This window comes from Spirosoma oryzae (assembly GCF_003002825.1).
Taxonomy (GTDB): domain Bacteria; phylum Bacteroidota; class Bacteroidia; order Cytophagales; family Spirosomataceae; genus Spirosoma; species Spirosoma oryzae.
In genome coordinates, this window is the sequence record NZ_PVTE01000003.1 from 1 (window position 1) to 57,671 (window position 57,671).

Consider the following 57,671-nt stretch of genomic DNA (forward strand, 5'->3'; position numbering starts at 1 on the left):
ATCTTCTTCGGCCAGTTGGCTATATCTGGCCAACAGCCAGATCATGTTACAGCGTATCGAAGATCATTACCAAACTTAATTCCCCAACACGTTCTTAGTAGCAGCGGTTTCAATTGAAGAAGGAACCGGTGGTGATGGAATCATCATTAAAACACTTGAAAAATTGTATTATATTTTTCGTTTTCCAACCCATTACATATTTGACTACTACCAGTACAATCAACATGGTTGGACTCCATTTTTTATTGGACTTTTCATTAATTGTTTGTTTTATGGCTTTGTAATAGAGAGACTTGTATTATTATACAAAGCCAGACGATTGCAAGCTCGACAAAAAGAGGCTTAATAAAACGGATTTATGTGTTATGTACGCTCCGCATGGGGTAGCTTTCTGTCGACAGGATGCTCACCGGTCAGGACGGCGGGGCAGCCCAACCAAACAGGGGTGTAAAGGCAGATACTACGTTTTTGGTTTGAAGCAACCTCTGGGCCATCATCCCCTGTGGTCGTTGGGTGCATCGGCCACAAAATAGTGCTCGTTTGTGGGCTTGCGTGCGACAGAAAGGGCGTCCCCAAGTAGGACTGTTTGGTTCGTTGGGCGGCTTCGGTCGACATAGGAAACGAGTCGGTAAGGCTGATCTTGGCCTTGCATTTCGAGTCTCGGCTGACAAACCAACCGCTCCAGATGGAAGGTGAAAATGTATTTGTGTATGAAAAGCACACTTTCGTTGACTGTTCTTCTTTTACTTACAGGTTGCACCAGTAGAGCAATAACAAATATTGAAAGGACAGTTACCGAAAGTCGCCCTAACAACCGACCATTAAGGTTCAAAAAGCAAATTGTCAGGGAGAGTAAATTTAGGAAAGCTTTTTTTGAGACGTTAAAAGCCAAATATCAAATCGATGTTGAGTCCAGACAAGACACGCTGATATTGGTTGAATATTTTGACAACATTTGTGTAAACTGTAACTTTTCTGCGGTCTCAATTTTGGTAGGAGATACTGCTTATGAAATTGAAAGAGTTGATTACAACACACAGTTCGTTAGAGATTCTGTGAAAGTAAGTAAAGTTAATTACAAAACACGTGGTCATTTGATTGGGGATGGCCTTTGGAAGCTCCTATCTAACAAAACACAGCCAAACCCATTTAACCCAAAACTTTACAGTAGCCATTGCTTAGATGGGGCAAACGCTAACATAACTTGGATATTACCAAAGCTTGTTTGTTATTCCGTTCATGTGAATTGCATTTGGTAAGGTTTGGAAGATGTTTTGTTCTTGTACCATCGCTCATGCGACAGGCAGCACGCCAGTGGGTCAAGCATTCATCCCAAACAAGAAAGGGTGTAAGGGTCGGGGCTACGTGCGTTCAGGCAAGTAACGAGTGCACCATCAGCCCTTTCGGGCGTTGGGTGGAATGCCAAAGCAGTGTGTGAGCGCCAGCGTTCGGTCCACAAAGCGGTAGGCCGCAGCTAGGGTATTTTTATGCTTCCACTTCAAAGTTCCGGGCAACAAGAGGCAACAACAATTATCCCATTCAAATTTTTATGGCTTACGGAGTTACAGCATACACAGTAAAATGGGAGTTATTCGAGAAATACGTTTATGGCGTAAAGACCACCGCCATTCTCAAAAGCATGAATATCTATGCTAATTGGCACGTAGATCTAGCTGAACTCTTTAAAGGAACCAAAAGTATTACGCCTAAAAAAGCGGCAGAAGAAATAGTTGCGGGTAACATAACTCGAACCGACAGAATGAGCGGAGGTATGTACAGATACGTTTTGGAAAAGATGTTCTGGAAAGGAAACACCCTTCTCTTTTGTAAAAAAGTAAACCCTTGGTGGGATGCTTGTGAACCTGGAGAGTCGTTTTTGGCAATCGGTACACGTTTAGCCAGTTCGGCGTTTTACCCCATAAAATTTGACTGCGTAGAAAGGCTATTTTTTGACTTTGAAGAGATCCCATTGCCCTTGCCATCTCAAGACAATTTTCCAGTTACCAGCTTTATTAGATTTGAAAAGTTGCAAGAGTTAAAAAAAGACTTTTCTGCCGTCAATTTGCCGATTGAGTGTCATAAAGAGTTTAAAGGTTGGTTAGACACGGCTATTCAACTGGAACACGACTTGGTTTTGTATTATTATTGATTAGGCAGGTTGTCGTGCGACAGGCAACACGTCCCGTCAGCAGGTTGACAGCCCACCCAAACGGGTGTGTAAAGGTTGATGCACGTTGGTTCAGGCGAGTTTCTCGCCCTCCATCAACACCCGTTGGCGTTGGGCGAAGCCCAAAAGATAAAGTTAACTTAATCGAAGTTTGCGTACCAGTGAGTCATATCAAGTGGATAGCCCAACTGAACAAGAATTAAACTCCCAATTCAATGAAAGACTGCAAAGTTGAAGCACTGATTTATTACTCGAAGCTGACGCTTGACTCGGAGCATATCGTGAAGAAGTCGAAAGAAGAAATTCAGCAAAAGCTTGACGAATACATGGCTAATGGGTACAGATTGGTGTCGACGACGTCGACTAATTTCGGCACGGCTTTGTATGTCTACCTGTTTTTTGAAAAAGACGTTTAATTCAGCGTCTGCCTGTATAAAAAGGATTGCTCTACACGTGGTTCCTGACTGGTGCATTCCGGGTGGCAAGAGCGATAGCTCATGGACAAGCAGACGTCCCGTCAAAACAAATGATGGGGCTAGGTCGTTGTGTTTGGGTTTTTAATACACTTGAAACCAATTCACCATCATTCGACACGATTATGAAACTGAACATGCTCTTCGCCCTTGGTCTGTGTGCAGCCTTGACAACCGGTGCTATGGCACAGGACGATAAAGCCGTCAAAGAGGCCCGGAAACAGGAAACCCGCCGGGACGTCAAGAAGGTAGGCGACAAAGTAGAAAACGGCGTGGCCGATGGCGCACACGCAGTGGGTACGGCGGGTCGAGCCGTGGGTAAAGCGGGTAAGGCTACCGGAAAAGCTGTCGCCAATGCGACCAAAGCAACCGGCCGTGCCGTGACCAAAGCCACAAAAGCTACCGGTCGCGCGATCAGCGGGGAAGCCAAGAAAGTTGAGAACTAGGCTGTTTTCGGCGCTTACCAGCGCACCGACATAGCCGTTGGTTCGCCAACCATGACAGGGGTTTCAGTAAGTGCGTGACGTGCTAGCTGGAACCCCTGCCCTTTTCAGGGCTTTCACTCACGCGTTTTTCTATCATCATGTGCCCTTTTTGTCATCCCGAGCCTGCGAGGGATCTACGGTAGCAAGCAGCTTTGTTTGCCATTCCCGAAGATCCCTCCTTCGTCGGGATCACAAAAAAGTATAGTGTTTTCAGCGTTTATACTGTGCGGGCTGTGCGTTGGTGCATCGGCTGTGCAGCTTCGGTTCTGGAAAATTCCAAACCCCGATCATGACTCGGTGGTTAGGTGAGCATGAACGCCATAGATACGCTAGCCAACACGGTTGCTGAACTCATCAGGCAGGGGCAGTCCCCCGGCGACACGCTCGACGCGGTTGTCGCCTGCGTGGGGCAGTTGCTACAGGCGGACCGGTGTTTTTTGTATGTCCGTCGGCCCGCATTGGAGTTGGGGCGCACGGCGTTTTGCTGGCGCAGGAGTGCAGACATCCCCACCAAAAACACGATTCAGCCCGAGTGGCAAGCCGACACGACGGACCTGCCCAACGAAGATCCGCTGATCCGGGCCGGGTTGGCCATGAAGCCGTCGGTGTACGTCGATGATGTGGAAACTGCTGGTCCGCAGGTGCTGAACCGGCAGTTCGAGGAAGAAACCTTCGGTCATCGGGCGTTGATTCACGCCCATATTCAGAAAGACGGGCAACTATGGGGCATCTTACAGCCCTGTATGTTCGATGGCCCGCGCCACTGGACGGCGCAGGAAAAGGAACAGATCGAGACTATCCTCCCCCACTTGCAACCGCTGATCGAAGCTTATGTAGCGTCGCCTTAGAGAAGGGACCGCTTTATGCAGATAATCCCGTACGATTCGACTACAATTTCGCTTAGCAGCGTCCGCTTTCGGCTACGTTTTACTAGGCGTGTTTCCTGCCTGGTTAGCGCTTTCGCGACGTATTCCTGTCCCCGTTCGACATGGGCGAATGCTACCGGTAGCAGATATTGGCCTTCGTAGCGGGCATCCTGCTTCGGAATCGTACGGCTTACCTTAACCACTTCGTTCACAAACAGGGTATCGATTCGGTTGGGATTTTTGACGTCAGCGTTCGCGATGTTACCCTGCCTGTCGACGTCGAAATACAGGTAAAGCCTGCCTTCGCTTTTGCGCCGTTGAGCCGCAGTGGGAAAGCGGATGTTTTTCAGAAGATACGTCGTCAAGCCAGGGTTGCTGGCAATAGACGTCGATACGTCCTGCCCCAGCGCATGGCAGGTCATTACCAACGACAGCAATCCGGTCAATATCTGTTTCATGGGTGGTGTAACCGAGTTTATCTCCGAAACTACGACCTCAGACCCATAACTGATTCGCAGCGGTCAGGATAATGGGCTGTTTGTCGGTGACGACGATGGTGTGTTCGTGCTGCACGGCCAGGCTGTCTTTGGCGACCAGGGTCCAGCCGTCGCCGGTCTCCTCCGCGTACGACGCTTTGGTCGACAGAAACGTCTCGATCGCTACCACGGAATGCATCCGAAACCGCCCTTTGTTGGTCCGGTCATAGTAACACAGAATCTCGTGCGGCTCTTCGTGCAGGCTCCGCCCGACACCGTGCCCCGCCAGATTTTTGATGACCCGGTAGCCGCTTTTCTTTGCTTCCGTTTCAATCAGCCGACCAATCTCAGCGATTTGCACGCCCCCCCGGATGTGGCTGATGGCTTTGGCCAGGATGCGCTTCGACGCGTCGACCAGGGCACCGCGCTGATGAATATCCTGCCCCAGCACGAACGACCCGCCGTTATCCGACCAGTAACCGTTCAGCTCGGCCGACACGTCGATGTTGACCAGATCGCCCTCCTGCAAAAACCGTTTGGCCGACGGAATGCCGTGGCAGACTTCGTCGTTCACGCTGATACAGGTCCAGCCGGGAAAGCCGTAGGTGAGTTTGGGAGCCGACCGGGCACCGTGCTGTTCCAGCAGTTGCCGACCGTACTGATCCAGGGACAGCGTCGACATGCCGGGCCGGGCGTAGTCCTGCATGCCTTTGAGCGTCAGGGCAACAACCTGACTGATTGCCTGCATCCCCAGCAGGTCTTCTTCTGATTTTAGCGACATAACGTTGTGCGTTTGCTTGTGTAACCAGTTCCTGCGTAACCTACCACGGGAACCGGCATTCTCTACGCTACAACCCCAATAACAGCAAAATAATCGCCCGACCACCCGCGTGCGTGCTACACGACCGGGTTCAGGGAGCTGTCGACCAGTTCGCCCGGCCGGACACCCGGCATCCAGCGCGCCAGGTCAGCCCTGCGCCCGTCGTTGTCGGGCTCGGTGGCGCGGGTACCGTCGGCAAAATAAATCACGGTCATCACCTCGCGCATCGTTTGGGACTGATTCGCAGGGGCCATGTGCAGCGTCCAGCCGGAATGAAAGGTTGCATCGCCCGCCCGCATGGCCGGGGCACTGCTGATGGGAAAGCCATTATCCCGCACGTACGATTCCAGGTACGCCTGCGACGCATCGGAAATCCCCAGCTTGTCGACATACCCCTCTGCCTGCGAGCCCGACGCAAACTGCATGATGCCCATGTCGGCGGTAGTGTCGACCAGCGGCATCCACAGCGTGATGGTCTGACTGGTGTCCAGCGGCCAGTAGTACTGGTCCTGATGCCAGGGCGTACGGCCGCCCCCCGGCTCCTTGTAGAGCGCCTGATCGTGGTAAATCCGTACGCGTTCGCAGCCCATTAGCTGGGCGGCTACGTCGGCAAACCGTTTGGCCAGGGTGAACTGCCGCACGGCGGGGTCGCGCTCCCAGAGGTTGAAAATCTGGAGAAACGCCTTGCCGTAGGTATCGCGCTCTGCCAGTGGCCGCGTTTCGGTATTGTCCCGGTCGACGGCCACATTGATGGCGGTTCGGTAAGCGGCCACCTCCTCCGCAGACGCCAGTTGGTCGAGCAGCACATGCCCGTTTTGCTGATAATCGGCAATCGCCTGTGCCGACAGGGAGTAGGGTGACTGTAGCGACGGATACGTGGGTTTAGTAGCAATCATCGTGTTATAAGTCGTTTAGGGTCGTCAGAAAGACCAGTGGCAAAAGTAGCCGACGACCCGGCCCCGCAGTTCGCTTCTATTTCTGGATACTGATACACTATTAAAGGATAGTAGCGCCTTGGGGCCGATCGTCTTTATAATTGGTATCTGTTTAGCAAAACCACCATGCGCATTCTGGTCGAAAAAATCCCCACGGTCCCCGGTAGCCACAGCTTTACGGTGCGGGAATTCAAGCTACCCATCTTCGACGCTCCGCTCCATGTTCACCCGGAATGTGAGCTGACGTATATCGTGCAGGGACAGGGCCGCCGGGTGGTTGGCGACAGTGTCGAGCTGTACTCGGCGGGCGACCTGGTACTGATTGGCCCCAACGTGCCGCACTGCTGGTACAGCGACCAACTACCCGAGCCCGCCCCCCTGTCGCACTCGATTGTCGTGCAGTTCGTGCCGTCTTTTCTGGGTGCTTCCTTTTTCAACCTGCCCGAGATGGGCGCACTTAACCAACTGCTCGAATCGGCCAGCCGGGGATTATGCCTTGCCCCGCCGGTACAGGCAACCGTTGCCGAGCGCATGACCCAGCTGCTCACGGCCGGGGGAGCCGCGCGAATCGTTCTGCTGCTGGATATTCTCGACCAGATTGCCGGGCTCCGTTCGCACCGCTACCTGGCCAGCGCAGGCTTCACGGCGACCCGCCATCCGACCGACAGCGCGCGGATAAACCGGGTGTTTCAGTACGTCTTCGACCACTTTCAGCAGAACGTCAGCCTGTCGGAGGCCGCAGCCATCGCGAACATGAACCCGCCGGCCTTCTGCTATTATTTCAAGAAACGCACCCGGCGCAGCTTCTCCGAATTTGTCAACGAAATTCGCATCGGCCACGCCTGTAAGCTCCTGATGAACAGCGACAAGACCGTCGCTGAAATCTGCTACGAATCGGGCTTCAACAACATCGCTTATTTCAACCGGCGCTTCCAGCAGAGTCAGCAGGTTTCCCCGACCGCCTACCGCAAACGACTGACCAACCGCGAGCCCGTATAAGCTGATACGCCATTCGACGGGTACTACCGCCCGGCAACCGTCTGTTTTAACATAGTATCGGAGATCGGTAATCTGCTGCAACGCTGCGCCGATTGGGCTGCCTTACTTTGCTTCTTTCATGGCCCCGGTCTATGCTCCGTATTTCGTCTCTGCTTCTTGTCTGTCTCCTGACGGTGCCCGGTCTGTTACGGGCGCAGCGTACCGACGGGTACGTGGTAAATCCAGTCGCTGCCCCGCAGGCTACACCCTTTCCGCTTGCCGACGTTCGGCTGCTGCCGGGCAGTCCCTTCCAGCGGGCCATGGCGGTCAATGCCCGCTACCTGCTTCAGCTCGACCCCGACCGTTTTCTGCACCGCTGGCGTACAAACGCGGGCCTGCCTCCCAAAGGCCCGTTATACGGCGGCTGGGAAGGTCCGGCTTCGGGGTCGTCGCACATGCTGGGGCATTACCTATCGGCGTTGGCCATTCAGTATGCCGCATCGGGCGAGCGGCCGTTTCTCGATAAGCTGACGTATACCGTGGCTGAACTGGCCACCATTCAGCAGGCCCGCCGGTCGGGGTACATCGGGGGTATTCCAAAGGAAGATTCGGTATGGCACGACGTCATAGCCGGTCGGATTCAGTCGCAGGGCTTCGACCTGAACGGGGCGTGGGTACCCTGGTACATGCTGCACAAGGTATGGGCCGGCCTGATCGACGCTTACACCTACGCGGGAAATCAGCAGGCCAAAGCCGTTGTCGTGAAGCTGTCGGACTGGGCCTATACCCAGTTCATCGACATGCCCGACGCGTCGTTTCAGCGCATGCTTCAGTGTGAACATGGCGGCATGAACGAGTCGCTGGCGGAGGTCTACGCCATCACCGGCGACAAACGGTACCTGGCGCTGTCGCGTAAGTTCAACCATCACCGCATCCTCGATCCGCTGGCCAACCAGATCGACGCGCTGGCGGGTGAGCATGCCAACACCCAGATCCCCAAGGTGATTGGCGTAGCCCGTCAGTACGAACTGACCGGTGATGAAGCGGCTAAAACGACGGCCGATTTTTTCTGGGAAACGGTCGTCGGGCATCATTCGTACGCCAACGGCGGTAACAGCAACTACGAATATTTTCAGGACGCCGACCGGCTGAACCGGCAGCTCAGCCCCAACACCACGGAGACCTGCAACACGTACAACATGCTCAAACTGACCCGGCACCGGTTTGGCTGGCAACCGTCGGCAAGGCTAGTCGATTACTACGAACGGGCGCTGTACAACCATATCCTGGCGTCGCAGCATCCGCAGTCGGGCATGCTATGCTATTTCACTCCCATGCAGGCCGGGAAGCGAAAAGCCGTCAGCACGCCCTTCGATTCGTTCTGGTGCTGCGTGGGTACCGGCCTCGAAAACCACGCGAAATACGCCGAGAGTATCTACTTCCGGGGCGCTGACGGTAGCCTGTATGTCAACCTGTTTATGCCTTCGCTCCTCAGCTGGCGCGAGAAGGGGCTGACCCTCCGGCAGGAAACAACCTACCCGGCTGGCGAAACGACGACCCTGACGGTTCAGGCAACTCGACCGGCCCGGTTCCCGCTGCGCATCCGCTACCCCGGCTGGGCAGGAAACGGCCTGACAATCACGGTCAACGGTAAGCCCGTCCCCGTCAACACACGTCCCGGCAGCTACGTCACCGTTGACCGCGTCTGGAACGCAAACGACGTCGTTCGCGTGACCATACCCATGCGTCTGCATACCGAAGCCCTGCCCGACAACCGGCAGCGGGTGGCGGTCCTGTACGGTCCGCTCCTGCTTTCCGGTGTGCTGGGCAAGACAGCACCGACAGCTGCCGACCTGCCCGTTCTCGTCACCGACAATCACCCGGTCGGCGACTGGCTCCGACCGGTTGCGGGCCAGCCGCTAACCTTTCGCACTGCCGGTGTCGGTCGCCCCCATGACGTCGAACTGATGCCGTTATACAGCCTCTTCGATCAGCACTACACGGTATACTGGGACCTGTTTTCGACGCAGGGCTGGGCCACCCGCAAGGCTGCCTACGAAGCGGAACAGAAACGGCAGCAGGACCTGGACGCCCGCACCATCGACCAGGTTCGGCTGGGCGAAATGCAGCCCGAGAAAGACCACCACTTCAGCAGTGAGCAGTCGACGGTCAGCGAAGTCGACGGGCGTAAAGGGCGTACCCTTCGCAACGGGGGCTGGTTCTCGGTCGACCTGGCCTGCGACCCGACCAATCCCGTCGCCATCAGCAGCCTGTATTACGGCAGCGATCAGCGCGAGGGAGCCTTTTCCATCCTTGTCGATGGGGTGGCCCTCACGACCGCTGCACCGTTACCCGAGTCCGGTTCAGCCACGCTGGATGGTCTTTTCGCGGAACACGTTTACCCGATCCCGGCCGCGCTGACCGCCGGAAAAACGAAACTGACCGTTCGCTTTCAGGCCCTGCCCGGTCAGCCCGGTCGCCCGTCCTTCGGCCTGCGGCTGGTCCGTCAGCCACCCGCCAACTAACCACGACCCGATGCTACGACGACACCTCCTGCTACTCGCCTGCCTGACCAGCCTGCTAACGACCTGCCAACCAACGGTTACGCAGGCCCAGCCGGTGAGTCCGCGCTGGACGGCCGAACGCGCCAGAGACTGGTATGCGCGGCAACCCTGGTTTTGCGGCTTCAATTACATCCCGTCGAACGCCATCAATTACACCGCCATGTGGGATAAAACCAGTTTCTCGCCCAAACTGATTCAGCAGGAACTGGCCCTGGCGGCCCGGACGGGTTTCAACTGCGTCCGGGTCGTACTGCAACATGCCGTGTACGCCGACGACCCGGCTTATTTCAAGCGGACCTTCGCGCAGTTCCTGTCGATTTGCCAGCAGCACGGGATGCGCGTCATGCCGACGTTTTTCGACGACTGTGTGTTCGGCACGGTCTGCAATCCGCACCTGGGTCCGCAACCGGAGCCGCTGGCGGGCTGGTACGCCTGGGCCTGGTCGCCCAGTCCGGGGCACACGATGGTCGCCGACCCGGCCTACCATGCCGGACTGGAACGTTACGTAACCGACATCCTGACGACCTTCCGCGACGATCCCCGCATTTTCATCTGGGACCTGTACAACGAGCCGACCAACGGGGGGCTGGGCCGAACCAGCCTGCCACTCCTCCGGAAGGTCTTTGCCTGGGCGCGGGCCGTCGACCCGAGTCAGCCCATTACCGTAGGGCACTGGGAGCGTAGCAATACCGCCCTCCGGCAGGAAATCAGCGCCAATTCGGACATCGTCACCTTTCACTGTTACGACAGACTGGCGGGGCTGACCGAGCTGGTAGACGACCTGAAACAGGCGAACCGACCCCTGCTCTGCACCGAATGGCTGAACCGGTCCCAGCAATCGACGCCGGAAACGATCCTGCCTTATTTTCAGCGCGAGCGGATCGGCTGTCTGCACTGGGGTCTGGTCAACGGTAAAACGCAGACGCACCTGCCCTGGGGGCACCGCCCCGGCGACCCCGAACCCACGGTCTGGCAGCACGACCTCTACCATGCAGACTTCACCCCCTACCGCCCCGCCGAGCTGCGCCTGTTCAACGAACTGATTACCCTGTCGGCAGCAGCCACCAAACGCTGACCGGCAGGAATGCCTCCGTACTGGCCCTGATCCGTTCACCGGGTAGCCTCGATCAGGTAAGCGTCACTTGTACTGGGGCGGTTTCATTATTCGCTACGCCAGGTTCTACGGGTGGTGGATAAGGTTTCCGCACGATACCGTTGCTGGCCACTTGCCGGACATACCCGGTAAATGCCTAGCTTTAAGCTATGCAAGTACGCAACGCCAGCGTGCCCGTGCCGGTTTACCCGCTGGAACCGGATGAAGTCGGGCATCCGCAGTTCAGGCTATACCATTACGAGGGCAGTATGGCCAATCTGTCCGAACTGCTCATCCCGCATCGGAAAGACCACTACCTGCTGGTGCTCGTCCGGCACGCGGTCGGGCGGCAATGGATCGACATGATGCCCTATGTACTACAGGACAATACCATTTATTTTGTCGGTCCCGAGCAGGTGATCGTCAAGGAAGACCTGCGTCAGGTGTGGAGTGACGGCATCGCCTTCACGGCGGAATTTCTGTCGCTTCCGGAAAACGCGTCGCTCCGCAACCTGCCCTTGATTCAGAATCCGCAAAACGAACACGAACTGCGGCTCACGGACGCGGACGTTCGCTTCGTCGATGACATGCTGAGTCAGATCAGCCGGGAGTACCGGCACCCCGGCGACTGGCAGCAGCGCATACTCGGCGCGTACCTGACGGTACTGCTCACTTACCTGAGCCGCCTGTATACCGAACAGTTCCCAGCGACCGAGACTTCCGCCAATACCCTCCTGCTGAAGCAATTCCGGGCGAAAGTCGACACCCATTTTCGGCACGTACACGAGGTAAGCGAGTACGCGGCCATGCTCAATCTGTCAGCGGGGTATCTGAGCGAGGTCGTAAAAGAGCAAAGTGGCAAACCGGCCATCAAGCACATTCACGACCGCCTGATTCTGGAAGCCCGGCGGCTGCTGTTTCATACCCAACAGGCGCTGAAAGAAATTGCCGATGCCCTCGGCTTTGCCGATGCCTCGTATTTCAGTCGGTTCTTCAAGCGCGAAACCGGCCTGACGCCAGCCGAGTACCGCAGCAATAGCCGTAAAATGTACCAGTAATGCCGTAGAATGTGCGCCAGCCGGGTGCCGCCAGCCCTGTACTTTTGTCCCGTTACCAACTTAACTATATGAAAACGGTATTGATAACGGGAGCCAACAAAAGTATCGGCTTCGAAACCGCCCGGCAATTACTTCAGCTCGGCTATTACGTGTATCTGGGTAGCCGCGACCTGACGAAGGGGCAACAGGCTGTCGATCAGTTGCGGGCCGACGGGCTGCCACAGGTCGAACCCATCATGATCGACGTCGACGACCTACACTCGGTTCAGTCGGCCCGCGACGAACTGGGTCAGAAAACAACAGTGCTGGACGTGCTTGTGAACAACGCCGGGATTTCCGGCAGTATAACGGCAGGCCCACTGGCCACCGACCTCGGCGAGTTCCGGCAGGTGCTCGACACCAACTTCTTCGGTGTCATTCAGGTCACGCAGGCCTTTGCCGATCTGCTGCACCAGTCGCCGGAGCCGCGCATCGTCAACGTGACGTCGGGACTGGGGTCGCTCACCCGGCAGAGTGATCCGTCGTGGGTCTATTACGGTATTACGCCAGCGGCCTATGTCGCGTCGAAAGCAGCCCTCAACGCCTACACCATTGCCCTCGCCAACCACCTGCGCGATACGCCGTTCAAGGTAAACGCCGTCGATCCGGGCTATACCGCGACGGATTTTAACCATCACTCCGGACCGGGTACAGTACCCGATGCGGCTGCTCGCGTGGTTAAAGCCGCCACCCTGGGACCGGACGGCCCGACGGGTCAGTTCTACAGCGACGACAACGCCCCCGACACCGGCATCAGCCCCTGGTAAGAGCGCTTTACGGCAACGTCTAGGTACGTTTTTCTGTCATCCCGACGCCAGGAGGGATCTTCGGTAGCAGGATAGTTTTATGTTCCTTCTGAAGATCCCTCCTGGCGTTGAGATGACAAAAAAGTGGTCAGCTACTCCTTAGGGAGCGTCCTGCTGTATCGCCGAGCCAGTGAGTTATCTGAGTACTTATACCGCCATACATGGGTAGTATGACGTGGGCTTTGTCTCTACGCTGTAGCAAGATCCAGCCAACGCCCCACCGATGAAACATCATCTCCCATTACTGCTCCTCTTCCTCGCCCTGAGTTATCAGGCCATCCAGGCCCAGCCATCAACGAAGCGACGCGTTATTGTATTGACCGACATTGAAGCCGACCCCGACGATGCCCAGTCGATGATTCGCTTTCTGACCTACGCCAACGAATGGGACGTCGAAGGACTGATTGCGACGACGTCGATTCACCAGAAAAGCCGCGTTGCGCCGGAGAGCATCCGCAACATTCTGTCGGCCTACGGCAAGGTGCAGCCCAATCTGCTCAAGCACGCACCCGGCTTTCCGACCGCCCAACAGTTGCTGACGAAGGTAAAGCAGGGCTTGCCGGTGTACGGCATGGCGGGCGTGGGGGCCGGGCACAATTCGGAAGGTTCGAACTGGATTATCCGGGTGCTGAAACAGGCAGACCCACGCCCGGTCTGGTTTTCGGTTTGGGGTGGTCCGAACGTACTGGCGCAGGCGCTCTGGACCATTCAGCAGACCGAAACACCGGCCAACGCCAGTCGCCTGTACCAGAAAATCCGTATCTATACGATCTCCGATCAGGACGATTCCGGCCCCTGGATACGCAAGATGTTTCCAGCCATCTTTTACGTCGTAACACCCGGCTACAACTACGCCGACGCCACCTGGCTTGGCATGTCGTTTCCCTTTCCCGGCTCGAACGGCACCGTTACCTCGGCCGACTGGCTGGCGACGTACGTTCAGCAGGGGCACGGTCCGTTGGGGGCCGCCTATCCCGACGTGGCCTATGGCATGGAAGGTGACAGTCCGGCTTTTCTGGGGCTGATTTCAAACGGCCTGAACAATCCCGAGCGGCCCGACTATGGCGGCTGGGGCGGGCGCTATGCGCTCTACAAACCCGACTTCCGCGACTCCAACACCGGCCCGTTCCGGCGTGAGAACTGGCCCCGCGACGAACCCGAAACGCGCCCGATCTGGACCAACACCGCCGACTCGGTGACGGGGCTGGACAAAAAACGCTACGGCAGTCCGCAGGCGACGATCTGGCGGTGGCGGCAGGCGGTTCAGCACGATTTTGCCGCGCGCATGGCGTGGTGTACCAGAGCGTATTCGGCCGGCAATCACCCGCCCGTACCCCGGCTGGCCACGCCCGATTCGTTCACGGTGACGTCGGGCGAGACGTTTCACCTCAACGCCAGCGGTACCACCGATCCCGACGGCGATTCGATGAGTTATCTGTGGTTTCAGTACCCGGAAGCGGGTACGTATCCCGGTCAGGTCAGCACCCGACCCTACGCGCCTAACCTGTACGACCTGCCCATCACAGCCCCGTCGGTCGACAGCCCGCAAACCATTCATTTCATTTTACAGGTAACCGACAAAGGCACCCCCGCCCTGACCCGCTACAAACGGGTTATCGTGACGGTAGTGCCAGGTACCTAGGGCTATTGATAAACCCGAACGTAGTCGATTTCGTAGCGGGACGGGAACGCAGTAGCCGACGGATCGCCCCCGTTATCGCCACCGATGGCCAGGTTGAGCAGGATGTAGTGAGGCTGCTTGAACGGGTTGATACCCGAGCCGTCACCGTTGATGGTGTCGCTCAGCTTCACCGTGTTCAGCACCCGCCCGTCGACCGACAGTTGAATCTGCTGCGCATCCCAATCCATTCGCCAGACGTGGAACTGATCGGCCCAGTTGGGGTCGTTCAGGTCGGCAAGGGGCAGTTTCGTCGAGCGCCAGTTGGCCGTGTAGCGCTTGTTCGTCCCCCAGGCCACGTTCGCCAGCAGCATATCCCGATAATATTCCATGATGTCGATTTCGCCGTTCGACGGCCACTCCCCCTCCGTACCCAATGTCCAGAAGGCCGGCCACAATCCCGCCTGCGTACGAATTCGTGCCCGCATTTCGAACCGGCCGTACTGCCAGCTGTGCAGCCCCTCGGTTTTCAGACTGGCCGCTGTGTACTGGATGGTCGGGCGGTTCGTACGCCAGTCAGTGCTGCCGGCTTTGTAGTTGGGGTTGGGCTGTTGTGTCCGACGTCCTTCGATGACAAGCATCCCGTTCTGGCAGAACGCGTTATCCGGCTGATACCACTGTAGCTCGTGGTTGCGCACAAAGCCGGTCTCGAACGTCCAGTTCCGGCTGTCGGGCCGTCCATCCTGGTCAAATTCGTCGGCCCATACCAGTTTCGGCGTCGAGTCGGCCGGAGCGACCGGACGGGGATCGCCAGCCCGCGTACACCGCATGGCCAGCCCACTAGTCAGCATGGTGATGCTTAGCAGACCAGCCAGTACGCCGATCTGTGTTCGTTTCAATTGCATGTGGCAACAAGGTTACGGTTCGTGCAGTGGGGGTGATTCGTTACTTGATCGGTCGGCGACTGACGCCTTCTTTCGTGATTTTCACTGGTTTGATCGAGCCGTCGGCGGCAAACTCCATCCGGTCGATGCAGGTTTCGCGGTGGTTACCGTCGGTTTCGGTAAGCGGCCGACGGTGGTAGACGATGTACCAGTCGTTTGTGCGGGGCACCTGGATGACCGAGTGGTGTCCCGCGCCGGTAGCCACGGTGGGGTCCTGCTGAAGGATTTTACCGGCCCGCTTGAATGGTCCGAACGGCGAGTCGGCGACGGCGTAGGCCACGGAATAGTTAGGTCCGGTCCAGCCCCCCTCCGACCACATGAAGTAGTATTTACCGTCACGAATAAACATGAATGGCCCTTCGACGTAGCCTTCCGGCGTGATCTCGTGGAAGGTTTTGCCATCGGGGAAAGGCAGAAAACCGGTGAAGTCGGGTTTGAGCCGGGCGATGTTGCAGTGCCGCCAGCCGCCGTAAATCAGGTAGTATTGCCCGTCTTTATCGTGAAAAACGAACTGATCGATGGGCTGGGCACCGTTGTGAAACTTGTCGATCAGCGGTTTGCCGAGGTAATCCCGGAACGGTCCTTCAGGTTTGTCGGCCACGGCGACACCGATGCCGCCCTTTTCCTGATCGTTCTGAATGTCGTTGGCTCCGAAGAACAGGTAGTATTTACCCCCTTTCTCGGTAATCGACGGTGCCCACATGGCCCGCTTCGCCCACTTGATGCTCGTCGTATCGACAATACGCGGGTGTTTGGTCCACGTCACCAGGTCGGGCGACGAGAAAGCGTCCATAAACACCTGCTGGTTGTACGGAGCCGAATAAGTTGGGTAAATCCAGTACTGCTTGTTGAAGACAATACCTTCGGGATCGGCATACCAGCCCGGGAAAACGGGGTTGCCCGACGTGGTTTTCGTAGCGACAGGCGTGTTTGTCTGGGCCGTAGCCGTCAGCGTTATCAACCCCAGCAGGGCGATGAGGGTACGTTGAGCGAGTGATTGCATTCGAAAAAGTTGCGTGTTTTTCAGGGTTGTCGATGCCAAAAGGCGGTTTCTCTCTAAAACTACCACGCAACCGTTATCGCGGCCACGAACACTACGTCTTTACAGGTGTCATTCGCATTTCCAACGTATGGAAAACTAGCGTATCTACAACAAACCAGTATCGAGTCGTTTACCGAAATCAGGTTAGCTTAAACCGAGCTACCCCTAAATTCGCTGAATGGGCAGGGTTGTCAAGTGCTGGCTAACCCTACCCCCCGCCCCCTAAAGGGGGTGAAATTCATACACAAACATCTCCCCCCTTCAGGGGGCGGGGGGCAGGGTTGACCGAAGGTAATTTGGTTAACGACAGCGCCAACTTAAGAACTTAACAGACCTGCCCTGACGGGGATTTAGGGGTAGTTCAATCAATAACAGGCTTACTACGCGTCGGCTTTGGTGCGGGTTTCGGGTACGAAGAACCAGAGCACGGCCAGAGCAGCCACCGCAATGCTGGCCAGCACCAGAAAGGCCGAATTATAACCTGACCGCTGCACAATTCCGCCAGCGAACGCATTGCTCAATGACGAACCCAGCCCCACGGCCGTCGCGATAGCGCCCTGCGTGGTGTTGAACAATCCGCTTCCTTTGGTCAGGTCCGACACGATCAGGATCGACAGTACGCCAAAGATACCGGCTCCTACGCCGTCGAGAATCTGAATGGCTACCAGCAGCGTTGGGTCGGTCGTCATCGTGTAGAGTACACCCCGGATCGGCAATACCGCAAAAGCGATCAGTAGCAGTCGTTTACGACCACCCGGCGCGAACCGCCCGGTCAGGTTGCTGACGGGCACCATAACGATCTGGGCAACGATAATACAGGCCGACATATAGACCGATGACGTACCGGCATCGATGCCTTTCGCCAGCCGCTGACCAAGCAGGGGCAGCATGGCCGCGTTGGCAAAGTGAAACAGGACACAGGCCAGCGCAAAAAACAGAATAGCCTTGTTTTTCAGAATGGCCCGGAAACCCGACGGCTTGTCGCCGTTGTCGGCAGCGTCTCCTTCCTCACCATCGCCCCGCGCCAGATCGTGGTCGATGTCTTCTTCCCTGATCCGCCAGATGGAGATGCTACTCAGCACCGACATAACGGCCAGCAATACGAAAATGCCGCTGGTGCTGATGTAGTAGCCAATAATACCCGCCATCAACGCCGAAAAAACGTTACCCGCGTGGTTAATCGTCTCGTTGCGACCGATCCGGCTATCGAGCTTTTTGTGCCCCACCATACCCAGCGTAATGGCGGCTATGGCCGGACCGAACCAGGCAGCGGCCACGCCCATCGCGACCTGCCCGCCAACGATAACCCCCTGCACGGGGAAGCTGATTGTCAACAGTGACGCCGTGGCAATGAGCAACGACGCGATAACGGAAAAGACCCGTTTTTTCCGCGTCCGGTCGACCAGCGCGCCCGCCGGCGTCTGCGCGACGACCGTGGCTATACCCATGACCGACATCGCAATACCGATACCTTCCGGTGTCCAGTGCAGGGTTGTCAGCAGGTAAATCGCCAGGTAAGGCCCCAGTCCGTCGCGGACGTCGGCCAGAAAGAAGTTGGCCCAGTCGAGCGCGCGTAGACTGGCGGTGGCTGGTTGTCGGGTTTCGGCCGGAGCAGGCGAAACAGGCGTGTTGAGCATAACAGGTGGATGGTGCGTAATCGTACGATCTGTCACCTAAACCAGCCAGCCCGTATCATTGGCTGTAGATACTCAACCTTTTAAGTACTTTTTAACTCGTATTAAGTAGTTATGCTGATGGCAACCGGGACATCCATCGCTGTTTCGTAGCTGCAAGCCGCTATAACAGCGATGCTGATGTTGACACCCTGTCCACTTTACGGGACACGCAAAACGAGTTCATTACACCTGACCGCCTTCGGCTCGGTTACATTGAACGTATCGAGCGTGCACACTGATCCGCGCAAATCGACCTCGGGCAAATCCAGCCTGATCTTGTACTCCCCCGGTTGCTGGTAAAGAAACGTAACGTTTGTAAAGTCCTGGAACCGCTCGCCGGACTTCATCAGTGTAAAAAATTCGGCTCGTTTTTCCAGGCCAGTCAATTGGCTGAACCGGGCAAGATCAGCTTCACCGATTCCCTTGGCATACTGACTGTTGTTGTATTGATAATCGAACCACAGCGAATCGACCTCAGTAAACCGGCGGTACAGTCCGGATTTTGAGTTGTAGTCATTACCACCAAAGGAGCACGCAATGGCACCGTAAGCCCGGTAGAAACTGTCCTGCAAGGCCATCTCCCGTTTTAACTCCGTCTTAAGTGGGTGTTCCAATTCGCTGTATTCGCCCGTGTCCGGATTCAGCCGGTAGTACCGCACATGCTGGAGCAGGCCCTTTGGCGTGTACAAGGCGACAGCCTGATCCAGCTGATTGTCGGCATCGAGCAACAGTCCCGCGTCCAGGCTGTCCGTACCCGACGCGGGCCGACTAACGATCGACAGGTTGACGGTAATGCTTTTTTGAGCAGAAGCCACAACAGGCCCGAAAAGTATGGCCAACAGGCACATCAGGCGAAGCAATGGCCCACGTACACAGGCTGATCCGGTCAACATCATAATCCGTCTTTTTGGGTGTGGTAACAAATTCTGGCTATTCGGTTGTACCAAGGTACGGAACGACTTCCGGAAACCCATCCCTTGCGAAGACGATCCGTACCCCAGTCTGGCGTAGGTGTTTACGTAGATGCACCGATTGCCCCAAAACCAGCGCTAGCTCTTCCGCAGGTCGATTCGCAGTTGGTCGAACAGCGCGACAAATTCCTGACAGGCCTGTTTGGAGGGTAGCTCGATGGACCAGAACGCCCGCCGGAACGATGAATCGCCGACGCGGGTAATGGCCGTTCCGTTTTGCAGGAAAAACTTGACGGCATACGTCCCCCGCTCCTTTTCGTACCGCACCAGCGTGGTTTCGGCCAGTGGAAAAACGTATTCGCTAATCTGTACGGCGGCTTCTTTCTCCAGCACCTGAACGGGCGTTGGTTTCCCCGATGCCTGCACCAGCAGCGCCTGTAAACGAGCGACATCGTCCTGTACGCGGGACTGCCCAAATCCCTGACCAGCCAGTAAAACCAGTATGCCAATGGCAAGAAAGATACGTTTCATAAGTAAGATGGTGTTATTCGTTTTCTACAAGATGACAGACTGACGAATCGGGTTGCATCGCGGCTTCACTTTTTCGCCGGCTCACCGGTCAGCGCTCGTCGGAGCAGGAAGCCTGTTCGGGTGGTACGTCGGTCGGTGTACTGTAGCAGGCCAGAGCGTCGGCCAGTCGCTGGGCGATGCGGTTTCGGAGCCGTTCGGGGGCCAGCACCTCGATACCGTTGCCGTAGCCCATGATTTCCCGCTCCAGCTCGTGATTCAGTTGTACGGCAAGCTGAATCACGATACTCCCTTTTTCCCGTTCGAGCAGGCGCTGCGACGCGTGCAGCGGCTTTGTTTCGATGTAGGGCGCGTGGGGCATTTTAACGCGCAGTCTGACCTTCGTTACCCGAACACCTTCGTTGACCGACACACCGACAACGTGCCGGTAGTATTCCTCCGGGCTCAGAGCCTGCCGACCGATGTAGGCGACACCGGTTACCGGCTCGATGGTCAGCATACGGTCCAGCGCCAGCGTCATGATCTGCCGGTTTTTGGTTGTCGTCCCGACGGCAAACCAGCGGTTTTTAAATTCCTTGAGCCACCAGACGTGAAACGGCAGCGTCTGCGGCTGTCTTGCCTGAAACGACTGGTAGGTGATCTGAACGACCCGCTGCTGCACGACGGCCTGATACAGTTCATCCAGAAAATGGAGTCCTTTCAGGTTGTCATTCTTCTCGAAATCGATGACTGCGGCCGTCTTCTGCGCCGTCGAATACAGGTGATCTTCCAGCCGCTGCACTACGTCGTTGAGCGACGAAAAGTGCGAGAAGCCCCGAAACTGCTTCAGCACCTCGACGGCTTCGTTCATGCGCGACAGATCCCCCTCCGACAGCGGTAGGTTCGTGATGCTGTACGACGGATCTTCGTAGGTGTAGTACTTTTTCTGCCGCACGACGATGGGCGCGAAATACCCCAGTTTGTCGCTGCGCATCAGTTGAATATCGGCCTGAATGGTCCGCACGCTGATCCCTTTCACGATACCTTCGTACTCATAGAGCGCTTCGGACACTTTCTCGACCAGGGCCGCGAGCGTCCACTGCCGATGGCGGTTGCGCAAACAGGCGTCGATGGTTTTGTAGCGAATCAGGGCGTTACGGTTGACGGGCATACGACAGACACGGTATCCGGACAATTCTCCCGGAATCGAGTCAGCGATGTTGGCGATTTTTTTACAATCCGTCAACCCGATTTCGGTCAGACTGGAAACGACGCGCTGTTTTCTGGTCGTTCCCCGATGCTGTCGGGTTCGGCAGGGCGGGGTTTACAGCAGCCGAACCCGAATCAGGGGTTCCTGTTCACGGGTTTCCACGTTCATGCTCCGCTTCATCAGATCACGAAATCCCTTGACGATAAACAAGCCGATTCCTTCGCCATCCGACATGAGTGATCTTCCGCAAGCTGGTGAGCAAGGGGCGCTTGACGATGTCATTTCAATCCTTCTTCACTCAGGATTACGTCTGGAAGTATAGTACTTTCGTTAGCAATATTGCCGACAAATCAAGGTTTCAATCCTTCTTTTAACAAGATTGTATCAGAATGCGTCCTGACTATTAAGGTGACGAAAGAGTTCAAATCTAAACGCAGTAAGTAAGAGTTTTATGAAAAAATTGACAGCTAACAAGTTGGGTGCTGCCCTATTAATAGGATATGCTGTTTATGCCTTGCTAAAAGATGTTTTTAGACATTACGTGATTAGTACTTGTTCTAGGGTAACGATTGCAACCCCTATAGACATTTCAAGCGGATACAGAAGAACGCGTAGTATTATCTATACGTATTCTCTTAATGGAAAAAAGCATGAAGGCATGGTAGCTATAACTAAATTAAAGGATTCGAAAGGAGATGATTATTTTTATATGAAGAAACGATACTTCGTAAAAGTCGCTTGTAAATTTCCATCATTCTCTCCGGTAGATGATGAGTTTAACGTACCAGATACGATAGTTTCTGTCCCGTATAAGGGTTGGAATAATATTCCGGTAAAAAAATGAATTATGAGCCATTATACATCATATAATAGATGATAGGCGCGTTTGATAAGAGCTAATTCAACAAAGATTTTTTGAGGCCCCGTCCAGCCGAATAGATCCAGCGGTTCACCTCTACCGAGATACTGACATGGTTCGTTCAGCAACTCCACTTCTTCGATTCGTCGTGTCTTGAAGGTCTTCTTCTGCCCAGTTACCAACTCATATGCATGCGATACACTGAAATCCTCTGTAAACGAGAGCGGCTTGACAATCCGATTTGAAATGGTGTTGGAGTTAGCTGACTGGTACTGAATTAGCTGGACCTAGAGTCGTCCACGAATTGCTTCCGCTAGACATTCGACAATCTTGCTCGGATGCAGGTCCACCAAACCATCCGCCAACGGTTGTAATGTCGATGCGAGAAAAAGCTTTTGCTGGATACCAGCTAATAAAGGGTGTGTTGGCGCAAAACCAGCCATCGCCTGCCGAATCATCTGGGTCTCTTCCTCGGTAAAGCGCGGTTGGCGCATCGTTTCATCTTCGAAGATGAAATAGCGAGTAGGCTTTCCATCATTATCGACTTCGTAACCGACTTCTTCCAATAAGGTGAGATAGCGATACACCGACCGTTTGTCGATGTCCAGCGCCTGGGCAAGCTGGGCGATGGTACGACCCGGACGCTGTTTGAGTAGCCGGATCAGCGTGAAAACACGCAGTAGTTTCTGTTGGGCAATCATCGGGGTGTGAATAAGCAACGTGTAAGTAATTCAACTTTTGCTATAAGCTACTTACCGTTGCCTAAATCGTATATGTCCCCTGCCCCCTTCCTGCGCGGAGGAGGATCGACGTTGCTAAAAAAGTCGCGGGACGAGCAACTTTTTTTGACCTACGCAAAAACACTGCGTAGTAGCCACCAACCTTTGCTATCGATAAGGGCAAGCAACGCCGGACCTGACGCGAGTTTTGTACCTCAGCCCCGTAGTATCGTCGCCCATGGCTGTCGATATGCTGCCGGTGCTGCGTTGTCTTTGTCAGTTCAAAGTCGGGTTCGATTCCCGCATTAGCTCTAAAAAGGCTAACCGTTGGTTGGAGAAGTCGCCCGCTTCTAAACTGGGCTCTGTTTCGTTGCGATCAGGCTGGGCTGTCTGGTTTACCATTGCTTCGGCGGTGCGTAGACGGGCTGCTCCGAACCCGTAAACGAAGCCCACCGTCGCTCAGGTCGACTACCTGCGCAGTGGCATGGCATCGGTACCCATTCCTGCGGGATGGTATCGATGAAGCCCCGCTGTCAGGGTAGCCGATTACCGCTCCGGTGCCTTCGTTTCCGTACGGGTCAGCTGGACACCCGGCCTGTTGCAACCCAAAACCGCACACACAAACCGTTTACCACGATGATACGACTCGTTCGCGTTCAAAAATTTCAGGTAGCTCTCGTCTGTCAACACGGCGGATTCGCCCGGCTGCTGCCGGCGGGCACGCACTGGCTCTGGCCGAACGAGACCCTGTATACGTATAGTCGGGGTACGTTGCTCGACAAGCCCCCCATCGACCTGCCCGTGCTGCTGACTTACCCGGCCGTCGCTGCCGAGCTGGACGTGATCGATGTGGCCGACAATGAACTGGTGCTGCAATACGAAAACGGGCAGTTTCAGCGGGTACTCGGCCGGGGTCGCTGGCCCTTCTGGCAAGGAGTTCGGCAGTTCACCTACCAGCGTGTCGACCTGTCGAAACTGACCATTCCGGCCGACATCGACCTGCAATCGCTGTTGCCACAGCCGTTGGGTGCTTACGTCCGCACGTTTGTCGTGGAAGCGCACGAGCAGGGTGTGTTGTTTATCGACTGGGCATTCAGTCAGGTGCTCAACCCCGGCACGTATCACTTCTGGAAAAACAACACGGCGGTGCAGGTGCAGAAAGTCGACATGCGGCAGCAGCAGTTGGAAGTGTCGGGTCAGGAAATCCTGACCCGCGACAAGGCCACGTTGCGCGTAAGTTTCTTTATCCAGTACCGCGTTGTCGATGTGTTGAAAGCGCTGGTCGACAACAAGGAACACGAGCGACAGCTTTACGTGCTGATGCAGTTGGCGCTGCGCGCCTATATCGGAAATCAAACGCTCGATCAGTTGCTGGAAACAAAAAGCAGTCTGGCCGACGACGTCATTCGCCATAGTCTCGACGCAGCCGCATCGATCGGCGTCGACCTGCGGGGCGGGGGTCTGCGCGACGTCATCCTGCCGGGCGACATGCGCGACATTCTGAATCAGGTGCTGATGGCCGAGAAAAAAGCGCAGGCCAACACGATCATGCGCCGGGAAGAAACCGCGTCGACCCGCAGCCTGCTCAACACGGCCCGGCTGATGGAAGAAAACGACATGCTCTGGAAATTGAAGGAGATGGAATACGTCGAGAAAATCGCCGAGAAAGTCAGTTCGATTTCCGTGTCGGGCAGCGGGCAGTTGCTGGAGCAGTTGAAAGGGCTGCTGGGTACCGCCAAAAATTAACTCCGGCTCCGCGCCCGATCCGGGTGCGGAGCGTCAATGCACAGACCTTATCGTCCACAATCCCATGAAAACACCACTTACCCCTACCGACATACTGCTGCTGGCCCCCGTACCGGAAACACTGATGCCCGCTTTTTTACGCGTCGGCAACGGGCTGATCGACCATACCGCCATGACGCGGGAGGACGTACTGGGCCTGCTGGCGCAGCTGCTACAGAATCCCAAAAAATACGCCCTGAGCCGTAACAAGGTTACGAATCTGGCGCGGGCCGTACACGACGCCAACAAGCAGGGCACCTCGATTCGACTGACCGACGCCGGGCAGGCCTACCTCCCACCCGATCCGGTCCCGGTTCCCTACGAGCTGCCTACTGCCGCACAGCAGGCAGGGACGGTGTATGCCCTACGCGAAACGCCGGTACCCTACGCTATTTACGGGGCCGAGCATATCGAAGCGGGAGCCCTGCAACAGATGGAAACAGCCGTCAGCCTGCCCATTGCCGTCGCGGGGGCGCTGATGCCCGACGCCCATCACGGCTACGGCCTGCCCATCGGCGGGGTACTGGCCACCGAACCCAATACCATCATCCCCTATGCCGTGGGGGTCGACATCGCCTGTCGGATGTGCCTGTCGGTATTCGACCTGCCGCCGACGGTGATCGACCGCGACGCGTCGCTGCTGACCAAAGCCCTGCTCGACAACGCCACCTTCGGCATCGGTGGGGAAGTCCGTACCAAGTTCGACACCAGCGTGATGGACCGGGACGAGTGGCGGGCCACGAAGGTCATTCGCGACCTGAAAGACAAGGCGTACCGGCAGTTAGGCAGCTCCGGCACGGGTAATCACTTCGTCGAATGGGGTATTCTGTCAGTCGACGCAGCCGATACACAGCTGGCGCTGCCGGTTGGTTCGTACCTGGCCCTGCTGTCGCATTCGGGATCACGGGGGTTCGGCGCAAACATTGCCGGATATTATTCGAAGCTGGCGATGCAGCAAACACGACTGCCCAGACAGGCGGCTCACCTGGCCTGGCTCGACCTGAACACGGAGGAAGGACAAGCGTACTGGATCGCGATGAATCTGGCAGGCGACTACGCATCGGCCAGCCACCACGAGATTCACAACAAGATGGCCCGCGCCCTGAATCAGACCCCGCTAACCCGGCTGGAAAACCACCACAACTTTGCCTGGCAGGAGCAGTTGGCTGATGGCCGATCGGTGATGGTGCACCGGAAAGGCGCTACCCCCGCCGGTCCCGACGTACTGGGTATCATTCCGGGGTCGATGACGCAGCCGGGCTTTGTGGTACGTGGACTGGGAAAGCCCGACGCGCTGCACTCAGCCTCGCACGGTGCCGGACGGCTGATGTCGCGTACAAAGGCCCTGTCGACCGTGACACCCGCCCAACTGGCGCAGGCCCTCACCGACGCCAGCGTTCACCTGATCGGCAGCGACCTGGACGAAGCCCCGATGGTGTACAAAGACATCGAGACCGTGATTAACGCGCAGCGTGAGCTGGTGCAGGTCGTCGCCCGGTTCACCCCGCGCATCGTCCGGATGGCCGACGCAAACCGGAAGGAAGCCCGCGAAGACTGACGTTGCCTTTTCCTCACGTCCGGGTACCGGAATGGCCTGCGCATCCGGTTGATGGTTGTCTACCGAATACAGGCAACCGGGCGGGTGGTCGGTGCCCTGACAAAAGGGATTCTTCAAACAACCTCTTCAACACACGTATTCCGGAGTCATAAAAAAAGCCGAATCGATGATCGATTCGGCTCTCCGTATCTGTACAGTGTACCGCGTCTATGCTCTAACGCGACGTTTTCTTTCGGCGAATCTTCGCTGAAAATCCGGGGTTTTCATCTTTATCCATTTGCTCCGCCACATGAAATACAACCCGTAGTTGTACCGAAACTGACGGTGGAGCGTCACGCCGATCAGCCACCCGTAAGCGTGCACGTCCGGTTTCCGCTGCCGTTCCTGAATCGGCCTGCCAACCAACGACGCACGTTTCATTTCCCGGACACACAGGTAGCGAAAAAGCGAGAGCAATCGTTTCTGATACGATTCCCACTCGCTCAATCTCTGTACAGGCTCAATCCTTCTTTTCACAGGATTACCTCAGGAAGTGCCGCTCAAAGGGAAGCTGGACATCTGCGTACTGCCGTTTCAATCCTTCTTCTCACAGGATTACCTCAGGAAGATAACTATAAGTTCGTGTGCTGTCAGTGCCTGGGCGGTTTCAATCCTTCTTTTCACAGGATTACCTCAGGAAGCTGCTTGACGCGGCTTTGCAGGCAATGGGCATGGTTCATCGTTTCAATCCTTCTTTTCACAGGATTACCTCAGGAAGCTGGGGCTCGATCAGCATGTACAGGATACATATGCTGACTGTTTCAATCCTTCTTTTCACAGGATTACCTCAGGAAGCTGCTTGACGCGGCTTTGCAGGCAATGGGCATGGTTCATCGTTTCAATCCTTCTTTTCACAGGATTACCTCAGGAAGCTGGGGCTCGATCAGCATGTACAGGATACATATGCTGACTGTTTCAATCCTTCTTTTCACAGGATTACCTCAGGAAGCTGCTTGACGCGGCTTTGCAGGCAATGGGCATGGTTCATCGTTTCAATCCTTCTTTTCACAGGATTACCTCAGGAAGACTCCAAGCTGCGTTAGACGAAGCTGAAAAAAGGTCGTTTCAATCCTTCTTTTCACAGGATTACCTCAGGAAGGCGTCGCGACAACTAATCGGCTCATTTACAGAATAATACCCTGCCTTCATCTCCGCTCTCTTTAGTTGTTTTTCGGTTGTCAAAGAACAGATTTGCATACTTTTCTACTAAATTTCCGTAAACATAACAATCTGACAACCAGAATACTACGACCCATTTTTAGCTAGTCTGAAATAGGTTTCCACCCGGCAACCGGTTGTTTGCTGCACAAATTGCGATACATGCAAGGTACGTAGCGAACGTTTGCCGTCACGATCCAGGGAAAGAAATTTCGGTCGATACGGCAGATAGCGCCCGCTTGCCAGTACGCATGCTGGTCTCCGATATAACCGACAACACGCGTTCTGTTTTCCCGGTACCACCAACAGTAAAAAAGCGGATACAATCGGTTCTGTTGGCAAGTCCCACCTCCTCGACCTTTATGCGCACTCGTTCCTTACTGATTGTTGGCGGCATAACGCTCTACGCCATTGTCGTCCGACTGTTTTTCGGCGTTCGTGACCTACAGGGCTTCTTCGCCGTTCTGTCGCTCTCGTTTCTGTTCTGTCTGCCGGCGATCATCGGCCTGATCACCGTCTATTTTTTCGGCAATAGCGACAAAATCCACAACTGGACCTATTGCTTTTTCATACCCTGGGTTCCGATCGGCTCCTTCATGCTACTCACGCTGCTAACGGGTCTGGAAGGCTGGGCGTGCTGGCTCATCATCCTGGTGCCGATGCTCATTACCGCATCACTGGGCGGTCTGCTGGGCGGCTACCTTAAAACAAGGCAGCATAACCGGACGCACGTACTCACCCTGCTCCTGCTTCCCTTCCTTGTTTCTCCGATTGAATCGCAGTTCGCCACACCAGCCAACACCTACAGAGCCTACACCTGTATCGACATCAACGCGCCGGCCGACGTGATCTGGCGCAACGTTACCCGGGTGCGGGCCATTCCCGAAGCGCAGGACAAAGGCTGGCTGACCCGGTTCCTCGGCTTTCCCAGACCCGTCGAAGCCCTCCTCAATTACGAAGGCGTCGGTGCTTACCGAGAAGCCCGCTTTACAAACGGACTGGTCTTCCACGAGACCGTTACGGACTATGTCGACAAGCGGAAGATGGTGTTCTCGATCAAAGCGTACCCGCATGAGATACCAGCCGCTACGCTGGACGAACACATCGTTATCGGAGGGCGCTATTTCGACGTACTGACGGGTACCTACGAACTGGAAAAGCGGGGTCCGACCACCTATCGGCTGCACCTGTACAGTCAGTTTGTGCTGCATACCCGCATCAATGCGTACGCCAGCTGGTGGGCGACCCAAATCATGCAGGACATTCAGAACAACATCCTACAGGTGGAAAAGCTGCGCTCGGAAACGAACAGCTGACGGGCTTACGATACTCATTCGGGAACGAGCCCGTACTGGTTGAGGGAGTTGCCCGTTTTGCGGCTCTCGGCGGTACGCTCCAGCCGGAGCGACGTCGCCGTCGGTACCTCCACGATGTAGTAGTCGATGCTGCCGTCGGTGTTGGTTGGGCGGGGATTCAGTCCCGACAGGAGCAGCCGCCGATTGTCGGTCGAAACGGTCCAGGTGCCGGTGAGTTGCCGCCCGTCGATATCTTTGAGTTTGACCCCCCCCGGCTGACTCAGGTCGAGCCGGAAGTTGACGTAGCCGGGCTTGACGTTACTGCTGCCTCCCAGCGTGTACACCAGCAGGTCGCCTTCCTTAACGGTCTGCGCCTGCCAGACACGGCCCAACTGATCGGCGATAGACGGAACAGGTTTGGGCTGACAGCCCGCCAACAGAGTCAGTAACAACCCGACCAGCAGGGCTTGATATGATTGGCTTTTCATGGCAGTACGATTCGTTTAGCCAGTTTTCGCCCGTCAGCGACGAGCTGGACGATGTAGACGCCGGTAGCGAGTTGCGACAGGTTGTAGTGCCACCGGTCGGCGGGTCGCACGGTCCGGTGGTCGGACAGTACCGGCTGGCCCGTCGCAGTCAGGAGTTGCAGGGTAGTCGAGGCTACGGAAAACCAGTTGGTTACGACGTGCAGCGTTCGGTCGTTGACGTACAGGTCGGTATGCGTGTCGATTTCGTCTTCAACCGCGATCACCACTTCGTTGACCCGCGCCGACGCCACGTTGGAATAGCCCGAGCTGCCCGCCGTATTCATTGCCCTGACACGGTAGTAGTAGGTGGTAAACTCACTCAGACCAGGGTCGACGTAGCTGCTCACCGGTACCGGCACCTGTTTGACCTCCGCAAACGGCCCAGTCGGACTGGTAGCCCGTTCGATACTGATCGTCACGGCTTTGGGTGACACGGCCGCCCAGGTTAGCCTGATCTGATCGTAGTCCTGCAACTGTGCCGTCAGATCGGTGGGTGCGCCCGGCGGGGCCAGTGGTGTCGTCACGCAGACGGCATCCGTATAGCCCGACGGACCCGCTGCGTTGACGGCCCGCAGCCGGTAGCAATACGGCGTCGCATCGGTCAGGCCAGTATCGGTGTGGGTCGTTGTATTGGCGGTAATGTCGGCGACTTTCGTGAACGAGCCGGTCGCGCTGCTGCCCCGTTCGAGTTGAAAACCGCTTTCGTTGCCCGACAGGTCAGCCCAGGTAAGCACCACCTGCGTGGGCGACGTAGCCGCAGCCGTCAGTTGGGTCGGTGCTGCGGGGGGCACATCGGGCGTCGTCGCATCGACAACAGCCGAGTAAGCGGACGTACCCACCGCATTCTTCGCCCGAATACGGTAAAAATAGCGCGTATTCGGCGTCAGTCCCTGGTCCGAGTAGGTAGTTGCATTGGCAGCAACGTCGGCGATTTTGGTGAACGTCGCGCCATCTGTCGAGCGTTCGAGGTCGAAGCCGGTTTCATTGTCCGACGCATCGGTCCATTGCAGGTTGATCTGCGTAGTCGACGCAGCCGTAGCCGTTAGTTGGGTCGGCGCTGCGGGCGGGCTGTCAGGGGTCGTCGCGTCGGCAACGTTCGAATAGTCCGACGCACCGGCAGCATTGACGGCCCGGATTCGGTAAAAGTAGCGCGTCCGGGGACTAAGGTTCGGATCACTGTAGGTGGTCGCGTTAGCAGCTACGTCGGCCACCTTTGCCCAGCCATCCGTACCGGTACTACTGCGCTCAAGCTGAAAGCCGCTTTCGTTACCCGACAGGTCGGCCCACTGTAGCGTTATCTGGCTGAACGACACCGCCGTCGCCGTCAACCGGGCGGGGGCCACCGGGGGCGCGTCGGGCGTCGTGGCATCGACAACAGCCGAATAAGGCCCCGTACCACTGCCGTTGGTGGCCCGGATGCGGTAGTAGTAGCGCGTGTTCGGCGTCAGTCCCTGGTCGGCGTAACTGGTTGCTTCACCCGGCAGGCTGACCAGTTGCGTCCAGCCGTCGTTCCCGTTGGGGCTCCGTTCGACCAGTACGTTCGTTGCCGTCGCCACAGCCGACCAGCTCAGGTTGATCTGCGTGGTCGACACCGCCGTCGCGACCAGATTCTGCGGACTGGCGGGTGGACCAGCGGGCGTCGTCGCGTCGACCACGTTGGAATAGCCCGATGCCCCGGCGGCATTGACAGCCCGCAGTCGATAGACATACCGCGTCTGCGGCTGCACGGTATTGTCGACATAGGTCATGGCGTTGGCGGCTACCTCGGCCAGCTTGGTCCAGGTACTACCATCGGGGCTGCGTTCCAGTTGAAAGCCGCTCTGGTTGGCTGAACCAGCGGCCCATTGCAGGCTTATCTGGTTGTAGATCACCGCTGTGATGACGAGTCGGACGGGAGCCGCCGGGGGCGTATCGGGCGTGGTGGCGTCGGCGGTGTTCGAATAGCCACCCGGCGCACCGGCCGCGTTCAACGCCCGGATACGGTAGAAGTAACGCACATTGGGCGTCAGATTCGGATCGCTATAGGTCGTTGCGGTACCGGCCAGGTCAGCAATTTTTGTCCAGCCGTCGGTACCGTTGGGGCTCCGCTCCAGCTGATAACCCGACGCCCCCGAAACCCCCGACCAGCTTAGGTTGATCTGCGTGGTCGACGCGGCCGTCGCGACCAGATTCTGCGGCACTCCGGCCGGTGCGGCTGGGGTCGTCGTGCATTGAGCGTCGGTATAGCCGCTGGCCCCTACCCCATTGATGGCCCGCACCCGATAGCAGTAGGTCGTACCACCCGACAGGCCGTTGTCGCTGTAGGTGGTTGCGTTGGCCGCGACATCAGCGATTTTAGTGAACGTACCGCTGCTGGCCGGAGCGCGCTCGACCTGAAAGCCCGTTTCGTTGTCCGACAGATCGGCCCATTTCAGATTGATCTGGCTACTACTGACGGCTGCGACTTCCAGCCGGGCCGGGGCAGTCGGCGCAGTGGGTACCGGGGCTTTCGTCGTGCCGCAGGCTTCGTTGCTATAGCCCGAATACAGACCCGCGCTGGTTTTGGCCCGTACTTTATAACAGTACTGCGTATTGGCCGACAGGTTGTTGTCGGTGAAAATCTTCTGCCCAAACTCCGCCTGAATGACCTGATAGGCACCGCCCGCGCTGCTGGCGCGCGAAATTTCGAACGTGACGGGCACGACGTTGATATCGCTCCAGGTAAGCTGTAACTGACTGGTCGATAGCGACGACACACTTAACCCTGACGGCGTAACGGGGGGCACGGCCGTCGTGGTGGCGCAGGCCGTGTTTGAATAGTCCGACGTTCCCCCCGGTCCCCGCGCCCGGACCCGGTAGCAGTAGGTCGTGCCGCTGGCCAGCCCGGTATCGTCATACGTAAGGCTGCGGCTGTAGGCAACCGTCGCGATCTGGGTGAACGGTCCGTTCGATGACGTACCCCGTTCAAGCAGGAAGTCGGTAGCGGTTCCCCCACCAGGATTGGTCCAACTCAGGCGAATGGTCGACGGCGACTGCGTAGTGGCCCCCAGGCTGGTGGGCGTCGTCGGGGGCGTGGCCGGTGTCGTGACTTTGGCTTCACCGGAGTAGGTGGTCACCGCCCCCGTCGCCAGAACCGCCCGGACGCGATAGGTGTACGACCCATTCCCCTGCACGCTGTTGTCGGTGTAGGTCGTGGCGTTGGCCGCAGCCTCTCCGACTTTAGTGAAGCTGGTGAAGTCATTTCGTTCAATTTCAAACTTGGTTTCGTTGGTCGTGTTGTCTTTCCAGGTCAGCACGACCCGGTTATACGCCGGTGCCGATCCCGACAGGGCCGACGGTGCATTGGATTGAGCCAGTGCCGATAGCGACAGTAACATCGCCGTCCCGACCAGTGTAATCAGATAAACACGTTTCATTTGTGCAGCCAGTCGACTGGCCGGTTAATTGTACAAAAACAGAGGAGCAGTACGAATCAGGGTTGAACAGACGCCTGCACAGACTTGCTCAGCGCCGACCGGTGCGTGGCAACGATCGTCTGAACAGCGTATGTATACGTGCCGGGGCCAGGCAAACTGGCATCGACAAACGAGGTACCTGCCCCCACCAGCCGGTACGGTATCAGCGACTCGCCCACCCGGCACCGGTAAATCACAAATTGCCGTTCGGCTGCCAGCGCCGACGATTGCCAGTCGAGCCGTACGCTTTTCCGGGCGATGTCATAGCGGGCCTGTACACTGGCGGGGGGCTGCGCGGCCAGCTTCGCCAGATTGACGTAGTTGGCCGACACGATGAACGACCGGTCGGACCACCGCCCCCCGGCATCACGGGCCATCAGACTATACTCGTACTGATGCTGGTTCACCAGTGCCGTATCGAGCCAGGTCTGATCAGCAACGGGATGACCGGCGATCCGTTTGATTGCCTGCCAGTCTGTACCCGGTTCGCGCCGATACAGCACGTGCTCCGTTACGTCGTCGCTCAGGCTCGGAATCAGTTGCAGCACAATCCCCCGGTCCTGCACAATCGCGCTCCTGATGATAGGCGTACTGGGCGGTATCCGGTCTGGAATAGCAACCGCCAGCGGTTCAGAAAACAGCGAGTGATTGTTGCTTAGGTCAACCGCTACCAGTTGGTAAAACGCCTGCTTCGTCAGCGTACCGGAAGGCAGTGTGTCGGTAAAGACGGAGTCGGCCAGTATATCGGTCGTACGCTGCTGATAGTATGGATCATCGCGCGTATACGCCCGATACACCTTGTATCCCAGCACGTCGCGCTCCACGTTGGCAGGCCAGCGCAACGTTACAACCCCACTGGTGTCGACCTGCGCCGTTGGCTTCCGGGGGGCTGCGGGCGGCACTTTATCATCGATCAGGGCCGCAACGGGCGGGCTGAATGCGGTATTGCCCGCCGTATCGACGGCTGCGATGACGTAATAGCGACCGAAATATGGCACCGGTCGCTCATTGACGAATGTGCGGGCTGAAGCGGGCAGCAGATCGGTCGTCAGCGGCTGGTACGGCCCGCCTATGTCATTGGCTTGCCCCACGTAAAAGCCTTTCAAATCGGGTGAGGGCTTCGGCAGCGTCCAGGTCAGGATGATGCGCCGGTTGTCGACTACCTGCTTCTGTACGTCGACGGGGGCGCGGGGGGGCGTCAGATCGCGCCCGCTGCCGACGAGTAGTTTCGACGCCGGACTTTGATCGCCGAAGCTGTTGATACCGATGATGCGGTAATAAAATTTGCGGTAGTTGACACGTACTGAGTCGGTGTAGGTCACCTCACGCGCGTTTGTGCCCAACCCGTTACGGATCGTTGCCGTGTCGGGCTTCGCGTCGACGTAGGGGATCTCATTCAGCCGTTTAAACGTTTTGCCGTCGTTGCTGCGCTCGATGAAAAAGCCGGAGAAATCACCGCTATTGTGGTAGCGGTACCAGCGCAGCGTAAGCACGCTGTCGCCCGCATCGACGGTCGCCACTTTCGGAGCCGCCAGCGAATCGACTTTCCAGGGCAGTACCATCACCGTCGCCGTATCGCGCAGATCGCCGGGTTTGGGAGCGGGGCCGTTGTTGATCCAGAGCCGGTACACCGTCCGGTCAGCTTTGCGGTTAAATGTCCGGTCGGCCCAGCGCAGGGCTAACGCACTCGCAGCCCCCGCCGAAAACTCAGCCGCCATAGCCGCCATCAGCCATTGCCCCTGCTGCTGCTGGTAGCGCTGGTAAAACCCGGCCGGGCTGTTGCCCGTCGGCGGGGTGTTGAGTTTGCCGTGCAGGAGTTGAGCCGCGATGGCCGCGTACCGGTCGTTGCGGCCCAGCCGTTTTTTCATCGAGTCGAGCGACCACGGCCGGATGGGTGCTGCCGTGAGCCGGGTCCGCACGGGCTGCGCCTTTCGGTCAGTGTATTCAAGTCGTTCCAGCACGTACCCCCGGCGGTTGGCCGCCAGCCAGTGAGCCCCCTCATCGACGCCCCAGCGCAGCACGATGGAATCACCGTAGTTAAACGCTTTCAGGTGCAGGTGCTGCTTTGGTCGGGTACCGCCGGGCACAGGCCGACGGGCGGGTACTGTCTGTGCACAGGCAAATGGCGCATGCAGTAGACTGACTATCAGCAGTAGCGCAGGCAGGAAAAAACGAACAGAAAAACGTATCATAGCGATCGTGTACTGAATTAGATTGACACTACCTCACCCCTGGTTTGCCCCTGACGGCGGAACCTCAATGTGCGCTGGCCTATTCCCCCAGAAAGGCAGGGCTGTTAAGTTCTTCTCTTGGCTGTAGCAATTGCCAAATTTTCTTCGGCCTGTTTACCCTTTTAGCGAGTCAGTTGTGTCAGGTCTGGCTCACTGCAGGCCAACCCAGCTGGCCCATTATCGGCTGGTCGACAGATAGAACGTACCTGGCCCCGTTGGACGCCCACCCGACCGGCCCGGTGGACTGGGTGCCGTTGGCGGTACGTCGTTGATCGAGCCGATGGTGAATACTTTCGTAGCTGATCTTACCGGCAGTAACGTCTCCTGCGGATAGCCGTACCTGAACACCACCGTGAAGGGCGACGATTTACCCCGTTCGGGCCCACCGGAGTGGTATGCCTGCTGCTGATCGTAGTAAGCCTGCCGCTCCTGATAGTAGGTATCCTCGGCGAATTTCCAGTACTGCATCTTACGGTAGAACATCCCGTTGAACGTCTGGAGGTAAAGCTGCATACTCGGCGAACCCGACACGATCTGCCCGTAAGCGTTGTACGTTTCCCCTTCGATCTGCTTGTAGTTGGCGTTATCGAACGACTTCTTATAGTACGTGTTGTAAATGCTTTTGTCGTAGATGGCGGCCGATTCCGCGTTCGGGTCGTGTACGTATTTAGCGACGTAAGCCTGGTCGGACAGATTCTTATCGGGGCTGTATTTTTTGGCGACCAACACGTCGAAATAGTTCAGCCGGCGCATGGCTTTTATAATGCCACTCAGGGCTGTCAGATCATCGAAGGCCAGCCGGTCGCGCAGGAAGCTGAACTTGTTGGCGCTTGTGTTGGGATTATAGCCGGTTTCGCCGTGGCCGCTGTAGATCAATGCCTTCTGGGGTAGCCCCTGTACGCTCCCGGCAACACCCTGATAGCTGTCGCGATTGTAGTCGTCGTTGGGATAAATCTGCCCCAGCGTTTCAATTTTGAAATCGTCAGATGCGCCGTGATCCCAATACGTCCCGGTGACGTCGGTGGCGAGTTGCTCCATCCGGTCGTAAATCATCGTTCTGATTTCTTTCTCGTAGGGCGTGTTGGCGTAGGGTGTACCAGTGACCGGCGTTGCATAACTGAGCAGACTGGGTAGCGTGAAGTTGTCGTATATCTTACCGCCGAGCACGTCGATTTTGTCGAATCGCTCATACGTATCGGCACTCGGTTTGAGATCAATGGTCTGATCGCCTTTGTAGTTGGTGGCCTGTAGGTTCAACGCGTTCAGTTTGTCGGCGAACGTGTCGTACTGGCTGGTCGCGAAGGTGACACCGAACAGTTTTTTGCGCTGATTGGCCGCGTTGATGGCTGCCATCGCCTGCACCACACTGACGTTGAGCGTGGTACGGTAGAATTGCAGTTTGGGGCTCTGGGCCATCGTCACGTAGCCCGAGTTCGTCAGCGGCTTGCTGGCCGACCCCGCGCTCGTCGTTTTGGCTACCCGGCTGATCTCCAGCACGTAGTTCCGCTTGTTTTTCAGGCCGTTGGGAATGGCAAACGTAATCAGGTCCGTACCGTTGAAGTCGGCGGGTTGTGTTAGTACTTCCCCGCCCGGCCCGTTGAAGATAGCGACAAGCTGCGTACCTGTCTGGGGTTTCAGGCAGTCGAGACCGTCGAGCGTGGTGGCGCGGAGAAAACCTTTATCGGTTTGTTTCCGCAGAAAATACCGCTGCCCCTCGACCGGCCAGGCTCCCGTAATGACCGACTGCGGAATGTCGTCGGGTTGTTTGGTGAGCGTAAACGTAGTAGTCTTCTCCTGACTACGGGCTTCCTGCTTGCCCGTTTGGTCGTTGTAGGGGTCCTCCCAGTTGTAGCCGTACTGTTGTTTGATCGTAACCCGCTGCGTCAGCTGGCAGGTAGCGTAGGAAGGCAGAAACGTGTTGGCCGACAGTGTGTACGAGCGATAGTCAGCCGCCCAGTCGATGGGATTTACTTTCGTAACAGGCTGGTACGTACCCCCTTTGGCTTTTACCTGAAAAACGGGCGCGTCGGGGGTAAACTTGTAGTAGCGAATGTCGTCGCTCGCAATGTAGATTGTAAAGGCCTTGTTTACTGGCATATTGAACGACACGGCCACCGTAGGCAGCGTCGACACCTCGCTATCACCGGTGGCGGGTGTCAGCTGCGAAATGATCTCGATGTCTTTCAGCGGGTCGCCGTTGTAGACGGGTACGCATTTGTCGCCGAACGAAAAGTGCTGCGTCGTTTCCACCGAAATCAGGCCGTCGAGTACGCTGCCCGCAATTTTCACTTCACCGTCGGCCCAGGTTGGGCTGGGCGTACCGGCGGTTAGCACGGCCCCGGCCTGCAACTCCATCAACGATACCGACCCGCTGTAGAACCATGTGTCGACGTAAAGGTCAATCCCCCCGCCTAGGTAAACATACGCCTGCCCCTGCCCGTACCAGCCGTTAATACCCTCCGGCACATCGGCACTGCCTCCGCATGTCTTGTTTTTGGCCAGCCCGACGTCGAATCCGGCCAGGGCCGTAGCCCACAAGCGAAACGGCTCGACCTGCACTTTTAGGGTTGCGTCAATCCGGCCACCAAGCAGCAGTTTATAATTGTCGCCAGTCGGCATCAGGTCGGGCAGGGATCGGCCATGATAAGCCTTACTAGCTGACGCCAGGGTACTTCCCTCGCCCCCGTCCATGAATTCAATAACTTTCTGGGGTACCGGCGGCAATCCATTCAGATTTGGACCAACGCCCGTGGCCAGATAGCCCTTCGCACCAAGGTACGCCTTCACCGGACCCTGGTTCAGATCAAGCAACACGACGCTGATGCGATTCGTGTCGTTGCCCGGATCGCCCAGCTTCACAAACCAGTCGCTGCTGCCGGAAGAATGGATAATCAGCGGCACCTTCACCGAGGCCGTCAGCAGGTTGGCCGTTACCAGCAGCGACGCATCCAGCACGCTATGGGCGTACGTGACATCCATCACGGCGTGGGCAATACCGTCGCTGTCGTCGCCGTCACCCGATTTGCTGATCACATTGGCATTACCGTGCATATTGACCCCGCTCATGGCCCCACCCGCAAAGTCGATGGTCAGCGCCAGGCTCGTATTCAGCACGTGTGGGTCGGCCAGCCCTGCGTAGATTTTCGCCGTAAAACCCCAGCCCCCTTTGCTGGGTGTATAGGTCTGCCCCGACAGGGTTGTGCCGGGCTTTGTCAGGTCGACGGGAGCCGGTTTGTCGCTGTTGCTGGCGGTAGGTTTGGGGAGACTGGTTACGCTGGCGGCTCCCACACCCAGACTCATGTTGTAGTGCATACCCCCGCCCAGGCCCGTCAGCATGATCGGCCCGACAATGGGGATACCACCCGGAAACTGTACGCTGCCGTCGACAAAACTGTATTTGTAGCCGCCGACGTTGCCAAACAGCATGGCCATCTTGATACCGACGCCAAAGCCGGGCAGATTCACGGATGCGTTGCCTTTCATCCCATCGCCGTACACCTTGTCGTTGTCGATGAATTGCAGCCCACCCGATACGGTCAGTGGACCCACAGACCCGTTGATGCTCAGGCTTTGCGGGTACGTACCCTTGTAGGCCGGCGCAAACCGCCCGCCGTCTGGCTTGGTAATCGTGCCCAGCACGTCGACGGTGCCGCTGACCTGCACGAAGGATTTATCGTCGTCGGCTTCACCCACGTGCAGTTTAGCCCCTAGCCGAACGCCCGCCCCGTCGGGCGTGCCAATAACGGTCGGCTTGTCGAACGACAACGGGAAGCCCCCAACCGATGCCTGCTGATTGTCCGACGGCGCAGCCAGCCATTCGGGCAGCGGCTCGTCGGGGGTCCACGGTCCGCCCCCCGTCTGATTGCTACCCGGCTGTAGCTTAGCCGGGTCGATGGGCTTTAGGTCCCAGAAGCCGGTATTCATGTACAGGCCCGACCCACCGATTTCGCTGGTTCCCGGCTGTTTGACGTTGCCCAGCGCGAATTTTTCAAAGTACAGATTCGGAATCACGGCTTCCAGGGCTTTCCCGGCCTGCCCCGATCCGGCAAATTTTTTCACGTCGACAGCCACCGTTCCGCCCAGCGTGATGTTGACCTCGACACTTTTACCCGTTTTATAGCCGACCGTAATAGCTGTGTTTTTGTTAAGGTTCATGTTGGCGGCAAAGAGCGGCACCACATACCCATCTTTGGGTGAAGCCGCGAATTGCAGGTCGTCGAACCCGGCCGACAGATTGCAGCTGTAGCTGAACGCATCCGTACTGATCGGAAACTGCAACTGCCCCAGCATCGACCCGCCCCGGTTGCTGTTCTGCACGATGGTCCACTGAATGTGGTCGATACCGAAGCCAAACCCGGCGATGTTCTCTTTTTTGTAATCCATCACCGGCGTGGCCGTCGTCGTGATGATACCCGTGAAGCCCGACCCATCGATAACGCCCCCGTTGACGCTGACCGTGATGCGGGGATTGTTCTTGAGTGCCTTCGGCAACAGTACGTTCAGCTTTTTGAAATAAACGCCCTCGAAGGTGGGGCCTTTGTCGTCCTTGTATTCGTCGGGCAGACTGAACCCGTCGACGTTGCGCACGCTGGAATGGTCGTACAGGATGTCGCTACCGGCGAACGTTACCCCACTCAGCAGCGGCAGTTGAAAATCGGGCAACGTGAGCGTACCGATCCAGTCGGCCCATTTTACGAAGTCGGTCGTGATCGTACTGACCACGTCACCGGCTTTGGTACCACCCGCACCGTCGTCGAGCCGGAGTATTTTACCACCCAGATTCAGGTCGAGCACAGCGTGGATTTTCTCGAAATCGCCGTCTTTGACGTTGGCGAAGGTGCCATCGGTTTTCGCATCGTCGGGGTCTTTCTTCCGAAACTTGAGCGTCTGTCCGATGCCCGGCACGGTGAAGTCCTGTACCAGATAAACCAGCCCCGTTTTCGGAATAACCTGGCTGGGGCGGGTACAGACGTCGGTAGCTGCCAGCAGTAGCGTTGAATTGGCTTCGGGCAGGCTTACGCCCAGCACCAGATCCATCGTGGCACCTACCGGACTGAACACCATATCGTTGACGCCTATCGTACCGATTTTTCCGTCGTATTTAATCGGCAGCGGAACGGCGATAGCCTGCCCGGCGGCATTACTCACGGTATTGGTAATCTTATCGAAATAATCGGGCGGCAGAGTCGCGTAGCTACCCAGCGAACCGGGTGTAATCTTGGGCATTCCCGGCCCCTTGCTGTCGGACTTGACCGTCCCGTTGAACGCCTGATTAGCCGCGTTAACCTGCAAATCGGTGAACGTCACTTTGATCGGCGCGCCGTTCCAGCTTACCCGACCCGTGCCCGTATGCACACCGTTACTGACTTTATCGTCGGCAACGGTCAGCTCGAATTCACCCAACTTGATTGTTTTACCACTGAGCGACGCTGTCTGGGGTTTCTGATCGTCGGGCAGGTCGATCGCTTTACAGACGACGCTACTCTTCGCCATTTTCTGTTCGGTAGCGGGCGACTTGGCGGGAATCTTGTCAGCAACTGCCGTCGCTCCAGCCGGTGCCGTCAGGGATGGATCGATGTTGACTGGAATCAGCTTGCCGGGTGTCTGTACCAGTTCAAGGCCCGGCGTTTTAGCCAGCGGGGGCAGGCCGGTACCGTAGGTGAATGAGCAGACGGGGGCTTTGCCGTCGTTCAGGAAATGTAGCTTACCACTCCGGTCGATCGCCTGTACGCGCCAGGCATAGCGCTTGCCCAGTTGCAGGGGCGGCTGCGTGGGTCCGTACAGAAACGTACTCGTCCGCAGGCCGCGCACTTCGACACCCGACCGGGGCAGGGCTACCGCATCGATAAACACGTTCGGGTCGACATCGGCCTGCGGCAACTCGACCACGCGCAGGGTGTACTCCACCGATACCGGCGACACGCCCGCCGGGGGCGTCCAGGTAAATACCAGTGCCTGCGGGTTGGTCGCCGTCACTTCCGCGTCGCAGAGGGGCGCAATCAGGATGGGCGGTTCGACAGACCGGACGACGATCGGTGCCGAACAGCCAATCGGAAACTCCGCCGACAGCGGTTGCCCGAAGGCCACGGCAGCGGTGTTGGTCGCCGTTTCGTTGAACGCCCGGATGCACAGCTGATAGGTTCCGTCGGGCAGCGGCAGGCCCCGCGCCAGCTGGTTCTTGTCGATCCCCGTCACCTCGACCTGATTCAGATCGAACAGTCCTTCGAGGTCGGTACGGCTCAGTAGTGTCTGTCCTGGCGGCACCGTCAGCGGACGGGGCGGTCGGTAATTGGCCGCCGTACGAATCTCGATGCCGTTGTCGCCCGTCAGTTGCCCCGCCAGCCGGATCTGGTACGTTTGCCGGCTGGTGTTGACGATAAAGACGCGTACCTGCTGCCCCGCACCGGGATAGTCCTGCAAGTAGGCACTATAGGGCGGTAGTACGCTGACCTGCACCTGTAACGGAAAGGGTTGCGCCCACCCGGTCAGTGCGGTCAGCAGGAGCCCGAAAGCGACCAGCCAACCCCACTGCCGGACAGACGGCGGTCGATTGCGTAGCGCGGTTTGATTAAAAAGAGATGCCATAGCCGAGGTTCGCTCTGAGTTCGTTGAATGTTTGCGACTGAATGCCCGTATTGGCATTGAGGTAGTTGGCCGACAGGCTGATCGTCTGCCGTTTGGCCACCTGATAGCCCGCGTTGGCCGTAACGGTCAGCACCTTACCCGTCAGGCCGGCCTGCTGGTTGACGAGGTAGCTGGCTGTCGCCGAGGTTGTCAGTTTTTTGTCGAAGAACGCCTGCGTTGCCCCCAGCGTCGGGCCGAAGAACCGGACCGTCTGGTTGGTATCGCCAACGGCAATGGGCAACTGCGTCTGCGTGTACGACAGCATGCCGTTGATGCCCCAGCCCGTCGTGGTCTGCTGGTAGAAGTAGCCCAGGTTCAGGTTGGTATTCGTATTCTCCGTCTGACTGGCCGTGTTTGCGTTCAGGTCGCTGAGTTTCTGGTAGGTCGTCGTCAGCGTAAAGACCTGCATGACATCGTCTTTTTGCAGCGTATACCGTCCGTTGACCGTCGCCGAGAGGTTGTTCTGCGCCAGCCGGAGCGTGTCGATAAGCGGTCGCAACCCCGCCTGCTGACTGATCCCATAGTTCGACAGTTGCACATCGACACCGAAGGCCGTAGCCGGGTTATACGATACGACGAGCGACCCGATTTTCCGGCCCGTCCGCGCACTTTTGTTACCCGCCAGGTTATCGAACTGAATGCCGTAACTGCCCGACAGCCGGAGCTTTCCGTCGAGCAGGGTCAGGTTAGGGGCGATGGCGTAGCTCTCGATGTCGGACTGGAAATAGTAGGCCCCCATCGTCTGAAAATTCGGGTCGATCCGCTTGTATTGCAGCTTGATACCCGCGTTACCGCCCCGGTAGCCGACAGCCGCCTGTGTGGCCTGCGTGAGCTGGGTCGAAAGCCGGGGGGTGAACAGCCTACCGAAGAAGCGCGTCACCGGGTTACTCCCCTCCGTCGATACGAGGGTGGCTCGAACATCGCGGGTGTAGGCGCTCACGGCCCCGTCCAGCTCGACGGTCAGGTGCTTCAGAATCAGCAGCCGGGTAGTCAGCCCCACGACCAGATTTTCGGCGGGGACGACGGTCTGCGTCAGCGATTGGGACTCCGCGGCAATCGACGCCGAATCATCTTTGGCCCGCAGCAGAATCAGGTCGACGTAGTTGCCGGGTTTACCGTAGCCCACTTTCACGGCATAGCCCGTGCGCTGATAGGCCGGGATGATGTCGGGTTCAGCAAGGTTACTGGAGATGGCTTTGTTGAACCGGCCGTAGACCGCGCCCAGCCGGAACTTACCGGGATTCAGTTCGACACCGCCCCCCAGAAACGTGTGCCCGGCCAGCGTGAAGGGCGAGAAGCTGACGTTGCGGTAGCCCGCATGCACCGTCGCCCATTTGTAGGTCGGCGATACACCAAACTGGTTGAAGGGTTGCCGGAAACTGCTCCCCTGATTGCCCAGCACGGCGGAGAATGGCAGCGAAATACCGCCCGGTAGCGCAACCGTTACGGCACCACTCAACCCAAACGGCGACGCCTGATTGCGGGCGGCAATACCATCGGCCGCATAAAAACCGGCGTAGGCATTCAGCCCCCCCGATACCGTCACGAGCGCCGGTCGCCGGTCGGGTGCCGACTGCGGCCAGGCGGGTCGGCTGAGCAGGAGCAGGTAGCCAATAAGTAGTACAATTGGGCGCATACGTCAGTCGGTCAGAGTATCCGGCGAATTCATGGCCCAGTGTTGAAAACGGGCGAATTCCGGAAACAAACCTACTGGCAATCAGCACGTTGCACAATCGGATAAATGTATGATTGATAAGGCGTGTTCAGCCGGCTACGGGCTGTCTGTCAACCGCTTATGCGACGTTACCGATTCTTTGTCTGTACGCATTCATCCACAAAATCCGTAAAACTGCGGGCTGTCGTCGCGTATAAACCCGGTATCGTTCGGCCATTGTCCCCTACCCCAACCCAAGTCACCCGGCGGCTCCGACGCATGTGATGACTAGTTTATGAGCCGGTAAGCGTAGTAATTCGCTCAACATGCAGGAAACACTACCCGATGCCAGCCTATAGCACTCACACTACAGCTATCGCAATCTGGCTCCGGTAACCTCAAACGGTAATAGATTTATATTCATCGACTCCAGGGCGGGCCAAGTAAGTGAGTAACCGCTCACGTAAATGGCCAGGCTGTCGCGTTTAAACTCGTCAGGCAGATTACAAGCGCTCCAGGCCACGTCGTTACTAGCCATCAGCAGATAGCCTGTTGCCAGGCCACCCGATGCCCGAACGGTAACGGCCGCGTCGGTAATGCGTTGGGAACGAGTGGCATTTACCGATGGATAACAGGTGGAGACCACTGAGGAAACCTCGGGTTTATCGCAACTTAGCAGGCCAACAGCCATGCAGATCAGTCCTGAATAGTAGCGCATACGTTCTTTTTTCTTAGTCAGAGGCTGATGACCTGAAAAGGGTTGGAATTCAGTGTACCGATCAATCGATTGGCCTAACCAGCATTCGGGCGGGCTAAACCCGGTTTTTACGTCAGTCGAGTTATCGCCAACGGGCTGGCTACTCCCCAACCCTTCGGTGGTGATTCGTTCATCAGTCATCCCCCGCCGGATTCAGCCGGGCAGTAGAAGCCGGGCAAACTTGCTTACCTTGATACTACTAAACTCGATCACTCATGGCAAAATCACTCCTCAGCCTGCTGGCAGGTCTGCTTATGCAGCTCACTTCGTTTGGGCAGGCCCAGTCCGTTACGCTGCAACCCATCTGGGAATCCGATACTACGCTTCGTACACCGGAGAGCGTACTCGTCGATCCGAGCCAAAAACTTCTCTACGTAGCCTGTATCAATGGCGCACCCCGGCCGGAGAATCACAGCAGCTACATTGCCAAAGTAGGATTGGATGGCAAAGTGCTCCAGTTGAAATTTGTCGACAACCTCAATTCAACCAAAGGCATGGGTATCCTGGGCGATAAACTGTACGTGACCGAAATGACCCAGGTCGCCGAAATCGCCCTGGCAACGGGCAAGGTCCTGAAGCGATACCCCATCGAAGGAGCTAAGTTCCTCAATGACATCACCGTTGATCCCCGAAAGGGTGTGGTCTACGTCACGGATTCGAACGACAGTAAAGTCTGGGCGATAACGAACGGAAAAGCGGGCATCGTGCTTGAAGGGGAGCCCCTGAAGGGTACGAACGGGATCTTGTTCGATAACAATCAGCTCCTGATCGGTAATGGCGATGGGTCGCTGCTGAGCCTGGACCCAACGTCCAGAAAACTCACGACGCTGGCTAAGGTCACAGGCGGCATCGACGGTATTGTGGCACTGGGTAACAGAACGTACATGGTGACAGAGTGGGCGGGGAAAGTGTGGCACGTTAAAGCCGATGGAACAACGGAACTGAAACTGGATACGTCCCCCCAGAAAATAAGCTCGGCCGACATTGGCTACAATCCGGCGACCCGAATGCTATTCGTACCTACCTTCTTCCACAACACCGTCAGGGCTTATACACTAAAGTAAACTGGTCGACGCACTATACACAACTTGTTGACTTTGGGGCCCTATTGCCATTGGTTGTCTTCCCATTCGCCCGAGCCAGTTTGTAACGGGCGCTTCAAGAGACTACAGCTTAGCTGCGGATGCCTATCCTGGAAGACGGCAAGCCCATGGTGTTGGCGTTACTATTGGATTAGGTTCGTAATTTGCTAGCCAACTACTTTGGTAGGTTTCTATCGAGCCTTACTGCCCCCGTAGCCGATGACCGCTCGTTCCATCCGCTACACGATCGATTATGAAGATACTGCTCATTGAAGATGAACCCGAGTTGCGAACCAACGTACAGCGCTACCTGGAAGGTGAACATTTCGTTGTATCGACAGTCAGCAACTTGCGGCAAGCCTCCCAGAAGGTAAATGATTACGCGTACGACTGTATCGTGGTCGACATCATGCTCCCGGACGGAAACGGATTAGCCCTTATTGAGCAGTTGAAGGAGACCCATTCAACGGCCGGTATCGTTATCATATCGGCAAAAAACTCGCTGGACGACCGCATAAAAGGCCTTGATCTGGGAGCGGATGATTATCTGATCAAACCGTTTTACCTGCCCGAACTAAACGCGCGGATTCGGTCCCTGATGCGTCGCCGGCAGAATGCGGGGGAACAGCAGCTTTCGTTTGGCGTACTCACCTTGTGGCCGAAGCGCGAAGAAGTCAGCGTTGCGGATCAGCTGGTCCAGTTAACGCCTAAGGAATTTGCGCTGCTGCTATTCATGGTCACCAACAAGGATCGCCTGTTGGCCAAAGAGGTTATTGCCGAGCATGTCTGGGGCGAATACATGACCGATGCGGACTCACTTGAATTTCTGTATACCCATATCCGAAACCTGCGTAAAAAACTGAGTAGTAGTGGCTGCCCCGACTACATCAGGTCGCGCTATGGAATTGGCTATATATTGACCGTTGCTCCGTGAAGCTGATTCATAAAACAACTCGATACCTGGCCATGGTAACCATACCCGTTGCCTTGGCGGGAGCGGTACTATTATATTTCCTGATTCATCAGGTAATCAACAGCGAAATCGATGAACTACTCAGCAGTGAACTGAAGCAGGTTCAGGAAAACCTCGATCGCCACCCACCCGATACGAGAGGTCTGCTCAATTGGGACCATAATCTGCAAATTACGCCCGCTAAAACGGCCAGCCTGCAACAACCCGTGTTCACGGACACGACCTTATTCGATGCACTCGAAAATAAGGTCGTATCCGTACGTATGCTGCGGGCAGTCCATGCGGTCGGCAAACACTACTATGCCATCCGGCTACACCAACCTTACCTGGAATTTCAGGAAATTGCCCAGTACCTCTCCATCGGTATTGCGCTCTGCTTTATGGCCTTGTTCGCCATTCTCTTGTTCATTGGTACCCTGATTTTCAGGCGGGTCTTACGCCCTTTTTACGCCATCATTGCGCAGCTGAGACACTACCGGATCGACCAGCAGACTGCCCTTACGCTTCCGGCGAGTGACGTAGACGAGTTCAGCTTACTGAGTCAGTCCATTACCGAAATGACCCAGCAGGCCGCTCACCGGTACAGTCAACAGCAGCAGTTTACCGATACGACCTCCCATGAACTTCAGACCCCTCTGAGCGTATTATCCACCGACCTGGACCTGTTGCAGCAATCCGCCGGGCTTAGCGAAGCGGATAGTCAGCGCATTCATCGGGCCCAGAAAACAATCCGGCGACTTTCATCGATGAACCAGTCGCTGTTGCTGCTGACCAAAATTGACAACCAGCAGTTTGTACAGGTCGAACCCGTCGACATAGGCCGTTTGATCGACGAGTTGACTGATACCCTTGGCGATTACGCAGCCAGTAAGCACATGCGCTTTGTGCGATCGGATGAGCATACCCACGTCATCACGATCAACCGTCAGTTAGCGTTTATTCTGGTGTCGAATCTAATCCAAAATGCGATCCGGCATGGACGGTCTGGCAGCTCGATTACCATTACCAGTGGTGCGAAAACTTACGCCATCAGCAACCAGGCCGAACCACTTCCCTTTGCCCACGAGGATCTGTTTCATCGATTTGTACGCAACCCCGCGCTCGCTCAGTCGACAGGGCTGGGCCTGGCCATTGTCAAAGAAATCGCCGATCAGTCCGGCCTGGGCATCGATTATGCGTATAGCGCGCTGGCTGGTGAACACACCTTTACCGTCACGTTTCCCTAGGTAAAAGCTCATTCTGGCGCGTTTGCCTGGCTACCAGCGCGGTCGTTCACTAAAAAACAACTACCTGCCGACACAGACAACTAATTGGTTCACAGAATCAAACCTTCAGACATGAACCAAGTGGTAACTAAACTTCAGATTTGCTTAAGATTCATTGGATAGCTTTGATCACGTCCTTTCCCACTGAGGACACTACACAAACAGATCGACCGGGGCCTGGATCACGTTCATGATAACAAACGGACGTGTATCCAGTCCGCTGATCTGATCCAGCCGGGCGAAGACCAGGTTTCTGCCGATCAGAATCCGTTGGTACCGTATCGGCTCATGGGAACCAGGTAACTTTTCATTTTTTTAAATCGTAACATTACAATAAACCAATCATGACACCGATCCGACAGTCTGCCGTTCAACGGGCACTGGCTGCGCTGGCCGAGAAAAATCAACAGCTGCTCAGCGAGCAACGGCTGGAGATAGATGTCTACGTCGACTCCAAGCTGACGCCCGAAAGTTTCCAGGAAACGCCGGTTACCGGCGGGCTGATACTTCACTTCATTCGCTATCGTACCTGCGATCAGTGGCAAATCGATCGCAGCAAATTCAGGGTACTGGCTCACCTGTAAGGCAGTCGAATTTTCCCCGTCGGTTCACGGCCTGCCTTCTTTTCATGCCAAAGCCGCTGCCCGTTGTCAATCTGGTCATTCGTTTTTTTCCTCTTCGCTAACCCGCTGTCTACCAATGAACGTTAACGCTGCTTGCTATGAGACTTCCAGGATTAATGACAGCCATTTTTGGGGCTGTGATCATCTGTTTTGCGGGGTACTGCTACGCCCTGTATGATTGGTTTACCGATACACGCACAGGTCTCTACGGTCGTGAGCCCTTCGAGGCCTTCTACGAAACGACGGCCCTTGTTGCGTACCACGCTTACTGCATTCGCTTTTTTAGCCGAAAGCAGGTACCCAAGTAAATCAAGCGTCGTCCAGCTGCGTATACACGGGAGAGTGCGTTGAGCACGCAGCCAGAAGCCGACATCCCGAGCAGCTTATTAGTGATTGGGTGGAATGGCAACTACCTGTATCTGAATTTGTCTACCAATACTATCTTTACCGCTACCGGGTTCATCGAGCCGGCAGTCGAATCTCCGTCTAAATCCCTGCTCGCCAAGTGCTTCGGTTACGCCAGTCAGGAACGGAGAACACCAAGTGCCCTAGCTACCTGCCACTGCGGGCAACTCCTGTCGATTACGGTATCCGTCATCCAAGTGTGATACAACGGGCCATCAGTATCCGTGGCTGCTATCTGTGTAAACTAGCATAGTTCCGATAAACGACCAACTGCCAGGCTGACAACTACGCGCGGGAGACACACTATTGGGCGCTTAACCAATCAACCACCCAGTAGTGACCAGCACCGAAGAACAGCTTCAGCAACTCGTCGGTCAACTCGTCGCCGTGCGCGCTGTTCGTCAACACGACCAGACTTTCCTGTTTGCCCGGTAGACTCATAAAAAACCCCTTGAAGTTGGTGTTGTCGCCCCATTGCCACTGCGCCAGCCCCTGCTCTGTCGCCACCAGCCCTACCCCCATCGCCCAGTCGATGTGGTCGTCAGCCACCGTGGTGACTCGTCCGCATCGTTGAGCTGGATTGATGGCCCGCATCAGCAGCGAGGCCGTAGCCGGTTTAAGCCCTTGCCCCGTGGACAAGACCCGCAGAAACCGACTGTATTCCAAGGCGTTGGTATACAGACTAAACCCCGCGTTGGGCTGCTTGAACTGCTCGATGGGCGCTGGCTGACCGTCGGAAGTGTGCCCGGCGCTGGCATCGGCACCAAAAGCGGGTTGCCAGACAAAGCTGCTATGGGGTAGTCCCAGGGGCTTACATACCTGCTGCCGGGCTAATTCTTCCCACGACTGCCCCGTAATTTGCTCCAGCGTATGTTGCAGCCAGACATAGCCTTCCCCCGAATAATTCCAGCAGCTGTCGGGGGCATATCTGAAACGTAATGGTGACGATGCCCAGGTTGCTCCCCACGGGTTTTCAGCCCAGTTGGGCAACCCTGTGGAATGGGTCAATACAAGACGGGCCGTAATGTGTCTGGCGGCTGACTGACTCCCTACCCGTGGGTAAGGGGCATAGTCGAGCAGGGGGCGATCCAGATCGAAGCGGCCCTGATCGCACAGGCGCAGGGCGACGTAGGCCAGCATGGTCTTTCCCAGCGACGCAGCCTCGAAGGTGGTCGTGGCGGTTACGGGTCGTTTGGTGCCAGCCGCTCGCAGGCCCAGAGCATACGACTGGCTGGTCGTTCCTTTTGTGTAGACAAGCTGCATACCCGGAACATGGTGCCTGCGCATCAGGGCCTGTAGCTGACTGGCGTTCGGCTGAGCCCAGGTGAGTGTGGGTATCATCGCCAGCAATACGGTAATGCGTAAACGAAAGATTGTCATCAAGGCACAAGTTAGTTGGTCAAATCTAATCAGCCACCAGCCGATCAGCCAAAGGCAAGCGGTCAGAGCGGTACGGTAGTCCGGGCCGATCTACTGCGCCATCGCAGCCGGTCGCACGGTGCAGCGGATCTATCTAGTTGCTACCGGCCCGTTTGAGCAGTCGACAGGTTGCCTTTCAGATACTGGTCGAACCAGCTGAGGTAGCGTACGAGCCGATCCTGCTGGTAACTGGGTGTGGTAATCCCGTGAAACTGATTCGGATAGATGATCAGCTGCGTCGGGACACCCAGCGTTTGTAGGGCCTGATACATCTGTTCACTACCCGCCACCGGCACGTTGAAATCCTTCTCGCTCGCCATAAACAGCGTCGGCGTTTTGATGCGGTCGGCTTTCAGGAACGGGTACGACACCTTGAGCCATTTGTCGAGGTTTTTCCAGGGCAGTCCCAGTTCGTTTTCGTACTGATTGACGTACTGATCGCTGCCGTACATGGTTAGTTGCAGCGAACTGCCGGCCCCACTGGCAGCGGCTTTGAAGCGCGTATCCGACGCGATGACGTAGTTGGTCAGGATGCCGCCGTAACTCCAGCCGCCGATACCAAGCCGGGCGGGGTCAGCGGTGCCTTTTTGAATAAGCGCATCGGCCGCACCCAGAATATCCAGCACTTCCTTGTTGCCCCAGTCGCCGTAGATTGCTTTGGTGTAGTCGATACCGCGCCCGTTGCTGCCCCGGTAGTTGACGGCCACCACGGCGTAGCCGCCACCCGCCAGCACCTGTCGCGTCAGGTCGAAGCCGTAGGTGTCCTGACTCACCGGCCCGCCGTGGATATAGAACACCGTGGGTAGTTTACCGGTTGGGCCACTCGGGGGCATAAACAGCAGGTTCGACACCTGTGCGCCGTCTTTGCTACGCGAGGTATAGCCCGTTACGGTGGCCAGCGACAGCGGAGCAACGAACTCGTTCTGCACGTTCGTCAGTCGGCGCGTGGCACCGTTCTCAACGGCGTAGATTTCGGTAGGCAGTTGCGGGTCGCTCATCAGTGTTGCCCAGCCGCCCTTCGGATTGGGTTCGAGATCGGCGAAGGCCCGGTCGCCGACGGTCAGGTAGGTCAGCTTACCATCGGCCACACTGTATTCGGCGACCTGCGTCCGGCGGTCATCGTCAACCAGTATGCCGATGCGTTGCCCGTCGGGCGACCAGCGGGCGTTGCGGATGGGCCGGTCCAGCGCCTGCGACAGCAGCCGGGGTTGCGGCATCGTCGTGGCAGTGCCGTCGACGGCGATCAGCGCCAGGATCGGCTGGTCGTACATGATGAAATTAGTCGACGCCGTCGAGCGCAGGTACGCCAGTTGTTTACCGTCGGGGCTCCAGACCGCGCCCCCATCGCGCCCCGGCCAGTTGGTGAGTTGCCGGGGCTGTGCGCCCGACCGGGCCGCCATTACGTAGACGTCGGTGTTCTCGTTTTTGTCGGGATCGGCGCTGCGGTTGCTGGTAAAGGCCAGTTGCGTTTCGTCGGGCGACCAGGCCGGGGCGGTTTCGTCGTATACGCCTTTCGTCAGGGTATCCAGCGTTTTCGTCGCCACGTCGAACACGTACAGGTGCATGGGCCGCCGGTCGAGGTAGCCTTTCATGTCGGCCTTGAACTGATGCCGGTCCAGCACATAAGGCGTGCGTATTTTGGTCTTTGCCGAATCGGCATAGTCTTTATCCCGAATGACCATGGCGATTTTCCGGCCCGACGGCGACCATTCGTATTCTTCCAGTTCCCCCTTCAGGTCGGTCAGCTTTTTGGCTTCGCCCCCGCGCCGGTCCATCAGCCAGAGTTGTGTACCCGTAGCGGTACCGGGTGCGCCACTTCGACCCGACAGAAACGACAGGTACCGCCCATCCGGGCTCCAGCGGGGCGTCGACTCGCCGTCGGGGCTGCTGGTGAGTTGCACCGATTCCGCGCCGTCCCAGCTGACCATCCAGACGTCCGGGTTCCGTTTGTCTTTGCTCACATCGACCCCCGACTGCACAAACGCGACCCATTTCCCATCGGGCGATACCTGCGGGTCGGCGATGGACTGAAGCCGCATGACGTCGGACGGGCGAATCGGTCGCTTCGTAGTGGTAGTTTTGGCCGGTGCTGTCGTGGCCGATGTCGGTGGCGTCGACTGGGCCAGGGCGGTTGTGGTGAGCAGCAGGGCGCTGATGAAGGTAGTCGGTATCGTCATGGTTTCGGGCTTTAGGAGCCAGACACGACGTAAGGCACGATCGGCTCCGAAACCCTGAAAATACATCACATTACCCCATGCCGCAAATCCGACTGCGCCGGACAGGTTGCAACGACTAGCGAACCAGTCGTAGTGAGGCCGAAACGTGGGCCTGCTACCGGCTGAACTGAATGACCACCCGACGGTTTCTGGCCTTATCATCTTCCGCGTCGCCCGGCGAAATCAGCGCGTTACCACCCTGCCAGTCGACCCGCAGGCGGGCGTCGGAAACGCCTTGTTTTTTCAAATACCCCGCGACCAGTTTGGCCCGGTATTCCGATAGCGTCAGGTTTAGTTTCTGCTCGCCCACATTGTCGGTGTAGCCCGTTACGTGCGCACGCAACTGCGGCTGACTCATCATCAACCGGGCGACCGAATCAAGCGACAATTTGGTTTCCGGCGTCAGCTCATACCGGCTCTGTTCGAAGTAAACGATCGCAGTACCGGGCGCAGCTGTTTCGGTCCGTTTCTCGTCTGCCGCATTTACAGGCGCAGGCTTGGCTGGTACATCAGCAGGGTTTCTTTTATTCGGCGTTATAATTTTACTACCCTCCGCACTCACAGACGCAGATTTGGCTGGCGCATCGGCGCGTACTTCCAGAAACGTCAGCCCTTTCGTGAGGGTAAACGTTTTATCAGTCAGCACCCGGCCATCCGTCGTCGACACAAGCGCCCGGTACAGACCGGGTTTTGCGCCTTCAAGACGCACAGACTGCATCAGTTCCCCTTTTCTAAAGCTAGTACGCATTCCAGCCAGCACACGATTCCCGTGGGGTGTAGTCATCATGGCTACAGCCATCCGTGGATCTGTTGGCTCGACCCTATAATCGACCGCTAAATCTTTGGGCAACTCGTTGCGGACGAGCAGTTGATCTGCCTGTCGTACAACCGCCGAATCCTGTTTCCCCATGATGATACCCACCCCAAAATCGGTCATCGGAGTTGGCTTGTTCACGAAGGTGACGGGTAGGGTAACGGTCCGGTAGGTCGGGCTGACAAACGAGATTGACGTAGCCGAAAGGGGAAGTAGCACACTGAATTTACCGTCCTTATCGCTTTGCCCCAGCCGGGTTCGGCTCGTCCCCGACAGAGCGTAGATGTCTACAGGCAGGTATACCGCCGTTGTTACGTCGTAGCAAATACCCCACAACTGAATGGCGTTCGTCGGCGCGGGTTGTGTTGGCTGGTCGAATTGACCTATCCAAAAAAGCGGGAGCAGGAACAGGTGTAGCATACGTGGCTGGTCGTTGATACATTGGCCTAGCGAATGCCCGCACCAGATGTTCCGATCCGGCTGGTTATCAACGCTAACCGCCAATTACAAACCGGCGGTTAAGTAAACGAATCCAGGCAACTGTTCCTATTCGGTGGCTGGATTTCGCAGCGTGGTCATTCGGCGCAGATCGGCCGTCTGGAGTTTGCGGATGTGAGCCGTCAGCGTAGCTTTCAGCGCCGGATCGACACAGTAGGTTCGGGCCTGGGTGAAGGCATTGATGGCCTCCGCCCGGGCGTTTCGGCGGGTATACAGATTACCCAGTTCCCAGTCCATAAACACGCTTTTCGGATACAGCTTCATGGCAGCCGCCATAAACCGGATCGCATTGGTCGTATCGGGTTTTTTATCCAGAAAAAGTGCCTTGTACCCCTTGTTACCCAGCCACATCGCCCGGATATTCGGCAGGTAGAACCGCCCCCGATACACCAGCAGATTACCCATCCGCGCCACCGGACGCGCTTTCCGAAACACGGCGACCTGATCTTCGACATCGTACAGGTTCGGGCTTAGTCCCGACGAGGGCAGGAAGAACGTACCCCGCACGTAGGTCGACTGATAGCGGTTGCTGTCCCGGTCGGGATTTTCGCCAACCCAATGCAGGCCATAGCGTTGCTTTTCGGCCCGGCGCATGTCGTACCAGATAAACGGCAACTCGCCCGTCGGCTTCAGGTGACGATTGTAGTACTGCGTCAGTTCACCGGATCGTTGCACAAGGTCAACCCCTTCGTCGTTGAAATACTGGTAGCTATTTGCCGGCCCACCCGCCAGTTCGTTGAAATACTCCCAAGGTCGTACAACGGGGATGGCGGTCAGCAGAGCCGCACAGACGGCCAGCGAGGCCGACAGCTGGTACCCGATGCCGTGCTGGAACGCGTACCAGACGGCCAGCGCCCCCAGCACGGCCAGCAGCGGCAACAGCGACAGCGCATGACGGACACCTCCATACGTCGAACCGGTGGCCAGCGCCAGCCAGAACAGACCGGCCAGCAAACCCAGTGCAGCCACCGGCAATCGGCTGGTTATGGGCAGTTTACCCAGCACGTGCAGTACCAACCCGGCCAGCGTCAGCAGCAGCAGACCAATCGGTAGCTTGGCCCCCCAGATACCGGGGGCGTAATAAAACGGCGCGCGGTTCAGGTACGATTTCCCGAAGGCGAAAGCTGGATATGGTCGCCCTTCGACGCCCGCCCGGAACGTGTCGGCCAGCCCCCACAGGTACGAGGCCGGCAACAGATGGACATCAGCCAGCCCGTGAAGCACAGTTCTGGACAGGGGCGACTGAATATCGTCAATTTTCGTGGTCAGCGGCCGGTTGAAAAACTCGCCCTCCGCCGGACTGTCGCGGTACCGAAAGCCATAAAAACCCCACAGCACAACCACCGCCCCAATCAATACCCCGGCGACCATGCCCAGCCGCCCGGCACGACGCCCCAGCGGTTCCCGACCTGCAAACGCCAGAACCACACCGAGCAAGCCGACGCCGATCACGGTGATGATAGCCGAATGCTTGGCCGCCAGCGCCAGTCCCAGGCAGGCCATCGTTAGTAGCAGATCGATGGGGTGCCACGACCGAAACGCCCGGACCGCTGCCAGCATGGCCGCCCCCGACGCCAGGGCTACGGGCAGGTCGGTCATGACCACGGGCAGGTGAGCCGCCACGGTTGGGTCGATCATCAGATACGCCAGCGTCAGCAGTGCTACCGTCGGCCCCAGCGCCTGCCGGGCCATGGCCGTAAACAACAACAGCAGCAGCCCGTTCAGCGCAAACATCGCCCAGCGAGCCTGCCGTTGTACCGCCACCGGGTCGTTGGTCAGGTAAACGCTTTCTTCGGCGAACCGCCGTTCTTCCCGCTTGTCGTTGAGCGTCTTGAACGGTGGCAGTTTATAGCCGTTCAGCCGCACGACCTCGCCCACCCACAGCTTGGTCAGGGGCGGGTGCTCAGGGTTGATGCGAAACGAACCGGTACCGGCATACGATGCGCCCGCCATGATGTGGTAGGCTTCATCCAGCGTAAAGCTGTCGAGCCGGGTCGCCCAGTTCGAGCGCACAATGCCACCGAAAATCAGTACCACGGTAAGTACCCAGCAGACAATCGGACGGTGGGCAAGCCGATCCCGACGCATGGGCACCGGTAAAACGGATTCATGAAGAACAGTTGTCATATTGGTGGCGGTATGAATCGGAAAAGACACGGTTTGGCAGCGCGTGCCCGGAATCGAACACGCTGACGCGGTAAAGACAGGAAATTCGGATTTGATCAGGCTACGGTTTCAGTGTTACCTGCATGGTCTGCACCACTGGGCTCAGTAGCTGCATGGCCTGGTTTGACGACATAAACTCACCGTCGCCCGATACGGTATCCAGCGCCCGGGTCTGCGCGGGACTCAGGGTCGACGGCGGGGCCAGCGTTACCGACAACATGGTCTGCGCGCCCATGTCGAACCGACCGCCCTGCCAGCTGGAGACCGAGCCGCCGTAATCCCAGCCGAAGCCCCACAGCCGAAACGGTTTGCCGTTGCACTGCTCCAGTTCTTTCAAGGGCATTCCGATCCGTACCCCATCGGCCGTCGACCAGCGGGTTGGCTTTACGTCGGGCAACGGATTTCCATCGGCGTCGGTCACGTAGGGGCGGATCAGGACCAGTTCGGGATGCTGGCGCTGCGCCGAATCCTGATAGAGAATCTGTAGCTGATCGGCGGTGTTTTTATACAGAGTCGTTCCGATCAGCACGTCGCCCTCCGCGCCGTCGATGGAATCCCCCACCGTTACGACGGCCGGCCCCAGCAACCGCAGCAGTTCCGCTTCCGAAGTCGAATAGCGAACCGGTCCGACCCGCAGACCGGGTACGATCCGAAAATCGTTGACCGATTCCATTTTCGCCTGTACACTGTCAACGTCAGACCGTCCGCTGGACTGTTCAGTTGTTTTCTTCGGCTGGCAGGCCCACAGCAGCACCGGTAAACACGCGAGCAAGAGTCGTCTCATTTGAACATGCCGGTTTTGAGTGCCTTCGCCACCGCTTCCGATTTCGAGTTGACGTGCAGCTTGTCGTAGATGTTGACAATATGCGTCCGGACCGTTCCCATGCTGATCTGGCAGTGGTAGGCGATCAGCTTATAACTGTCGCCCTCGACCAGCCGGTGCAGCACCTCCCGTTCTTTATCCGTCAGCGCATAGTGTTTCCCCGCGTTGACCGGTGTCTGAAAAGCCGCCAGCACCTTGAGCGCAATCGACGGGGTCATGGCGGCCCCTCCCTCCATCACGTCGCGAATGGCGTCGATGATCTTGTCGGCGGGCGTTTTCTTCAACAGATACCCCACGGCTCCCGCCGACAGGGCGGCAAAGATCCGCTCGACGTCTTCAAAGACCGTAAGCATCAGAATGCGGGGCTGCGTTGTTTGCTGCCGAATCAGCGAAACCGCTTCGATACCCGTCCGGCCCGGCATGTCGATGTCCATCAGAATGACGTCGGGCTGATCGCGCTGTACGCACCGCACCGCATCGAGGGCATCGGCGTAGGTGCCGGTTACGATCAGATCGTCGGTAGCGTCGAATACCAGTGCGAGCGTTTCGCGCAGGGAGCGGTTATCGTCGAAGATGGTAACACGGATCATGGTCGAACAAGGTGGTGGCGTGGCAACTAACTGCTGACAAAGCTACGCAGCCGAACGATTCCGCGAAATCGGATAAGTATATGACTGCGCACTACAGCGTGTCGGCGGTCAGTTCGAGTCGGGTGCCCTGCCCCGGTGTCGACTGAACGGTCAGCGTACCGCCCATCGCCGACGCCCGCTGCTGCATACTCTGCTGCCCGGTACGGCTGCTCAACTGATTGGTATCGAACCCACGACCATTGTCTTCGAGCAGTACAGCAAACTGATCGCCCCGTCGTTCGAAACGCATGGTCGCCAGCGTCGCTTCGGAGTATTTGATCAGGTTGTTGATCGCTTCCTTACCGATCAGGAACAGGTTCCGGCGGACTTCCATCGACACGGGCAGGTGTTCCAGCGCCGGGTCAACGCTAAACGTAAAGCCAATCTGTTTCGACTCCATCAGAGGCTGGGCGTATTCCTGTAGCCGCATCACGATGCGCTGAAGCGAGTCGTTGCCGGGATTGATGGTCCAGATAATTTCGTCGATGGATTCCAGGATCTGCCGCGCATCGGTGTAGATTTTCTGGACCATCCGCTGTGCCGTTTCGGGCCGATTCTCGCTGAGCAGTTTGTCGGTATGCCCGCTCAGCAGTGAAATGCTACTCAGCGTACTACCCACCTCGTCGTGCAGGTCGTGGGCAATCCGTTGCCGAAGTCGCTGCGATTCTTCGAGCCGCTGCACCTTCGACCGGTTCAACAGCCACGCACTCACCGCCCCCCCCAACAGGAGCAGCAACAACCCGCCGATCAGTCCGGCGTTACGCTGCCAACGTGCCTGCCGGGCTTCTTCCTGCTCCAGTTGTTTGGCCTGCTTCAGCAACTGCGTTTCCCGCTGCAACAGCTTGATCCGCGCTTCTTTCTTCTCGGTCTCGTACTGCGCGACCATGCGTTGCAGTTCGGCGTTCGTCCGGATGGCGATGGCGGAGTCGACCTGCCGGTTTTTCTGGAGTTGAAAGGTATAGGCCAGGTAGTACTTGTTCTGAACACCGTACAGGTCGGCCAGTTGCTGCGTCAGCGTTTTCCGGTTGTCCTTAAAGTCGTTGTCTTCGGCCAGCGTCATCGCTTTTTTCAGATAGGCTTCGGCCTGGGTATAGTCTTTCTGGGCCTGGTAGAGACTGGCGATGGTACCGTACACATGGCAAATGGCTAGCTTGTTCTGCTGTTTTTCGGCAATGGTCAGCGCGCGACGGGCATAGGCGAGTCCTTCCGCCGGTTTGTTCAACAGCCGTGCTGCGTTCGCCATACCGTCGAACACGTCGAACTTAAGCATATCGAACTGCAGTTTCTCCGCCAGCTTTTGTGACTCCCGCAGGTGAATCATAGCCTGCTGCGGCTGATTCAGCGTGTTGTAGAGTTCGCCAAGCTGGTTTTCGAAGATGGCGATGCCGCGCGGGTCGCCCAGTTCGCGAAACAGCACACCCGCTTTCTGGTAGTAGGGCAATGCCTGTTC

General features: G+C 57.1%; 42 protein-coding genes and 1 CRISPR repeat array (1 of these 43 running past the window's edge). Of the genes, 19 read left to right on the plus strand and 23 right to left on the minus strand.

From position 1 onward, the window contains the following. Window positions 1-710: 710 nt before the first annotated feature. From CLV58_RS03870 to CLV58_RS03890, 5 genes are all read left to right on the plus strand, one after another. Window positions 711-1,259: a hypothetical protein gene (locus CLV58_RS03870; RefSeq protein ID WP_146141350.1), complete on the plus strand. Its 549-nt coding sequence runs from the start codon at window positions 711-713 to the stop codon at window positions 1,257-1,259. Window positions 1,260-1,549: 290 nt separating this feature from the next. Then, a complete protein-coding gene (locus tag CLV58_RS03875) occupies window positions 1,550-2,149 on the plus strand; it encodes a DUF7691 family protein (RefSeq protein ID WP_106136470.1) in 600 nt (199 codons plus the stop codon). 233 nt (window positions 2,150-2,382) lie between these two features. Continuing rightward, window positions 2,383-2,583, plus strand: a complete 201-nt coding sequence (locus CLV58_RS03880) for a DUF4177 domain-containing protein (protein WP_106136471.1) — start codon at window positions 2,383-2,385, stop codon at window positions 2,581-2,583. 182 nt (window positions 2,584-2,765) lie between these two features. Beyond that, window positions 2,766-3,086, plus strand: a complete 321-nt coding sequence (locus CLV58_RS03885) for a hypothetical protein (RefSeq protein WP_106136472.1) — start codon at window positions 2,766-2,768, stop codon at window positions 3,084-3,086. 350 nt (window positions 3,087-3,436) lie between these two features. Beyond that, window positions 3,437-3,973 carry a GAF domain-containing protein gene (locus CLV58_RS03890; RefSeq protein ID WP_106136473.1) on the plus strand — a complete coding sequence of 179 codons (537 nt, stop codon included), beginning with the start codon at window positions 3,437-3,439 and terminating at the stop codon, window positions 3,971-3,973. On the opposite strand, the gene CLV58_RS03895 is transcribed toward CLV58_RS03890, so the two are convergent. The 3 genes from CLV58_RS03895 to CLV58_RS03905 all read right to left on the minus strand — a co-directional run bounded on the left by CLV58_RS03895 (window position 3,970) and on the right by CLV58_RS03905 (window position 6,183). Then, a complete protein-coding gene (locus CLV58_RS03895; protein ID WP_106136474.1) occupies window positions 3,970-4,449 on the minus strand; it encodes an energy transducer TonB in 480 nt (159 codons plus the stop codon). The two genes, CLV58_RS03890 and CLV58_RS03895, sit on opposite strands and share 4 nt — an antisense overlap. A gap of 37 nt (window positions 4,450-4,486) precedes the next feature. Continuing rightward, window positions 4,487-5,248: a type I methionyl aminopeptidase gene (gene map / locus CLV58_RS03900; RefSeq protein ID WP_106136475.1), complete on the minus strand. Its 762-nt coding sequence runs from the start codon at window positions 5,246-5,248 to the stop codon at window positions 4,487-4,489. Between the two features lie 116 nt (window positions 5,249-5,364). Further along, window positions 5,365-6,183 (minus strand): phytanoyl-CoA dioxygenase family protein, encoded by an 819-nt coding sequence (locus CLV58_RS03905; protein WP_106136476.1) that lies wholly within the window; start codon window positions 6,181-6,183, stop codon window positions 5,365-5,367. 165 nt (window positions 6,184-6,348) lie between these two features. On the opposite strand from CLV58_RS03905, the gene CLV58_RS03910 reads away from it, so the two are divergent. The 6 genes from CLV58_RS03910 to CLV58_RS03935 all read left to right on the plus strand — a co-directional run bounded on the left by CLV58_RS03910 (window position 6,349) and on the right by CLV58_RS03935 (window position 14,402). Beyond that, window positions 6,349-7,221: an AraC family transcriptional regulator gene (locus CLV58_RS03910; protein ID WP_106136477.1), complete on the plus strand. Its 873-nt coding sequence runs from the start codon at window positions 6,349-6,351 to the stop codon at window positions 7,219-7,221. Between the two features lie 131 nt (window positions 7,222-7,352). Then, the gene (locus CLV58_RS03915) at window positions 7,353-9,725 is read left to right on the plus strand and encodes a glycoside hydrolase family 127 protein (RefSeq protein ID WP_106136478.1); all 2,373 of its coding nucleotides are present in this window, start codon (window positions 7,353-7,355) and stop codon (window positions 9,723-9,725) included. A 10-nt stretch (window positions 9,726-9,735) separates the two neighbouring features. After that, window positions 9,736-10,839 carry a cellulase family glycosylhydrolase gene (locus tag CLV58_RS03920; RefSeq protein WP_106136479.1) on the plus strand — a complete coding sequence of 368 codons (1,104 nt, stop codon included), beginning with the start codon at window positions 9,736-9,738 and terminating at the stop codon, window positions 10,837-10,839. Between the two features lie 188 nt (window positions 10,840-11,027). Further along, a complete protein-coding gene (locus tag CLV58_RS03925) occupies window positions 11,028-11,915 on the plus strand; it encodes a helix-turn-helix domain-containing protein (protein WP_106136480.1) in 888 nt (295 codons plus the stop codon). Between the two features lie 68 nt (window positions 11,916-11,983). Continuing rightward, window positions 11,984-12,721, plus strand: a complete 738-nt coding sequence (locus tag CLV58_RS03930; RefSeq protein ID WP_106136481.1) for an SDR family oxidoreductase — start codon at window positions 11,984-11,986, stop codon at window positions 12,719-12,721. A 262-nt stretch (window positions 12,722-12,983) separates the two neighbouring features. Next, window positions 12,984-14,402 carry a DUF1593 domain-containing protein gene (locus CLV58_RS03935; RefSeq protein ID WP_106136482.1) on the plus strand — a complete coding sequence of 473 codons (1,419 nt, stop codon included), beginning with the start codon at window positions 12,984-12,986 and terminating at the stop codon, window positions 14,400-14,402. A gap of 2 nt (window positions 14,403-14,404) precedes the next feature. Here the strand turns inward: CLV58_RS03935 and CLV58_RS03940 are convergent, their stop codons facing one another. From CLV58_RS03940 to CLV58_RS03965, 6 genes are all read right to left on the minus strand, one after another. After that, a complete protein-coding gene (locus CLV58_RS03940) occupies window positions 14,405-15,208 on the minus strand; it encodes a glycoside hydrolase family 16 protein (protein ID WP_245882216.1) in 804 nt (267 codons plus the stop codon). A 115-nt stretch (window positions 15,209-15,323) separates the two neighbouring features. Then, window positions 15,324-16,325: a glycoside hydrolase family 43 protein gene (locus tag CLV58_RS03945; protein ID WP_106136723.1), complete on the minus strand. Its 1,002-nt coding sequence runs from the start codon at window positions 16,323-16,325 to the stop codon at window positions 15,324-15,326. A gap of 419 nt (window positions 16,326-16,744) precedes the next feature. Further along, window positions 16,745-18,001 (minus strand): MFS transporter, encoded by a 1,257-nt coding sequence (locus tag CLV58_RS03950; protein ID WP_106136483.1) that lies wholly within the window; start codon window positions 17,999-18,001, stop codon window positions 16,745-16,747. Window positions 18,002-18,198: 197 nt separating this feature from the next. After that, complete coding sequence (locus tag CLV58_RS03955) at window positions 18,199-18,855, minus strand: hypothetical protein (RefSeq protein ID WP_146141351.1); 657 nt, start codon at window positions 18,853-18,855, stop codon at window positions 18,199-18,201. Window positions 18,856-19,089: 234 nt separating this feature from the next. Further along, window positions 19,090-19,482, minus strand: coding sequence for a hypothetical protein (locus CLV58_RS03960; protein ID WP_106136485.1), 393 nt, complete (start codon window positions 19,480-19,482; stop codon window positions 19,090-19,092). A gap of 88 nt (window positions 19,483-19,570) precedes the next feature. Continuing rightward, on the minus strand, window positions 19,571-20,629 hold the full coding sequence (locus CLV58_RS03965; RefSeq protein WP_106136486.1) for a helix-turn-helix transcriptional regulator: 1,059 nt from the start codon (window positions 20,627-20,629) through the stop codon (window positions 19,571-19,573). Window positions 20,630-21,119: 490 nt separating this feature from the next. Here CLV58_RS03965 and CLV58_RS27950 point away from each other — a divergent pair, with 490 nt between their 5' ends. After that, window positions 21,120-21,512 (plus strand): hypothetical protein, encoded by a 393-nt coding sequence (locus tag CLV58_RS27950; protein WP_146141352.1) that lies wholly within the window; start codon window positions 21,120-21,122, stop codon window positions 21,510-21,512. 302 nt (window positions 21,513-21,814) lie between these two features. Here the strand turns inward: CLV58_RS27950 and CLV58_RS03970 are convergent, their stop codons facing one another. Next, window positions 21,815-22,228 carry a helix-turn-helix transcriptional regulator gene (locus CLV58_RS03970; RefSeq protein ID WP_106136487.1) on the minus strand — a complete coding sequence of 138 codons (414 nt, stop codon included), beginning with the start codon at window positions 22,226-22,228 and terminating at the stop codon, window positions 21,815-21,817. Between the two features lie 654 nt (window positions 22,229-22,882). Here CLV58_RS03970 and CLV58_RS03975 point away from each other — a divergent pair. The 3 genes from CLV58_RS03975 to CLV58_RS03985 all read left to right on the plus strand — a co-directional run bounded on the left by CLV58_RS03975 (window position 22,883) and on the right by CLV58_RS03985 (window position 28,102). Beyond that, complete coding sequence (locus CLV58_RS03975; RefSeq protein ID WP_245882198.1) at window positions 22,883-23,992, plus strand: slipin family protein; 1,110 nt, start codon at window positions 22,883-22,885, stop codon at window positions 23,990-23,992. Window positions 23,993-24,056: 64 nt separating this feature from the next. Continuing rightward, window positions 24,057-25,589, plus strand: a complete 1,533-nt coding sequence (locus tag CLV58_RS03980; protein ID WP_106136488.1) for an RtcB family protein — start codon at window positions 24,057-24,059, stop codon at window positions 25,587-25,589. Between the two features lie 496 nt (window positions 25,590-26,085). After that, a CRISPR array of direct repeats spans window positions 26,086-26,730; the repeat unit is 40 nt; unit sequence GTTTCAATCCTTCTTTTCACAGGATTACCTCAGGAAGCTG. Window positions 26,731-27,148: 418 nt separating this feature from the next. Next, window positions 27,149-28,102 (plus strand): SRPBCC family protein, encoded by a 954-nt coding sequence (locus CLV58_RS03985; protein ID WP_106136489.1) that lies wholly within the window; start codon window positions 27,149-27,151, stop codon window positions 28,100-28,102. Between the two features lie 14 nt (window positions 28,103-28,116). Here CLV58_RS03985 and CLV58_RS03990 read toward each other — a convergent pair whose 3' ends face one another. The 6 genes from CLV58_RS03990 to CLV58_RS04015 all read right to left on the minus strand — a co-directional run bounded on the left by CLV58_RS03990 (window position 28,117) and on the right by CLV58_RS04015 (window position 43,449). Then, window positions 28,117-28,569 carry a hypothetical protein gene (locus tag CLV58_RS03990; RefSeq protein ID WP_106136490.1) on the minus strand — a complete coding sequence of 151 codons (453 nt, stop codon included), beginning with the start codon at window positions 28,567-28,569 and terminating at the stop codon, window positions 28,117-28,119. Then, entirely contained in the window at window positions 28,566-32,003 is a 3,438-nt protein-coding gene (locus CLV58_RS03995; protein WP_106136491.1) for a fibronectin type III domain-containing protein, read from the minus strand. The genes CLV58_RS03990 and CLV58_RS03995 overlap by 4 nt, the downstream gene beginning before the upstream one ends. Before the next feature lie 56 nt (window positions 32,004-32,059). Then, the gene (locus tag CLV58_RS04000; protein WP_106136492.1) at window positions 32,060-34,234 is read right to left on the minus strand and encodes a fibronectin type III domain-containing protein; all 2,175 of its coding nucleotides are present in this window, start codon (window positions 34,232-34,234) and stop codon (window positions 32,060-32,062) included. Between the two features lie 216 nt (window positions 34,235-34,450). After that, a complete protein-coding gene (locus CLV58_RS04005) occupies window positions 34,451-40,858 on the minus strand; it encodes a hypothetical protein (protein WP_106136493.1) in 6,408 nt (2,135 codons plus the stop codon). Further along, the gene (locus CLV58_RS04010) at window positions 40,842-42,533 is read right to left on the minus strand and encodes a TonB-dependent receptor (protein WP_106136494.1); all 1,692 of its coding nucleotides are present in this window, start codon (window positions 42,531-42,533) and stop codon (window positions 40,842-40,844) included. Before CLV58_RS04010 ends, CLV58_RS04005 begins: the two co-directional genes overlap by 17 nt. A gap of 391 nt (window positions 42,534-42,924) precedes the next feature. Then, window positions 42,925-43,449: a hypothetical protein gene (locus CLV58_RS04015; RefSeq protein WP_106136495.1), complete on the minus strand. Its 525-nt coding sequence runs from the start codon at window positions 43,447-43,449 to the stop codon at window positions 42,925-42,927. A 74-nt stretch (window positions 43,450-43,523) separates the two neighbouring features. Here CLV58_RS04015 and CLV58_RS04020 point away from each other — a divergent pair, with 74 nt between their 5' ends. The 4 genes from CLV58_RS04020 (at window position 43,524) to CLV58_RS04035 (ending at window position 47,212) form a co-directional block, all read left to right on the plus strand. Further along, complete coding sequence (locus tag CLV58_RS04020) at window positions 43,524-44,372, plus strand: SMP-30/gluconolactonase/LRE family protein (protein WP_106136496.1); 849 nt, start codon at window positions 43,524-43,526, stop codon at window positions 44,370-44,372. 271 nt (window positions 44,373-44,643) lie between these two features. Next, window positions 44,644-45,324, plus strand: coding sequence for a response regulator transcription factor (locus CLV58_RS04025; protein ID WP_106136497.1), 681 nt, complete (start codon window positions 44,644-44,646; stop codon window positions 45,322-45,324). Then, window positions 45,321-46,589, plus strand: a complete 1,269-nt coding sequence (locus tag CLV58_RS04030) for a sensor histidine kinase (protein WP_106136498.1) — start codon at window positions 45,321-45,323, stop codon at window positions 46,587-46,589. The genes CLV58_RS04025 and CLV58_RS04030 overlap by 4 nt, the downstream gene beginning before the upstream one ends. A 383-nt stretch (window positions 46,590-46,972) precedes the next feature. Next, window positions 46,973-47,212 carry a hypothetical protein gene (locus tag CLV58_RS04035; RefSeq protein ID WP_106136499.1) on the plus strand — a complete coding sequence of 80 codons (240 nt, stop codon included), beginning with the start codon at window positions 46,973-46,975 and terminating at the stop codon, window positions 47,210-47,212. A 747-nt stretch (window positions 47,213-47,959) separates the two neighbouring features. Here the strand turns inward: CLV58_RS04035 and CLV58_RS04045 are convergent. The 7 genes from CLV58_RS04045 to CLV58_RS04075 all read right to left on the minus strand — a co-directional run. Beyond that, window positions 47,960-49,036, minus strand: a complete 1,077-nt coding sequence (locus tag CLV58_RS04045; RefSeq protein ID WP_106136501.1) for a serine hydrolase domain-containing protein — start codon at window positions 49,034-49,036, stop codon at window positions 47,960-47,962. Between the two features lie 140 nt (window positions 49,037-49,176). Continuing rightward, window positions 49,177-51,252, minus strand: a complete 2,076-nt coding sequence (locus CLV58_RS04050) for a S9 family peptidase (RefSeq protein ID WP_106136725.1) — start codon at window positions 51,250-51,252, stop codon at window positions 49,177-49,179. Window positions 51,253-51,406: 154 nt separating this feature from the next. Then, the gene (locus CLV58_RS04055) at window positions 51,407-52,525 is read right to left on the minus strand and encodes an OmpA family protein (protein ID WP_106136502.1); all 1,119 of its coding nucleotides are present in this window, start codon (window positions 52,523-52,525) and stop codon (window positions 51,407-51,409) included. Window positions 52,526-52,651: 126 nt separating this feature from the next. Next, entirely contained in the window at window positions 52,652-54,730 is a 2,079-nt protein-coding gene (locus tag CLV58_RS04060) for an ArnT family glycosyltransferase (protein ID WP_146141353.1), read from the minus strand. A gap of 100 nt (window positions 54,731-54,830) precedes the next feature. Next, window positions 54,831-55,553 (minus strand): hypothetical protein, encoded by a 723-nt coding sequence (locus tag CLV58_RS04065; RefSeq protein WP_106136504.1) that lies wholly within the window; start codon window positions 55,551-55,553, stop codon window positions 54,831-54,833. Further along, entirely contained in the window at window positions 55,550-56,182 is a 633-nt protein-coding gene (locus CLV58_RS04070; RefSeq protein ID WP_106136505.1) for a response regulator transcription factor, read from the minus strand. The genes CLV58_RS04065 and CLV58_RS04070 overlap by 4 nt, the downstream gene beginning before the upstream one ends. A 91-nt stretch (window positions 56,183-56,273) precedes the next feature. Then, window positions 56,274-57,671, minus strand: partial view of a tetratricopeptide repeat-containing sensor histidine kinase gene (locus CLV58_RS04075; RefSeq protein WP_106136506.1) — the 3' portion only. 552 nt of this gene lie beyond the right edge of the window; 1,398 of the gene's 1,950 nt are visible here — the last part of the coding sequence; the start codon falls outside the window, past its right edge; the stop codon is at window positions 56,274-56,276.

Coding starts and splice junctions, on each gene's coding strand:
- CLV58_RS04035 (WP_106136499.1), top strand. CDS start 46,973: ATGACACCGATCCGACAGTCTGCCGTTCAACGGGCACTGGCTGCGCTG.
- CLV58_RS03905 (WP_106136476.1), bottom strand. CDS start 6,183: ATGATTGCTACTAAACCCACGTATCCGTCGCTACAGTCACCCTACTCC.
- CLV58_RS04055 (WP_106136502.1), bottom strand. CDS start 52,525: ATGCTACACCTGTTCCTGCTCCCGCTTTTTTGGATAGGTCAATTCGAC.
- CLV58_RS04015 (WP_106136495.1), bottom strand. CDS start 43,449: ATGACTGATGAACGAATCACCACCGAAGGGTTGGGGAGTAGCCAGCCC.
- CLV58_RS03945 (WP_106136723.1), bottom strand. CDS start 16,325: ATGCAATCACTCGCTCAACGTACCCTCATCGCCCTGCTGGGGTTGATA.
- CLV58_RS04000 (WP_106136492.1), bottom strand. CDS start 34,234: ATGATACGTTTTTCTGTTCGTTTTTTCCTGCCTGCGCTACTGCTGATA.
- CLV58_RS04005 (WP_106136493.1), bottom strand. CDS start 40,858: ATGGCATCTCTTTTTAATCAAACCGCGCTACGCAATCGACCGCCGTCT.
- CLV58_RS03895 (WP_106136474.1), bottom strand. CDS start 4,449: ATGAAACAGATATTGACCGGATTGCTGTCGTTGGTAATGACCTGCCAT.
- CLV58_RS03915 (WP_106136478.1), top strand. CDS start 7,353: ATGCTCCGTATTTCGTCTCTGCTTCTTGTCTGTCTCCTGACGGTGCCC.
- CLV58_RS03970 (WP_106136487.1), bottom strand. CDS start 22,228: ATGATTGCCCAACAGAAACTACTGCGTGTTTTCACGCTGATCCGGCTA.
- CLV58_RS03985 (WP_106136489.1), top strand. CDS start 27,149: ATGCGCACTCGTTCCTTACTGATTGTTGGCGGCATAACGCTCTACGCC.
- CLV58_RS03940 (WP_245882216.1), bottom strand. CDS start 15,208: ATGCGGTGTACGCGGGCTGGCGATCCCCGTCCGGTCGCTCCGGCCGAC.
- CLV58_RS04020 (WP_106136496.1), top strand. CDS start 43,524: ATGGCAAAATCACTCCTCAGCCTGCTGGCAGGTCTGCTTATGCAGCTC.
- CLV58_RS04010 (WP_106136494.1), bottom strand. CDS start 42,533: ATGCGCCCAATTGTACTACTTATTGGCTACCTGCTCCTGCTCAGCCGA.
- CLV58_RS04065 (WP_106136504.1), bottom strand. CDS start 55,553: ATGAGACGACTCTTGCTCGCGTGTTTACCGGTGCTGCTGTGGGCCTGC.
- CLV58_RS03885 (WP_106136472.1), top strand. CDS start 2,766: ATGAAACTGAACATGCTCTTCGCCCTTGGTCTGTGTGCAGCCTTGACA.
- CLV58_RS03990 (WP_106136490.1), bottom strand. CDS start 28,569: ATGAAAAGCCAATCATATCAAGCCCTGCTGGTCGGGTTGTTACTGACT.
- CLV58_RS27950 (WP_146141352.1), top strand. CDS start 21,120: ATGAAAAAATTGACAGCTAACAAGTTGGGTGCTGCCCTATTAATAGGA.
- CLV58_RS03980 (WP_106136488.1), top strand. CDS start 24,057: ATGAAAACACCACTTACCCCTACCGACATACTGCTGCTGGCCCCCGTA.
- CLV58_RS03920 (WP_106136479.1), top strand. CDS start 9,736: ATGCTACGACGACACCTCCTGCTACTCGCCTGCCTGACCAGCCTGCTA.
- CLV58_RS03995 (WP_106136491.1), bottom strand. CDS start 32,003: ATGAAACGTGTTTATCTGATTACACTGGTCGGGACGGCGATGTTACTG.
- CLV58_RS04070 (WP_106136505.1), bottom strand. CDS start 56,182: ATGATCCGTGTTACCATCTTCGACGATAACCGCTCCCTGCGCGAAACG.
- CLV58_RS03925 (WP_106136480.1), top strand. CDS start 11,028: ATGCAAGTACGCAACGCCAGCGTGCCCGTGCCGGTTTACCCGCTGGAA.
- CLV58_RS03950 (WP_106136483.1), bottom strand. CDS start 18,001: ATGCTCAACACGCCTGTTTCGCCTGCTCCGGCCGAAACCCGACAACCA.
- CLV58_RS03880 (WP_106136471.1), top strand. CDS start 2,383: ATGAAAGACTGCAAAGTTGAAGCACTGATTTATTACTCGAAGCTGACG.
- CLV58_RS04060 (WP_146141353.1), bottom strand. CDS start 54,730: ATGACAACTGTTCTTCATGAATCCGTTTTACCGGTGCCCATGCGTCGG.
- map (WP_106136475.1), bottom strand. CDS start 5,248: ATGTCGCTAAAATCAGAAGAAGACCTGCTGGGGATGCAGGCAATCAGT.
- CLV58_RS04045 (WP_106136501.1), bottom strand. CDS start 49,036: ATGACAATCTTTCGTTTACGCATTACCGTATTGCTGGCGATGATACCC.
- CLV58_RS03910 (WP_106136477.1), top strand. CDS start 6,349: ATGCGCATTCTGGTCGAAAAAATCCCCACGGTCCCCGGTAGCCACAGC.
- CLV58_RS04025 (WP_106136497.1), top strand. CDS start 44,644: ATGAAGATACTGCTCATTGAAGATGAACCCGAGTTGCGAACCAACGTA.
- CLV58_RS03890 (WP_106136473.1), top strand. CDS start 3,437: ATGAACGCCATAGATACGCTAGCCAACACGGTTGCTGAACTCATCAGG.
- CLV58_RS03875 (WP_106136470.1), top strand. CDS start 1,550: ATGGCTTACGGAGTTACAGCATACACAGTAAAATGGGAGTTATTCGAG.
- CLV58_RS03870 (WP_146141350.1), top strand. CDS start 711: ATGAAAAGCACACTTTCGTTGACTGTTCTTCTTTTACTTACAGGTTGC.
- CLV58_RS03960 (WP_106136485.1), bottom strand. CDS start 19,482: ATGAAACGTATCTTTCTTGCCATTGGCATACTGGTTTTACTGGCTGGT.
- CLV58_RS03975 (WP_245882198.1), top strand. CDS start 22,883: ATGATACGACTCGTTCGCGTTCAAAAATTTCAGGTAGCTCTCGTCTGT.
- CLV58_RS03930 (WP_106136481.1), top strand. CDS start 11,984: ATGAAAACGGTATTGATAACGGGAGCCAACAAAAGTATCGGCTTCGAA.
- CLV58_RS04050 (WP_106136725.1), bottom strand. CDS start 51,252: ATGACGATACCGACTACCTTCATCAGCGCCCTGCTGCTCACCACAACC.
- CLV58_RS03935 (WP_106136482.1), top strand. CDS start 12,984: ATGAAACATCATCTCCCATTACTGCTCCTCTTCCTCGCCCTGAGTTAT.
- CLV58_RS03965 (WP_106136486.1), bottom strand. CDS start 20,629: ATGCCCGTCAACCGTAACGCCCTGATTCGCTACAAAACCATCGACGCC.